Raw genomic sequence first — 54,543 nt, forward strand, 5'->3', positions numbered from 1 at the left:
AGCCCTCCACCGAGACAAGCTGTTTTGGCTGGTTGTGGCCTTCGGTGGACTGCTGCTGGTCGTATGGCCCCATGTCGGCGACATAATGGGCAACAGTTCCTGGACCCAAGGGGTGGCCTTCGCCATTCTGGCCTCGCTCCTCTACGCAGGCTCCACATTGACGGCACGGCGGCTGCGAGGGGTCGACTCATCAGTCTTGACGATCATCCATTGCCTAATAGGTCTTGTTCTCTTCGCGCCGTTCCTGGCGTTCGAACCGCTGCGGAACGCAGCGCTGCCGCTTTGGGGTTGGCTCGTTGGCCTTGGGGTTCTGCACACGGGCGTCGTGTACGTCTTGCTCTACGCGAACTACCCAAAAGTTCAGACGGCCACGATCGGGGTCTGCGCGTTCCTCAACCCGGTGACCGCGCTGCTTAGCGATTATGTTTTCTATTCCAAGGAAATCAGCCTAGTCCAGGCCATTGGGATCGTCTTCGTGCTCCTGGCCGGTCTTTGTACAACGTTGGGATGGGGCAAGCTGCTCCGACGACGCAGTCCAGGCGAGCTGCCCTCCGCACCGTGAAATAAACGTTAGCCGAACTAGCCATTCGGTCCGGGCGTGTGATGGAGCGGATTGACGATAGAGCGATCGGGGTTCAACCCGCGCGGGTGAACTCATGTCTCCAGGTCGGCGTCCCATCGGTGATGGCCTCGCGGACGTCCGATGTTATCGTCCGTTCGACTTCAGCGTGGGATTTTGAACCGTTGTTGTCCCGATCCCAAAATCGGAAGGTCTCATTGTTGATACATGTATAGACATTACTGCTGAATGATGGTTCTATCGCGCAAAAGCTAGGGGATCATCATGGCCGATACGATGTTCGATCTGGCAGGAAGAGTGGCAGTTGTGACCGGTGCGAGCCGCGGCCTGGGCCAATGGATTGCGCTGGCGCTTGCCGAAGCGGGTGCCGATGTTTGCGTTACGGCGCGCGACCAAAATTCGCTAAGTGACACCAAAGGGAGGATCGAAGCCCTCGGCAGGACCTGCATCACGAGCGCTCAGGATGTGACGGACATCTCGTCCATTGACGAAACGCTAGGCAAGTTCGAAAACATCACCGGCGCTGTCGATATTCTTGTCAATAATGCCGGGTACGAACAGGTCTCTCCCTCACTCGACGTCGACGAACAGATCTGGGACAAGATCATCGGCACCAACCTCAAGGGCGCGTTCTTCTGGTCGCAAGGCGCGGCGCGGCGGATGTCAAAACAGCCTCGGGGCGGAAGCATCATAAACCTTTGCTCACTTACCTCCTATATCGGCATCCCGACGGCCGTGCCCTATGGCTCGTCGAAGTCGGGACTGCTCGGTATGACACGAGCGCTTTCGGCCGAATGGGCGCCGCTGGGCATCCGCGTGAATGCAGTGGCACCGGGCTATTTCCGCACAGCGATGACCGAGGGTTTTTATCAGGATGAGGGCTGGTCGGCCAAAATGCTGGACAAGATCCCACAAAAACGGTTCGGCGATGGCTCCGACATCGGCGGCGCCGTCGTCTTCCTCGCAAGTGGCGCATCGGCCTACATCACCGGCCAATGTATTCCTGTCGACGGCGGTTTTTTGGCGTCGATCTAGAAACGAAAGATGACGCTTGACAGCACACGAATGATCATATTGTCTATAGATGTATAGACAACTATAGACAATAAAAACGGGAACGAAGTCTTCGACTTCCTGGGAATTTGCCGGATAACTATATCCGGCTTCCTCGAGTAAACAAATTGCAGGTATTTAGGCTGGCGGCCACCGACTTGCGGTGCGTTTCAGCATGAACTGTGAGCAAGTTGGAACGTCGTGCCGTCAGGGTGCGGACGATTGCCGTAGCGTGCACCTTTGTGCGCCAAGAAGGATATGAGCAATGACCGAAGTCACTTTTCATGAATATTCGAAGCTTGGGCCCGATGAGAAGGCTGCGCTCTTGCGCCGATCCGAAACGGACATTTCCGGGTTCGTCGAGAAAGTGGCGCCGATCCTCGAGGCTGTGCGCACCGAAGGCGACCGCGCTGTCGCCCGCTTCGGCCGGGAGCTCGACAAGGCGGATATCACAGAAGCAACGATCAAGGTGACGGATGCCGAGTTCGATGCAGCGTTCAAGCTAGTCAGCGAGGACGTGATCGAAGCCATCACCTTCGGCATTCAGAATATCCGTCATTTCCATGAGGAACAGAAACCTGAAGCCATGTGGCTGAAGGAGATCAAGCCAGGCGCCTTCGCTGGCGACCGCTTCACCCCGATCAAGTCCGTTGCGCTCTATGTCCCGCGCGGCAAAGGTTCGTTTCCGTCCGTTACGATGATGACCTCTGTCCCGGCCGTTGTGGCAGGCGTTCCGAACCTGGCGATCGTCACACCGCCAGCCCCGGACGGTAGTGTGGACGCAGCAACGCTGGTGGCAGCACGTCTGGCCGGTGTGGAAACTGTCTACAAGGTCGGCGGCGCTCAGGCGGTTGCAGCTGTCGCCTACGGGACGCAAACGATTAAGCCGGCGCTGAAGATCGTCGGGCCGGGAAGCCCTTGGGTGGTCGCAGCCAAGCGAAGCCTATCAGGCATCATCGATACGGGCCTGCCCGCAGGACCTTCGGAAGCGATCATCTTCGCTGACGACACGGTCCATGGCGGCCTCGCAGCACTCGATCTCCTGATCGAGGCCGAGCACGGCCCGGACTCTTCGGCCTATCTCGTGACCCATAGCAGGCGTGTGGCCGAGGAGGCCCTCGCCGCATTGCCCGAACACTGGGCACGCATGACGGAACAGAGGGTTCAGTTCTCGAGCGCCGTCCTTTCAGGCAAATGCGGTGGCATCATCCTCACCTCCTCGGTCGAGGAAAGCTACGACTTCGTCAATGCTTACGCACCCGAGCATCTCGAACTCCTGTCACAGGATCCCTTCGCCCATCTCGGACAGATCACCGAGGCTGCGGAAATCCTCATGGGTCCGCATACGCCTGTCAGCATCGCCAACTTCTGCCTCGGTCCAAACGCCGTGCTGCCGACGAGCCGGTGGGCGCGCACGTTCGGCCCGCTGTCGGTGGCCGATTTTGTGAAGCGCAGTTCGATCGGCTACGTGACAGCGTCGGCATATCCCGAGTTTGCAAAGCGCGCCCATAAGCTCGCGGAATATGAAGGCTTCTCATCCCACGCGCATGCAGTCTCGGCGGTCCGCGACAACTATCTGCCAAAACGAGGCTGAAAGGATGAAGGCGGTTCGGCTTTACGACGCGTTTGATCTTAGGGTCGAGGAAGTCGACAGACCTCCGTCGCCGCCCCCGGGCTACGTGACGATCGACGTTCGCGCCGCGGGAATCTGCGGCTCGGATGTTCACAACTACCGAACCGGCCAGTGGATCAGTAGACGTCCATCGACGGCCGGGCATGAATTCTGTGGGCGCGTTTGCGCAATTGGCGAGGGCGTCGAAGATCTCGCGATCGGTGACCTCGTCGCAGCTGACTCCCGCTTTTACTGCGGCCAATGTAAAGCATGCAGATCAGGTCGGACCAATATCTGCGAACATCTCGGTTTCGTCGGCGAGGTGTGCGACGGAGGGTTTGCCGGGCAGACCCAACTACCCGCCCGTCTCGTTTACAAGCACGACCCCTCACTTGATCCCGCAATGGCGGCCATGGCCGAACCTTTGGCCGTCGCCCTTCATGCGGTACGACGGCTCAATCCGCCCCAAGGCGAAGCGATTATTCTCATCGGTTGCGGGACAATCGGCGGTCTCTGCGGTTTGCTGCTTTCACAACTCCACGATGGAAAGCTGTTGTTTGCGGATTTGAATGGCACCCGTGCTGAGATGGTGGCCGGTATCTGCGGAGGATCGGTGGTCGCGCTGGACAAATCGCAAGCAAGGACTGCTCTCGGCAACGCGCGACTGCGTTATGCGGTGGATGCAACGGGAAGCACAACGGCAATCGCGCAAGGCATCGAACTTCTGGACGGGGGCGGCGCATTCGTTCTCGTGGGCATCAGCCACGGACAGCTAGATCTGGATCCCAATCTCCTGGTCGAGCGCGAGATTTCCCTCGTTGGCTGCCACGCCTTTGAAGACGAACTCGCCGAGGCCATCGCGCTGTTGCCAAAACTGCAGTCCTCACTTTCACAATTCATCGAGGTTCTGAGCTCACTCGACGAAATTCCTGATGCGTATCACCGACTGATCGATGGTCGCTCAACCAAACTAAAAACGATCATTCGAATAGCCGATTGATCGAGCACACGCCTCGGCGTGAGACGGAGATAGAAATTGCCCGGTCTTTCAAACACCGCGCTTCCGCTCTACGAAAAGGTCAAGGACTTCGTCCTCGACAATATCGGAAACGGCAATTGGCCACAGAATGAAAAGCTCCCGTCCGAGCATGAATTGACGTCTTCGCTCGGGGTCTCTCGCATGACGGTCCATCGCGCGCTTCGCGAACTGACCGCTGAAGGCTATCTGCGAAGGGTCCAGGGCGTCGGAACATTCGTGTCGCCTCCGAAGGCACAGTCGACCCTCATCGAGATCAGCAATATCATCACAGAGATCAAAGCGCGTGGAAGTCAACACCGCGCCGAGGTGATCCTGCTCGAGCGGATCGAGCGGCCGGATAAAATGCTATTGGACGCGTTCGAGTTCAAAAAGCTCTGCCCCGTCGATCACTCGATGGTCGTTCACTACGAGAATGGCGTCCCTGTTCAACTGGAGGAGCGATACGTCAATACAGAGCTCGTGAAGAACTATCTCGATCAGGATTTTACGTCGATCGGCACCTACGATTACCTGCAGCACAGTACGCCGCTCACCGAAGTCGAGCATCTCATCAGCGCCATCCCAGCGACTGAGAGACATGCACGCCTCCTACATATTCGTGAGCGCGACAGCTGCCTGGTTCTAAACCGAAAAACATGGACAGGGCAGACGATCGCAACGGTCAATACCTTCACCTATGTCGGCAGCCGCTATTCGCTTGGCAGCAGATACTTACCGCCGAAAAAATGAACAGCCTTCGTGTCATTCCAGGAGTGAGAGAAATCATGGGGCAGCCCAACAGTCGGACCGCAGCCATCCGCGAGAAGGCCCAAAAACGCGATGGTGGCGCCGAGGCTATGCTTGCGGACCTGTTGCGAGATTTGTTTGGGATCGAAGCACGCGATCTGGCGATCAACCACGACCAATACAGCCTCAATTCGCTGAATGGCTTCTTCGAGGCCGACGGAAAGCCCTACTTCTTCAAATTCCATCAGGAGGAAAATGAGGAGGAGATGAGCGGCGAGTACTATCGTGCCGATATCCTTGCCAAGGCCGGCCTGCCGGTAGATCAGCCGATCATGATGTCGACCCTTCCGGGCGAACAGATCCTTGTCTACAGGCGCAGGACGGATCCGCGCTTTTCCGATGTTCTGCGCGCGCTCGACGAGCTTCATGATGAGCAAATGGTAAGTCAGGCCGTGGATGCGGAGCGCCGGCTCAATGAGGCCGTCCTGTCCGTCTACTTGAAGACGCTGCATCCAGTCACGCCTGAGCAAGTCGCAAAAGAGCCGGTCCACCGGCTATTCTACGACCGGCTGGTCACTGCGCCGGACGGAACCTACCCTGGTGGCCGGCTGGCGAGCTTTTACGTCGGCAAGGCGTTCGAACTTCCTGGCGTCACGCTTTCCTGGGACAGGCTCTCGAAAGCCCGCTTCGTCATCAATGGCATCGAATACCGCAACACGCTTGGGGAACTGTTCGACGCCGCGCATGAAAGACTGAACCCTGCCCATCTGGCGGATAATGGCGGGGTGACGGCACATGGCGACGCCCACAACGCCAATGTCTGGTTCGAAAAGCAGCAAGGGGGCGCGAACCTGTCGTTCTTTGACCCCGCCTTTGCCGGCGAGCACATCCCGACGCTTCTCGCAGAGGTAAAGACGACCTTCCACAATATCCTCGCGCATCCCTACTGGCTCTATGATCCGGCTCTTGCCGAACAGAAATTCAACGCGACAGCAAGGTACGAGAATGGCCGTCTCTTTGCCGATTTCGATTGGACGCTAAGTCCGGTTCGAGCCGCACTTCTGGAAACGAAGGCCGAGGCGATTTGGAAGCCGTTGCTTGCCGCCCTCAAGCAACGGGGCATGCTTCCTTCTGACTGGCGAAAGGTCGTCCGGCTCGGGCTTTTCCTCTGCCCGACACTCGTCATGAACCTGCGGGCCGGTGCTACAAGCCACAATCCGACATCCTCCCTGATCGGCCTTTCAGTGGCGATGATGGTAGGGGCGGAGCCTGATGATGGCGCGGACCTGGTAACCGGCTTCCTCGCAAAGATAGATCCGGAGGGGTAGACTGTGACGATCGTCAATATCGATGACCTCCGGCTGGCCGCTCGTAAGCGATTGCCGAAGCTCTTCTTCGATTACATCGACGGCGGCTCTTTTGCGGAGGAAACCTATCGTCGAAACAGGGACGATTTCTCGCTTTTGCGGCTGCGTCAGAACGTTCTCGGCGACTATGCCGAGCCTGATCTGTCGACCGAATACCTCGGACGGCGACATCCTCTTCCCTTTATGCTGGGACCGGTCGGCTTTCTTGGCCTTTACACGAGGAATGGAGAACAAAAGGCAGCCAGCGCCGCTCACGCTGCCGGCATCCCCTTCTGCCTTTCGACCTTCTCGATCGCGTCGCTGGCAGACCTCCGCCAAGCGATTGACGGCGCATTGCATTTTCAGCTCTATGTGCTCGACGACCGCGCACTCTGCGAGGAACTTCTGAGCGCTGCGGACGAGGCCGGTGTCGAGGCGCTGTACGTGACCGTCGATACGGCCATCACCGCCATCCGCGAACGCGATGTGCGAAACGGCTTCCGATCTCTTACGCGTATCACACCACGACTGTTCGCAAGCCTCTGCCGAAAGCCCGCCTGGTTGTTCGATGTCGGTCGCGGCGGCATGCCCTCCGTTCGGGCGGTGGAGCATCGCACAGACTTCGGGAGAGGAGCGCTCGAACAGGCCGCCAATCTTTCCAGGCGCATCGACAAAAGGCTCGCATGGAAGGACATCGAGGCACTGCGCAACCGGTGGAAAGGCAAGCTGGTCATCAAGGGTATTCTTTCACCAGAGGATGCGACGAAAGCGCAAGCGGTCGGGGTCGACGGCATTGTCATCTCGAACCATGGCGGCCGCCAACTCGACGGTGCCATGAGCACGATCGCCGCACTTCCGGACATCCGGGCCGCGGTCGGACCGGATTTCTCTCTGATGCTCGACGGGGGCGTGCGAAGGGGAAGCGATATTGTCAAGGCAATTGGAATGGGCGCCGACGGCGTCATGTTGGGACGAGCCTATACCTATGGTCTCGCAGCCGCCGGCCAGGCAGGCGTCGACAGTGCGATCGAGACATTGCGCCGCGAGATCTCGATTACCTTGGCTTTGATGGGCGTCGGCTCGATCGCCGACCTCAAGGAACGTGGCTCGCACCTCATACTAAAACAGTAACCGCTAACGCCGGCGAAAGGAGACACGTACTCACACAGGATGTCCGCCCGCCAAGAGCTTGATGGTCGGGCGTCAAACTTAAGAAGATGCAAGCTATGTGATCCGTTAAAATCATCAAAAGAGGGGTTCCCAATGAACTACAAATCCATCAGCAAGCAGTTTTCCCGCGCAGCGATCGCGCTCGGGATCGTCGGCGTTCTTGCCAGTGCGCAGGCAAACGCCCAGGATCAAATCCCGTCCAAGCCGGAGCCGGGCACCTTCAAGATCGGCATCGAGCCGTGGCTCGGTTACGGTCAATGGCACGTCGCCGCGAGCAAGGACCTGTTCAAGAAAGCCGGCCTCGAGGAAGTCGAGCTTGTCAACTTCAGCGAAGACAAGGACATCAACGCAGCACTTGCCAGCGGTCAGCTCGACGCTGCCAATATCGCCACGCACACGGCCATGGGTATGGTCGCCGCCGGCTTGCCGGTGAAGATCGTCTCGCTGCTTGATTTCAGCCTGAAGGCGGACGCAATCCTTGCCGGAAGCGAAATCAAGAGCGTCGCTGACCTCAAAGGAAAGAACATCGCCTTCGAGGAAGGCACGACAAGCGACATCCTGTTGAACTACGCGCTTGCCAGCAACGGCATGACGATCGACGATATCGTCCGCGTGCCAATGCCGGCAGCTGATGCCGGGACGGCACTGATTGCAGGCCGTGTTCCGGTCGCCGTCACCTACGAGCCCTACATTTCAACAGCGCTGACCCAGGACAAGAATATCAAGCTGCTCTTTGAAGCCGGCAAAGATCCGGGCCTAGTCTCCGACGTTCTCGTCGTTCGCGAGGAGGTGCTGAAGCAGAAGCCCGGACAGGTTCTGGCCATGATCAAGGCCTGGGATGCGGCTCTGGCCGACTACAAGGCCAATACGGACGAGGACCGCACCATCATCTCGAAGGCCGTCGGCGCCTCCCCGGATGATCTGAAAACGGCTTTCGACGGTGTCCAATACTATAGCTCTGCCGAAGCAGCCAAGGCCTTTGCCGGTGACTTCAAGACCAAGACCTTCGCCGACGTTCTGAAGGCGGCCAAAACAGCCGGCCTCGTGACCCAGGACGTTTCCGCCGACAGCATGATCGACACATCGTTTGTCGATGCAGCGAACAAGTGACCTCTGGCCACCAACGGGACCGTAATGTCTAGCTCAGAATTGTCGTCGACAGCGAAGGAAAGGCCCCGCGCGCAATCGCGCGCGGGTGTCGGTAGACCACCCAGTGCCTTTCGGATCGGGGATCCGATCAGCGGTCAGTCGTTTTTTATGATTGCAGTTGCCGTTTTTGCTCTGCTCTTCGCCGTGTGGTGGCTTGTTACCGTTACCGGTTGGGTGAAACCGATTTTCCTGCCCTCGCCCGGAGCGGTATGGGCCAAGATGGTGGAATTGGCGGCCGATGGCACGCTGTGGACCGATGCGGGGATCAGTATCTATCGCATGCTCGTCGGTTTTCTGATTGCATCGGCCCTGGCGATCCCGATCGGGATCATGATCGGCTGTTTCAAGACGTGGGAAGCGGCCATCGAGCCCTTCGTCGACTTTGTTCGCTACATGCCGGTTGTCGCCTTCGTTCCGCTCACCATTCTTTGGGCCGGCACAAGCGACATTCAGAAATTCGTCATCATCTTTATCGGAACCTTCTTCCAGCAGGTGCTCATGGTCATGGACAGCGTCAAGCGTGTGCCAACCGATTTCGTCGGACTTGGCCGCACGCTTGGAATGTCAGAAACCAAGATCCTGCGCCGCATCGTCCTGCCGTCCGCCCTACCCGGCATCTGGGACACACTGCGTATCAGCCTCGGCTGGGCCTGGACCTGGCTTGTGCTGGCAGAACTTGTCGCGGCGACATCCGGCCTCGGCTATCGAATCGTCGTCTCTCAGCGATATTTCCAGACGCAGACGATCATTGGTTACATCTTGCTCCTTGGCTTGCTCGGTCTGATCACAGACCAGAGCATGAAGGCCCTCGAGCGCGTCTTCTTCCGTTACGCTTCGAGGCATTGAGATGAGCGATCCCAAACTCAAGATCGAGGGTCTGAACAAATGGTATGGTGGCAGGAAGAGCCGCGTTCATGCCCTCAGCAATATCGATCTGGAACTCGCCGACAACGAGTTCGTTTCCCTGGTCGGTGCTTCCGGCTGTGGCAAAAGCACGCTTCTGTCTATCGTCGCCGGACTTCAGGGCTTCGACAACGGTGTTCTTCTGACGGATGGTTCGCCGATCGTCGGCCCTGGGCTCGATCGCGGCGTTGTCTTCCAATCCTACACGCTGTTGCCGTGGCTGACCGCGCAGCAGAATGTCGAATTCGCCCTGCAGGCGGCCGGGTTGCCGAAGGCCGAGTGCCGGGATGTCGCCCGCCACCACATCGAACTGGTGAAGCTCACCAAGTTCGCCGATGCATTCCCCTCCCAACTGTCGGGGGGCATGAAGCAGCGGGTCGCCATTGCGCGTGCCCTTTCCTATCGACCGAAAATGCTATTGATGGATGAGCCGTTCGGCGCGCTGGACGCTCTGACCCGTCACCAGATGCAGGAACTGCTGACCCAGATCTGGGAAGAGCATCGGCTGACCGTGCTGTTCGTCACGCATGATGTCGAAGAAGCCGTTTACCTGTCCGACCGTATCGTGGCGATGAGCATCAATCCGGGACGCATCAACGCGACCTTCCATGTCGGCCTCGCCCGCCCACGCAGCCAGGATATGATTGCCTCGTCAGAATTCGTTGCGCTTCAAAAGCAGGTGCTTTCTGCAATCCGCGCCGGATCGCAAAGTGAGTTGGAGCATTGATTCAGCCAATGCGGGGTGGCTGAAGCAGCTCCGCATTTGACCTCAATTCGAAGGAAAAGCTATGTTCGAAACTCTCACTGCCGCCCCGCCGGACAAGATCCTCAGCCTCTCGATTCTCTACAAGAACGACGAGCGGCCGACGAAAATGGATCTCGGCGTCGGCGTCTACAAGGATTCGCAGGGTGCGACCGTCATCATGCGAGCAGTGCGTGACGCCGAGAAGCGCCTTTATGAAAGCCAGACGACCAAAACCTATGTCGGCATGGCAGGCGATGAAGGTTTCAACAAGGCCATGCTGAGGCTGGTCTTTGGCGAGGAGGCCGATCTCTCACGCATGTTCGCCTGCCAGACAGCGGGCGGCTCGGGCGCGCTTCGCACGATCGCCGACCTGCTGGTAAAGGCCCGGCCGGACGCCACCGTCTGGCTCTGCGACCCGACCTGGGTGAATCATGTGCCGATCCTGAAGGCTGCTGGTTTCAAAACCGCGACCTATCCCTATTTCGATCCAGCCAGCGGCACGGTGAAGGTCGATGCCATGCTCAAGGGATTAAAGCAGGCGAAGGCCGGCGACATCGTCTTGCTGCATGGCTGCTGCCACAACCCGACCGGCGCCAATCTGACGATCGAGCAGTGGGGTCCGGTCGTGGATCTTCTCGTCGAACGCGACCTTTTCCCCTTCATCGATCTTGCCTATCAGGGCTTCGGCGACGGTTTGGAGGAAGACGCCGCCGCTGTTCGCCTGCTCGCAAGCAAGGTGCCGGAAATGGCTGTCGCCACCTCCTGCTCGAAGAATTTTTCGGTCTACCGCGACCGCGTCGGCGCCGTCATCCTGATGGGCAAGGGCCCAGAAAGCGTAAAGATCGCAGGCAGTCAGGCGCTCGCTACCACTCGCGTGCTGTATTCCATGCCGCCGGACCATGCCGCCGCCGCCGTCCGCCTTATCCTCGAGGACGATGCACTGCGCGCCGACTGGAAGTCCGAACTCGAAGCTATGCGGCTTCGTATGCTCAACCTGCGCAAGGGCTTTGCCGAGGCGCTCCGTCGCCAGTCCAACTCCTCGCGCTTCGACTTTATTGCCGACCACCGGGGTATGTTCTCGCGGCTCGGCCTGACCGAAGCGCAGGTCAACCGCCTGCGAGATGAGTTCGGCATCTATATGGTCGGTGATTCCCGCTTCAATGTCGCGGGCCTCAGGGAGGACCGGCTCGATGACCTTGCCAAGGCTGTTGTTTCGGTGCTCTGAGCCTAAGACCTTTGCCAGCTCAGTTGATGAAAATGTGGCGCGTATTCTGCCGATTAGAACGGATACCTCAGCAAGTTGAAGCGTCAACTCCATTCGATATTGTGGCAACGAGCTCTGAAAGCGAGGATCGTTTTAAGTAGATTTGAAGTTCGGACTCTCGATATCGTCGAACGACGAGCATCTGCGATGCGCCGTAACCCACGCCTTGAGCGGACTCGAACTCTCGGCACCAGATTTGCCTCCACTTCGAATGAAATCAACTGCTTGGCTTTCGAAGCCGAGGACGGCCTATTCCCCAAACGGAAGTTCAATTTCTTCGCGGATTTTTTTTGCGCCCTCGATCAGGACCGCGCTGAACCGCTCGGCATCTTGTGCCGGTAGCATTCCCGCCCCGGTTCGAATACCTTCTTGCCACGCGGGCCCGCGCTCCCATGCTTCGTTGTAGACGAACGCCAAGTCAGCAGATCGCCTTGTCTGCTGCAGGGCTTCAAAGAGCAACGCAGCTTGACGAATGTCCTTCTCTTGCTTTGCCGGCCCCTGCCCGTCAGTGTGTCGGCGACTGGCGACGATGAGCTTGTGGACCGCATAGCGGGACGGATCAGGGACGACAACTGGGACACCACTTCGGTGGAGCAGCATTGTCCTGACAGGTTCCCTTATGAGGAAGTCGAGAAAGCGTAATGGATCCGCGCTGGCGCCACCAAGGGCGGGCATCTTCGCCGGCTGGTCGATGTAGTCATCCGAACCGCGGTTAGACGTCAGGAATTCGACCCGGTAGCCGTCCGCATTCTGAAACGCCGACGAGGCCGCGGACCCCGATCGATGCGGAACTGGCCGGAAGCTGGCGTCGACGCCCTGCAGCAGCTCAACGATCGGGGGTAGGCTGTCTTCAACCTCCCGACTGATGGCATAGTCCTGGGCGATGTCCGCATCGCCCGTCAGGATTGCAGCCATGGGAAGCCGGACCCCCAGCAGTCCCGAATAGCACTGAAAGGCTACCGTGCCGATGAGAACACCCCGGAGCCGGAAAAGACCGCCATCGGCAAGAGCCTCGACGATGTCGCCCGACATGGCGTCAGGGGCAATCATCCCGCCTTCGCGGGTGAGGGTATTTACCAAGCGCCTGCGAGCGCGTAGATCGTCCTTGTCCCGCTTATGATCAGCTACGCGCTGCGCGATATCCGGATCATCAGCAGAACCGACGTAACGACGTTTCGTGCCACCATGTCCATCTGGGATGTCGAAGTACCAGTACTTGCGCCCTTTGATGTTCGCCGGGGTGAACCGACCTTCCGGAGGGAAATCGGCCGTCCAAGCGGCGTCGAGCGAGCGCTGACCTAGCTCGGCGAGCATCGTCTGATACATGAGGTCGATGGGCTTCATAGGCTTGGCTCCGGCGTTATACCGTTTTTCAAAAACAGTATAACGGTCGAGAGAATAGGCCGCAAGATAGGATGCTAGCCCTATCGCCTTGAACGGAATCGAACCAGCGGTCTCCATTAGTTTTTGTGATGGAAGAATTACCGAGGGGTGCCAGTTCTGCGTGGAGCGCCTCCGACAGCCTTTCGACGGCGAACTTCGTCGAGCAATAGACGGCGGATCCCCCATCAGCGCGGCAACCGCCGATAGACGAGATATTGAAGATGCGTCCTGACCGCTGCGCCCACATCTGTGGCAGCACCGCTCGCGTCACGGTCAGCAGACCGAACAAGTTTGTCCGATAGAGATGTTCGAGCTCTTCGGCGGTCGCCTCCTCGACGGCTTCGAGAAGACCGAATTCAGTAGGACGTCACTTGAGCCGAAACGCTCGACGATCTGTCGAACTGCGTCGAGCGCTTACTCTTCGTTTGTCACGTCAAGCGTCGCCGCAGGAGGTTCTGATGACCTCGATTGACGGTGTCACAAAAGCACCTGGTGAATGGGGTATGAAAAACTTCGATGGCGATGCGCAACGAGACGCGCTGAAACGGCTTATGATTAGCGATGCGATGCTCATAGACCGGCTCACATATGAGGCGCTGTCCGCGGTATGGCCTTTGCGAACCGGTCTATTTGCTGACCGAATTAACGAGATCCCGAAGTATGTATTTTCATCAACCTTGCCGAGGCTCTCCTGGCAAAATGCTTCAGTCGTCAAGGGCGACGCGATCACGGCCACCAGAGAGTTGAAGGCGGTTGGCGCCGGTGATCTAACGGTTTTCGGATTTGGGCAGTTGGCGCGGGCACTATTTGGCGCGGATCTCCTTGATGAGGTGCGCATCGCGATCAACCCTGTCCTAGCCGGCACGGGGGAAGGCCTGGGCTCTCTTCGTTTCAGAAAAGACATGAGGTTGGTCTCGTGCGAGACATTGCCGACCGGGGTCGTAGTAGTGACGTACCGATCAGCTGCTTAGCGTTGAGCCCTAGCAGCGGGTATCTGCGAAGATTCCCGCTGCTAGGAAGGCTATTCGGCTGCGACCGCTCTAGGTGCGGCAAGGATGGCTGGTGCAATCACGTTTTCGATGAAACTATCGATCGATTGCGGCAGGACGCGAGATCCTGGCCGCCCACTTTCGCGAACCGGTCCGTGGCTGAACGTCTCCCATGCTTCGTTCATCAAGATCGAGAAGTCTCGACCAATTCCTGCTTCCATCATTCTTGCCACATCGTCCTCACTGGACGACGGTGCGACCGGAAAGGGACGACCAATAGCGCCAGAAATGATGTCTGCGATCTTGGTGGTAGTGAGACCTGGCTGACCGTGAAGTTCCACTACTTGCTTGCCTTCAAAATCGAGCGCCACAAGCCGCTCTACCGCTACATCGGCGACGTCGGCCGTCCCGCCCATATCAATCAAAGAGTCCGGTGCGATAGGCCACGTGAACGCCCCAACTGTCGTCATTGTTGGCAGAAAATAGAAGAGGTCTTCAAAAAACATTGGCGAGCGCAAATTAAGGAGGTTGAGGCCAGGCACGGCGTTCAGCCGCTGCTCGACATCTCCGTGAATTAGAACGAGGCCTCGATAACGGTCGTCATGCGCACCGAGTGAACTGACAAAAACAGCAGATCTTAGTCCGGTCTCGCCGGCGGCGATCGCGTAATTTTCCCCCGCAAGGAAAAAGTCTCGCCGGTAGTCTCGAGCGTTCATGCTACCTTTGCAAATGAGCAGAGCGGCATCGATATCTTGGAAGGCCGCCCTCACCGCTCCCAGATCATGCATGTCGCCGACAACTGCTGTAGCGCCAATATCGATCAAGGCTTGCAGGCGCTCCCGGTTCCTGGCGAAGACCCTCACATCATGGCCTCGTTTCAAGAGCTCGCTGGCAGCTCGGCGGCCGACATTGCCAGTTGCACAGGTAACTAAATAGTGGCGCTTTAGGTTCGTCATTGGAATTCTCCGTTAGTAGCGAAGACGCCTTCGCGGCTGTGTTGCGGCGTGCTTATGCCGTACGCTGACTATGACGTTGCGGACCTCACAAAGGATCCGGTTCCTCAATCGCTTTTCATGCCGGGCCCGGCCGTGCTTTACACAGCGGCGCACACAATAGCAGGCGGGCGACAGGCGGTAGCTCACCAACCTCGCTGTCATCAGGACCAGCGGCTCGCTATCGCGCTGAGTTGACACGCCAACGCAGACCCTCCCATCTCGGCACAATCTGAAAGTGCAGCGAATCCTTTCGCCGGCGTGGATCGTCTTAATGGAAGGAGCAGACGCAACGACTGCAGCCAGCGGTGCAGGGTCATGTGACCGGTCCGCTGCCATAGGAGAGCGATATGAAGCCGATGCACGTCACGTACAGCACAAAACCGGAGTATACCCACGAAAACACCCGGCTGATCCGCGCCGTATTCGAAGAATTGCGGATAATGGCGCCGAGTGGACTTCGCTACATGGTCCTGCGCCACGGAGAAGGACGTTTCGTCCACATCGTTGAACAAAATGAGGGCGGGCCAAGCCTCTCAGACCTTCAGGCATTTCGCGCGTTTCAAAAGGATGCCGGTGAGCGAATTCAGGGGCGGCCGTCAGCCAATGAAGTCGAGGTTGTGGGCACCTACGGCTTTGAATTCGATATGGCCCAAAACCGGACTTGAAGATGACATCAACCATCCCTGAAGACACTCAAGACCGCCAATTATTCGAGAAACGCTTGGGCGATCTACGCCCCAAGGTTCATCGTTACTGCGCTCGGATGGTAGGATCTGCAATCGATGGCGAAGACATCGTTCAAGAAGTCCTCGTTAGAGCTATTGAGGCCCGGGCGGAGCAGCGAATCCTCGATCTTGAGAGCTGGCTTTTTCGGGTGGCGCACAATGCTTCTGTTGATTTTATACGTCGCAGGCAGAGGCAGGATGTCCTGCGGTCTGAGGAAGACCCAAACATGGCTATCGACGATCGCGAGTTGGCAGATGCACGAGTTATCGCCTCGGCGGGGCTCAAAGCGTTCATGTACCTGCCAATTTCGCATCGCGGCTGCGTCATACTGATGGACGTGCTCGGCTACTCCCTGCGGGAAGTTTCCGAGATTACAGGATTGAGCATTCCAGCAGTAAAGGCAGCATTGCATCGCGGCCGGATCCGCATTCGCGAAGTCGGCAATGTGAACGCTGGGACATCGCCGCCGGTCTTAAGTCAGGGTGATTTGAGGCGACTTGCGAAGTATGTCGATCGCTTCAACGCCAGAGACTTTGACGCAGTGCGAGACATGCTTGCGGACGATGTTCGGCTTGAACTCGTGTCGCGAGTCCGAATGGAGGGGCGCCAGGAGGTTTCGCGCTACTTCAAAAACTATTCGGGCATATACGATTGGCATCTCGTTCCTGGTCTGGTGGATCGTCGGCCAGCAATTCTGGTGTTCAACCCGAACAGCGTAGGCGACGCGCCGACACACTTCGTGCTCCTCGACTGGAACGGTGACAACGTCGCTTCCATCCGCGATTTTAGGCATGCCCGTTATGTCGCCGAGTCAGCCGAAATGATTCCGTTCGGCTCGCCATCAGGATCTTCGTGATCGGTCATCTTGCTGAGGAGGCAGAGGCCGATCTGATGGCCGAAGCTCGGCAGGCGGGGCCTCGCGGCCATTTGCGCCTAACGGCCCGGTGGTTCTCGGATCGAAAAGTCTCCTTCCCGGACTGGCCTCCTACCTTGAACGTCACCCGAACGTGAATTTCGGCGTCGATCTCGCGGGCACGACGGTCGATATCGATTTTACCGGTTTCGATGCCGCCGCCGGACTTCGCAGACCAACGATTGAGGACTTTATCGCAGGGCCACTTAAGTCCTACGGGTTGATGATCCGTGGAGCACCGTCTTATCCGAAAAGGAGCTCCGCCCCGGTATCTTTCGCGGAAACAGTCTTTCGCCGCATGAGGATAAAATGAACGAAGTCGTCACTTTGGACCGGCCGTGGAATCTCTTGGAACCCGCTATCGAAGAGTTCAGCAGGCAAGAGAACGCATCAGCAAGGACCTTAGGCCAACACCATTGCTTGAGAATGAGCGCGTGAACGATTTGCTGTGCGCAAGACTTCTGGTGAAAGCAGAAGGGTTGCAGCCGACCGGCAGTTTTAAGGTCCGCGGCGCCTTGAACATGATCTCGCTTCTGGACCAGGACAACGCCCTCGGAAAGGGAGGTCTGCTGACATTCTCCTCAGGAAACCATGGGCAGGCGGTTGCGTGGGCAGCTCGAAAACTGGGGGTCCCAGCCGTCGTTTTGATGCCACATGCCGCGCCCGAAACGAAAATTCGAATTACCAGGGCATGGGGCGCGGAGGTCATTCTCTACAATCGCCCCGGTGACGACCGCGAACTGATCGGACGGACCTTAGCGAGCGAACGGGACCTGACGATCATCCCACCATTAAGGCCGAATGCGCCGCATGAAACCGGATTGTATATCCTTGGCCAGATTTGCGTCCCACTCTGCTCATGGAAGAAAAAGCTCCATGGGCAGACCGCTTTCATGTGAGTTGCCTGAACTGAAGGGCCAAACACCCAAAACCAAGACGTCGCGAGGCTGGATGGCACCGGAACCGAACCGAGCCCGTCAAATGACAGGCGAGGCTCAGCGGGAGGCGCCGGGGATCAGCCTATCCGACTGCCTTCGGCGGAGAAGAGGTGGATTTTCTCGGATTTGGGCGCTAGGTGGATTTGCTGGTCGGGCTTTAAATCCACCCGCCGGTGCAGCACGATGGTTGCCGTCTGCGTGCCGACACGCACCGAAAGGTGGGTCTCCGCACCGGTTGGCTCGACAGTCAGCACGGTGGCGGGAATGCCCGTCTCCGCAATGTCGAGGTCTTCCGGGCGGATGCCGTAGGTGCGCGCCGCGCTCTGGCTCAATTGCGGCGGAAGCGGCAGGCAAACACCGCCTTCGATACGGAAGCCGCCGTCGCTGACGCCACCCTCGAAGAGGTTCATCGACGGCGAGCCGATGAAGGCGGCGACGAAGGTGTTATCTGGGCGGTCGTAGAGATCAAGCGGCTTGCCGATCTGCTCGATGCGGCCGGCGCGCATGACGACGATCTTGTCGGCCATGGTCATCGCCTCGATCTGGTCGTGGGTGACGTAAACGATGGTAGTGCCAAGGCGCTGATGCAGCTCCTTGATCTCGCTGCGCATGGTCACCCGCAGCTTGGCGTCGAGGTTGGACAGCGGCTCGTCGAAGAGGAACACTTTCGGATGGCGTACGATGGCGCGGCCCATGGCGACGCGCTGGCGCTGACCGCCGGAGAGCTGTTTCGGCAGGCGCTCCAGCAGGGGTTCAAGTGCGAGAATGCCGGCGGCTTCACGCACCAGCTTGTCGATTGTCGCCCTATCGCGCCCCTGCAGCTTCAGTGCAAAGCCCATATTTTCGCGCACCGTCATGTGCGGATAGAGCGCGTAGGACTGGAACACCATGGCGATGTCGCGCTCCTTCGGCGCGACGTCGTTGACGACGCGGCCGTCGATACGGATTTCACCGCCGCTGATATCCTCTAGCCCCGCCAGCATGCGCAGAAGCGTGGACTTGCCGCAGCCGGACGGCCCGACGAGCGTGACGAACTCACCGTCCTCGATATTCGCGGAAACCCCATGGATAACAGAGGCTGCGCCGTATTGCTTCAGAACCCGGTCGATTGCTACCGATGCCATTGTCTGTCCTCCCTCACAGTTTCAATTGCCAGACGCCGGCCTTGGCGACGGCGCCGGTGAGCGTTGCCGAATGTGCGGCGGCAAAGCCCGGAATGCGTTTGGACCCCGTCCAGCGGCCGTTGTCAGCGAAGACCTCGATGGAGCCGACATCGAGGAAGACGCGCAGGCTCGACGGTTTCGCGCCGGTGGCGATGTAACGTGGCGGCGTCTTATCGATACGCGCGTCGAAGACAATCGCCAGACCATCGGCATCGAGTTTCACGCCTAGATCGACATCCGGATGATCCAAGGTGAGATCGAAGGCGGCGCCCGGCTCGGTGAGATCAAGTGTGATCTCGACGGCGCCGGTGCCGAGCGGCACGGTCTCGCCGGCGGCGAGCGCGCTGTCGTCCAGCAACTGATGGCGCAGGCTGTCGACGGCTGCGACCGGCGGGGTCAGCACGGCGTCGCCGTCGAGTAGCACGCGGCGCGGCAGGGTCATGACCGTCGGGAAATCGTCCTTCTTGGAAAAATCCGTCCAGTTGGCGAGCCAGGCGATACCGACCGGCTCGTCGTCATCAACGAAGGCCTGGAAGGCATAGGCATCCGAACCGAAATCCAGCTCCTGTTCGAACTCCGCCGTGAAGGTGCGGCCATCGAAACCGCCGACGATGACAGAGGTGAGGTTGCGGCGGCCGGTGGCCGGGTCGCGGCTGGTGAGCAGACCGAAGATCAGCGCCCAGCGGGTTTGTCCGTCTTTGCCGGAAAGCGGCACCATGCAGGGGCATTCCGCCGCCGTCATGCCGAAACCGTCCTCGCGATGGATGATGCCGAGGAAGGTCCAGCCATCGGCACCTTGCACGTCTGCGGTTTCATAGAGCAGTACGACGCCGCCCTGCCTGTCGCGGCTGCCGAGCAGCATCTTCCAGCGGCCGTCCGGGCCTCTGAAGATATAGGGGTCGCGGAAATCGGTGGTGAGGTTCAAGCCTTCCGGCCGCAGCGGCAATATGGTTTCCGGCGGGCGGGCGACGATGCCGTCGCGGCTGACGGCAGAAAGCTGGATTTGCTCTTCCGGTTGCCGGTCACGCACATGCTCGGTGTAGAAGACACGGATTTCCTCGCCTTCCGGGCCGGTGCCGGGGATCGCTGAGCCGGAGAAGGCGCCGCCACGGCCATCGTCCTTTTCCGATAGATGCGCCGCCGGGAAGAGGAAGATGGGCAGATGCGTCCAGCGGACGAAATCCTTCGAGACGGCATGACCCCAGTGCATGGTGTTCCAGCGCGGCTCATGCGGATAATGCTGGTAGAAGAGGTGGGCGTTTCCGCCGAACCGTCCAAAACCGTTCGGATCGTTCATCCAGCCAAAGGGCGGGCGGAAGTGGTAACTGTCGGGCACGTTGGGGGCGGCGGTGCGGGCATCGCTGTGGAGGACGCTGATGCCCTCCTTCATCACGGTTTCCGGCCGGAAGGCATAAGCGACGGAGAGCGCTGTGGTCGCCGCATCATAGGACAGCGTAGCCCAACCGCCCCTTGCGAGCGTCACAGCGAAGAATTCAAATTCCCCCGTGCGGCGGGTCGAGGGCTCACCGATGTCGTTGCCATCAACGGCGACGAAGAGCTTTGCCTCGCCGCCGGCATGGCGCGCCTTCAGCCAGAGATGCAGCACCGTGCCTTCGGGGAGCTCCGCTTCGATGGTTTCAGGTGCTGACGTTTCGGACTTTGCCTGCAGAGACATAATCAACCTTTCACGGCGGAGCCGACGAATGAACTGACGAACCAGCGCTGGAAAGCCAGATAGAGAATGAGGACCGGGATCATCATCAGCACCGAGGCGGCCATGGCACGGTCCCAGTAGATGCTGTCCTGTCCGAAGAAGGTGGCGATGGCGACGGCGATTGGCCGAGCATAGTCGGTCTGGGTGACCAGCGTCGGCCAGAGATACTGGTTCCAGCTTTCGATGCCCATGAGGATCGAGACCGTGGCAAGCGCCGGCAGGCTGAGCGGCATGTAGATCGACCGGTAGATGCGGAAGGCCGATGCTCCATCCATTTCCGCCGCTTCATAGAGTTCCTTCGGCAGCTGCGCGAAGAACTGGTAGAAGAGGAAGACATAGAGCGGGCTTGCCACCCAGGGCAGGATCTGCACCGCGAAGGTATCCGTCAGCCCCGCCCGCGACATCATGACGACGAGCGGCATGATGATGCTTTCCTGCGGGATGACATAGAGCGCGACGACCAGCGCCAAGAGCGCCGCCTTGCCCGGCACCGAGCCCCAGGCCAGAACGAAGCCCGCCATGGAATTGATGATCAGACCCGAGACGACTGTGGCGACAAGGATCACCAGCGAATTGAAGAGATATCGGCCATAGGCCAGCTCGCCGGAGAAATGGGCGATCTCCCTGTAGTTCGACAGCGTCGGGTCGCTGACCCAGAAGGCGCGGAAGCTGCCCATGTCGGCAAGGATGCGGAAGCGGTCGTCCTTCAGGCTGGCGATCAGCAGCATGAACAGCGGCGAGATCATCACCAGCGCGATGACCAGGACGCAGAGGCTCTGCACGATGCGCAGGCTTCTCTTGCCGTTGCCCCTTGCGATTACCAGCGGGGCCGGCTGGCTCAAAGCGACATCAGACATCGAAGCGCCTCAGGAGTTTGCGTTGCAGGAGCGCGATCAGAAGAACGATGACGAAGAGGATGACGGAAACGGCCGATGCGTAGCCGAGTTTCTGCTCCTCGAAGCCGGCGCGCACCATGTAGTGAACAACGGTTTCGGTGCTTTCCTTCGGGCCGCCCTGGGTGAGAATTGCCACCTGCGTATAGAGCTTGAAGGCCTGGATGGTGGTGATAACAAGCACGAAGACATGGGTCGGACGAAGGCCGGGCATGGTGACGTGCCAGAAGCGGCGCAGCGCGCTTGCCCCGTCGATGCGGGCGGCATCGTATAGTTCTTCGGGAATGCCCTGCAGGCCGGCGAGATAGATGATCATCTGAAAGCCATAGGCCTGCCAGGCCGAAAGCAACACGATGGAGAACATCGCCCAGTTGGGGTCGCCGAGCCAGTCGGTCGGCTGGATCGTGCCGCCGGAAAGGAACCCGACGATCTGGTTGAGCGGGCCGCTCGGATACTGAAAAAGCGTGCCCCAGATGACGCAGACCACCACCATGGAGGTGATCGCCGGCAGGAAGAACAGGCCGCGCAGCAGGTTCTGCATCGGCAGTTTCTGATGCAAGAGCAGCGCGGTCAGGAAGGCGAGGCCGCACTGCACCGGCAGCACCCAGATGGTGAAGCGCGTAACGTTCCACAGCGCGGTCCAGAACAGCGGATCGGTGAAGACGCGCTCGAAATTCAGGAGGCCGACGAAGCGCACCGGCGTTGGGCGCGGCACGAGCGGCTGGTTGGTCATCGCCGTCCAGAAGGACAAGAGGAACGGCGTGATCAGGAATATCGTCAGAAGCAGAACGGCAGGCGCGATCATCGCCATTTCCTGCCAGAGCCGCTGCTTGTCGCGGCGTCTCGCCGGACGCCGCAAAGCGGGCGTGGAGGTCTGTTGCAAAGTCATTGTTTCCTCCTCATCGGTATCGTCCGGAGATTGCCCAGGGCCGGCCCGAGAACCGGCCCCGTCAAAAACTCTTACTGCTGCTCGTCGAAGGGCGGGTAGCCGGCGTTGTCCTCGATATCCTCGTCGATCTTCTTGGCAGCGGCCGTCAGCGCCTCCTGCGCGTCACCACCGTTGAAGATCTTATCGACGGCCTGCATGAAGGCCGAGGTGATCGTCGGATAGGCCGGGTGCGGCGGACGGGCGATCGCGGTCTTGGAAGCCTGCTCAAAGGCGATGGCGAGCGGACCGCCTTCCGCATAGAGCGGGGATGCGGCGGCGAAGCTCTTCAGGCCCGGATAGGCGGACTGGGTTTTGGCGTACTCCCGGTACTCCTTGTCCTCCAGCAGGAAGCTCAGGAACTTGCCGGCGATCTCAGGGTTTTTCGAGGTTGCGGAAATGCCCCAGATCCAGGTTCCGTTCGGGCTCACGCCCTTGTCGCCGATCTTCGGCAGCGGCATGACGACGATATTGTCCTTCATCGCTGCTGATGCCTCGGCGTAGAACCAGTGGCCGCCCATGGCGAGCGCGGCCGGCTGTCCCTCGGCGTAGAACTGGTTGGTGCCCGACGACGTCGGTACGACCCAGCCCTTCTTCACCCAGTCCTGCATCATCGTCAGCGCCTTGACGCAGGCCTCGCCATCGAGCGTACCGCTGGCTTTCCAGGTCTTGCGGTCGATCAGGTCGCAGCCGGCGCTTTCGAGCAGGGGGCCGTAGGCATAGGTGATCCACTCCGTCTTGATGCCGTAACCTCGGAAGGTGTCGATCGGCCACTTCACGCCTTCGAGCTTGGAAAGCTTCTCGAGATAGCCTTCGAATTCCTCGCGGTTCCAGGCATCGTCGACCGATTTCGGAATGCGGGCACCAATGGCTTCTAGATATTTCTTGTTGCCGTAGAGCACGACCGAGGAGTCGGTGAGGCCGAGCGCATAGAGGTCCTTGTCGATCGGATAGGTGCCCTGGGCGATATTCGAATCCGTCATGTCATCGAGCAGATCCTTGTCAATGAGCGGCTTGACGGGCTGCAGATAGCCGGACCAGACATAGTTGGCGAGGAACGGAGCATCGAGCTCCATGATATCGGGCAGCTGTTTGGCCATGACGGCGGCGCTGAACTTTTCGTTATAGGCATCGTGCGGCGCGTAGATCATCTCGATGTCGACATCGGGATTGGCGGCCTCGAAGCGGGCGGCAACGTCGCCATAGGCCTTCACCCAGCCGGGATCGCCTTGGTGCATAACGTGGATGACGGTCTTCGCCTCCGCAAAGGCGGCGGTTGCGACTAGCGCGGCGGACGCGAAGAACGCGGAAAGTAAACGATTACCCATCGAAGTCTTCATTGATATTCTCCTCCAGTTAGACACTATTCGATATTCAGACGGATGCCCGTTCGACCAGATGGAACGGTAGTTTCCGCAGATGCGGCGGTTCGGGCTGCTCGGCTAGGAGGATCTCCATGGCAAGGCGGCCCATGGCGCGGTGCGGCAGGGCCATCGTCGTCAACGGCGGGTCCAGCCGCGAGGCGAGCTCGACCTGGTTGTCGAAACTTGCCACCGCGATATCATCCGGAATGCGAAGGCCGGCGCGGGCGAGCGCCGCATAGACTTCCATCGCCACGCGATCATTGCCGCACAGGATAGCGTCAGGCCGCTGACCGGATTTCAGAAGCGCCTCCACATGAGAGGCAACAAGGCTTGGCGCGCGGTCGCTGTAGACGCTGCGGCGCACTGCCGGCAACACGCTGACGGGGTCGATGCCCCCCTCCTCAAGCGCCGCACGAAACCCCATCTCGCGTAACGTGCCGGCGAGAACGCCCGGCAGGTTGATGAAGGCGATGCGACGGCGACCGGCGACGAGGAGATAACGCACGATCTCCCGCGCGCCGCCCTCTTCGTCCGGCACCAGCGCGGTGACGCGGCCGGCAGCCTCGCGGCAGTTGATCATGACGCCGACGGCGCCCGCCAACCTGTCCGGCAGGGCGACATCCTTGTGGTACATGGCGGCATAAGCAACGGCGCGCGGCCGGAATTGCTGCACCTCGTCGAGCACCGAGCCGATAGACTGGCCGCTGCGGTGGTTGACCGCAAAGACCACCATGCCGGCACCGCGGGCAGCCCCATCAAGGCCACGTACGATCTCGGTGGCGAAGGGCGAAGTGATGAGGCCGTCGGAGACGACGCCGACCAGCGGCAGCCAGCCCTGACGCACGCCGCGCGCCGCAAGGTTGGTCACGTAGCCGAGTTCTTCCGCAATGGCCTTGACCTTCTGGCGCGTATCGTCCGACATGCGGGCGGAGCCGCCGTGCAATGCGCCGGAAACCGTCTTTACCGAAACGCCCGCACGTTCCGCGATGTCAGAAAGGGATACTGCCACGATCCTCACCATCCTCCTTGGGTGATCGATTACCCAATAGTGGCAGCGGACGCATTTTGTCAAGCGCCTTACTGTGGTCAGAACAAGATTAGTGCGTAGCCGAGAAAGTGATGCTCGAGACCGATATTCGTTTCCAAAACTGGGTGAAAGCATGAGCAGTTGTTCTACTGACCAATGTTTCGATATAAAAATTGGTCAGAAAGAAGCGATTTGCTATCAGTGACCCATCGCGGGCTTTACGACAAGCCAGCCATCAGCCAACTGACCGGCAAGATGGTGTTTCGGCCACGCGCCTCATTTATCGATGCTATCGCACGGCGTGACAAACTTCGTGTTTGCGTTGATGGCATGACGGCTGCCAATGATCTTGGCCTGACGACGGCCGTTCCTGCCAGGTCCACAATCTATGCAAGCGGCCTCGACGCGCGGTTCTTCTCCGGTTTCGCGGATGTGTCGGAACTGCCGAGTGTCTACAAGAGTGCTGCGAACGTGCGGTCGCAGATCGAGCACTACGGCCTTGCCGAAGTGGTCGACGAGATGATCCCCTACGGGAGCATCATGGTCGGCGACTGGCAGAAGAATGCGCCCTGGCGCAAGAAGCGTCAGTAAAGACCGGGGAAGGCAACTAGGTTTGCCTTCCCTCACCTGCCCGGCCGCGCCAATGACCGGGCGATATCGATGATGTCGTCGCGGGTCGCCGTCGGATCCTCCCTGTTCCAGGCGACACCGAGACCGATCTTGAAGTCGACGCCCCTCACCTTCTTCAGTTCCAAACCCTTACTCCAATCCTAACGGGACGCCCGACGAACTTGCGGCTTATATCGGCCGATACTGGCTGAACCCTCGATCGTAGCGAGCGTGAGAAGGGCCAGCCCTTAGCGCGCGATGCACGACTGCCGGTCTCGACGGTTTTGTGCTGTCACGAAATCGGCGAATGCCCGCAGCGGCGCCGGCGCGGAGGGTCGTGCGAAATAGAGGCGCGGACCTTCGAAGCTTCTCCACGAATCCGACAGGACGGCCTCAAGTTCCCGGTCTCGAAATGCGGCGCGAGCCAATTTTCGAACGAGTAGATCAGACCGTGGACGTTGCGGCAAAATCGATGGCTGCGGACACGGCATCGAAGCCGACGATCACGCGGGCCTCTGGATCGACGGTAACCGACCGTCCCTTCCGTTCGAACTCCCAGTCGACGAATGCGCCGCCGGAAAATCTCAGCGGATGCATTGATGATCCAGCAGATCGCCCGGCGTCGGCCGGCCATTACGCTCAAGATAGGCCGGCGCGGCGGCGAGGGCCGCCCGTTGAACACGCGGTCCGATCGGGATCGCGATCATATCCTGCGCCAGATGCTCGCCATAACGTATGCCGGCATCGCAGCCGGGCGACCTGCGTCCGTCGGCGTCACGCCCTCGTCGTTCTCGTCAACAGCGGAATGCCCAATTGCTGCTCGAGAGACAGGATTGTCTCGCTGACACAGGATGGCGACAGACCGCGACGCTTGCGGTCGCGCGGAAGCCCCCACTGTCGAGTTTGTATAGGCCCGAGACCGGGCAGCAATTGCTATGGGCTCAGACCGCGGATCCGCTCACCCAGGAGAAATTCGATGTCACTCGGATGAACAATTGACAAAAGACCTGATGTGGTGGGATTCGCTCCGACAACCGGTGGCTATGCTTACTGCCATCCGCGAGATCCGGCTATGGGATTGATTATTTAAACTAGGTTGTCCAATCTTCCACTCGTAAGCCGGGCACGCGATCAAATTCCCGGCGGTTATTGGTAACCATAATCAGTCCCCGCGAGCGCGCGTGTCCTGCAATCAATTGATCATATGGACCAATCGGAGTTCCGCTACGCGCCAATTCAGCTCGCAGTTGACCGCTATGGTTTGCTGCCATTTCGTCGTACGGCAATACCTCGAGGCGCGCTACGAAGCCCTCCACAACGGAAAGGTTCTTTTCAGGACTGGCTGACTTTTCCGCTCCGTAAATCAATTCCATTAAGCAAACCGAGCTGATGCACAGCTGATCATGGGAACGATTAAACGCGTCTCGAACCTGCTGCGGTCGATTTTTGATCGTAAAAATGCAGATATTGGTGTCGAGCATGTACTTCAGCATCAAAATGCCTCACGCTCCTGCAAAGCAGGTTGATCACGCTCGCTCATGAAGTCGGATGTCGCCTCCGCTCCTTCAAACCAGCTGTCCCAGATCTCACCAGCTGGTGCAATGATACGAGTGCGTCCCACCGCAACGATGTCGACACGCTTTACATCATCAGGCAAAGCAAGCGCCTTTGGCAAACGGATCGCTTGGCTACGATTGCTCTGGAATACTGCACCCTGCTCCATCTGCACGTCTCCGAATTGCATTGATTACGACGTAACCTAAATAGCCCTCTTGATGGGATATGTCAATGGGATATACGATTTAGGTCTGCTACCCACCATGCGATCCATGCCGCACCAGACGCCTTCGCCTTGAACGGAATCGAACCATGTGCCCGTTGATAGCAATCACCGCTTTGCCTCTCGACGCGAAGTCATACGCCTATGACGTTCTGCAGCAATACACTGTAGAAGGCGTGGTTTAAACGGTCCGTTTTGAGTGCCGATTGCGCCCCAAAACGGACCGAAGACATCAGAGCCCACCGAGGCTCATATATTTGATGTTGAGATAGTCCTCGATCCCATGGGAGGAGCCTTCACGACCGATACCACTGTCCTTAACCCCGCCAAATGGGGCTTCCGGTGTCGTGATCACCCCGGCATTGATGCCGATCATGCCGCTCTCGATTGCGCGGGCGACCCGGAACGTGCGTGCCAGATCGCGAGTGAAGAAGTAGGCGGCAAGGCCGAACTCTGTAGCGTTCGCAGCGTCGATGCCTTCCTGTTCGTCCTTGAACCGGAACAGCGCTGCGACGGGCCCGAATGTCTCTTCATGGGCAATGAGCATGTCGGCGGTTGCGTCGGCGATCACCGTCGGCTCGAAGAATGTCGCACCCAACGCATGCCGCTGGCCGCCGGCAAGCACACGCCCGCCCCGAGCCTTCGCGTCCTCGACATGCGCTTCTACTTTTTTTACCGCCGCCTGGTTGATCAGCGGCCCTTGCTCAACGCCTGCTTCAAAGCCGTTGCCGACCTTCATCTTCTTGACACGCTCGGCAAGCCGCCTGGCAAACTCGTCATAGATATCGTCCTGCACATAGAAACGGTTGGTGCAGACGCAGGTTTGGCCACTGTTGCGGAACTTGCCGGCGATGGCCTGTTCGATGGCAAGATCAAGATCCGCATCGTCGAAGACAATGGTCGGCGCATTGCCGCCTAATTCCATGGAGAGCTTTTTCATGGTGTCTGCTGATTGCTTATAGAGCAGCTTGCCGACGCGCGTGGAACCGGTGAAGGTGATCTTGCGCACCTTTGCGTTGCTGGTGAGTTCACCGCCGACCGCTGCGCCATCGCCCGTCACGACATTGACCACACCGGCCGGCACGCCGGCCTTTTCTGCCAGGATTCCATAGAGCAAGCCGCAGAACGGCGTGAACTCGGAAGGCTTGATGACGATGGTGCAACCGGCAGCCAGCGCCGGCGCCACTTTGCGAGAAAGCATCGAGAACGGGAAATTCCACGGCGAGATCGCGCCGACGACACCGACCGGCTCCCGCATTACTAGGATCTGACGATCCTTCCATGGCGACGGCACGATCTCGCCGTTGATGCGCCGCGCTTCTTCGGCAAACCACTGGATATAGTCCGCACCCAGCTTCATTTCCGCGCGGGCTTCGGCCAGTGGCTTCCCCTGCTCCAGAGTGAGCATGGCGGCAAACGTGTCGAGGTTGTCGTAGACGATCTGCGCCATTTGGTGCAGCCGCGCGGCGCGCTCGGCCGCCGTTGTTCTCGACCAGCTGACGAACGCGGAGTGAGCTGCGTCGATGGTTCTGCGGGTTTCGGTCGCGCCAGTCCAAGGGATATCGCCGATCCGGGCTTCCGTCGCTGGATTTACCACCGCGTATGTCTTGCCGTCGTCGGCAGCGACCCATTCACCGGCGATATAGTTGGCTTCTTTCAACCAGCCATCGGCTTTGAGTTGTTCGATTGACATTGTCATTGATTTGCCTTTCCGAAGTCTATTGGACTGATCTGCGTCGAGCATTTACGCGGGGATGTCTTTCCGGTGGCGGTCGCCCTTTTGGGCGACCGTGTCACGAGGGCGCCGTCAGTTCCAGGGTTCGCCGTTGCCGAACGACCAGTCGGAACGATCGACATAGACCATGTTGATCATGATATCGTCGGGGCGGACAGAAAGCTTCTCCTTCAATTCGTCGGCGATGAAGCGGAAGAAGGCAAGCTTGGAAGGCTTGTCGTTGCCGACGGTGCTAGTGACCTGGATGAGCAGGAAGTCCGGCGAGCGGTCGAAGCCGAGGAACTTGCGATCATAGATCAGGTTCTCTGCGGTGTGTTCACTGACGACGATGAAGCGATCGCCATCCGGAGCTTTCAGGACATCGACGATGCCACGGTAGACGATGTCAGCGACGGCGGTGCGGTACTCATTGGACTTTCCCTTGATGAGGTCGATACGGGCGAAGGGCATGATGGTCTCCTTTGATTGAGGTTGAAGTGCCAGGGTTGGGTTGGACGGGGTTGAGTTAAAGGTTTTCGGGGATCGGCAAATCTGGCTCTGCCGATTTTCTGTGACGACTAGCGTTCGTCGATTTCGGGCACGCCGCTATTGCGGTCGGCATAGGCGGCCTGGAAGGACGGCCGGGCCTGCCAGCGTTTCCAGTAGGCATCGATATGCTCGAAGCGCTCGTCGAGAGGCGTTGCGTTGACAGGGAATTTCGAGAAGGCGATGGCGACTGCCATGGTCATGTCCGAGAAGGTCGGAGCGTCGCCGCCCAGCATCCATTCGCGTCCGTCGGCCAGGTGCTGGTTGACCAGGCTGGCATGCGCCAGGGCTTCCTTGCGGCAATGTTCGCCCCAGGCGTGATTGGTGGTCAGTTCGAGCTTAGGGCCAAGGCCCTGATGGAGAACGTGGAAGGCGGTGACGATGCGATAGAGGATGTGCACCCAGATGCGGTTGCCCCACATATTGTCCAGCCCCTGCTCCAGTGCCGTCTCGCCCATGATCTTGCGGCCCGGCATAGATTGGTCGAGGTAGCGGGCGATGGCGTCGGTTTCCGCGATGTATGTGCCGTCGGCCAGCTGCAGGGTGGGCGTTTCGCCCCACGGGTTCATCTTGACATGCCGCCATTGGCGCTGCTCGCCGACCGGGCTCATGTCGTAGACCTGCTCCTCGAAGTGAGAGGCGATGCCCTTCTCGTGCATGAAGAGGCGAAGGCGCTGCGGGTTCGGGAAGGCGGAGGGCGATGTGAAGAGGCGAAGTTTGTCTGACATAGTGATGTTCCCTTTTGACTGGTTCGACTTTCTACCTGTCGTCAGGTAGTCAGTGAGCTATACCTACGCCTTGCTTTTTTCTCTGTCAACGACTATCTGTCGTCAGGTAGATAAAAATGTCGATGCGATAAAAGGAAGCCACAATGACTGCGGATACAAAGGATAGGATCATGGAGGCGGCAACGCTGACCTTGCAGGACCTCGGCTATGGCGGTCTTAGCTTTCGCGAGCTCGCCAAGGATGTCGGCATCAAGAGTGCCAGCATTCACTATTACTTCGCGACCAAGGGCGAGTTGGGTGCGGCTCTCGCCAATCGCTATACAGCCCATTATGGCGCTGTTCTCGACGAACTGCTAACGCAGGGACTTGACGTCGAGACGTGCATGGCGCGCTACACCGACGTCTTCGCCGAGACGCTGCGCGCCGACAACCGCCTGTGCCTTGCCGGAATGTTGGGAGCCGAGCGCAATCAGTTGCCTGAAGAAGTCCAGGCCGAGGTTGTCAAATACGGGATCATGAACGAACAATGGCTCGCCCGTGTGTTGGCTTTGCGCAACCCCGGCGGGGTCAAGGAGAATGAGCGTCAGGCTCGCGCCATCTATGCCGCCGTTCAGGGCGCACAGTTGATCGCCCACACCCGCAACGATGTTTCCCTATACGAGGAGATCATCGCGACCTATCGCGCCAATGGCCTCATTCCGTAAATTCGATCACGCTTACGGTTTTTTCGCATCCGGAAGCAAACGCACTTGGCGCGAAGTTTATGTCATCAGGTATGAGAGAGTACGCTAGCGTCCGTCATCAATGCGTTTGGCAAGATGTCGGCATCGACAGAAATAGGAACCACCCATGTATGCGAGCGTAGAGGACCGGGATATCCTCTTCGTCGTAGACCTTATCAATCGGGCCTATCGCGGCGTCGGCGGGTCGCTGGATGGAGCAACGAAGAGGCCTACCTGGAAGGCGATCGAACAACAGCGGCACTTCTGCGCGCCGACATCTCGGCCAGGCCGTCAGCCTCGCTGCTGAGATGGATTGACACGGACAGCCGGGCGCTGACGGGCTGCGTCTGGCTGGAGCCTTTCGGCGACCAGACATGGTATCTCGGATCTCTGGCCATCAATCCGGAGTTCCAGAACGGAGGATTCGGTCGCAGGATGCTGGTGTCGTTTTGCATTTAATCGTGAGACTCCCCGGCAACAGTTTCAACAAGATAGCCCGGCACCTAATTTGAAACTTGGCATCTAATTCGAGATTCTGGCTTCGTTTTTGGCACCTAATATGAGATTCGCCGCCGGGGCAAAGATGGGTGCCTACCGCCAAGCCTCCATCAACAAATGCCCTATATTACAGAAGGTTATTGCCCAACCGAAAGGCGTCCAGCACGGAAAATCGCACCGAATAGTCTCAAATTAGGTGCCATCACCAGCCGGAACGGGCGCATTCTTACAATTAAATGCCAAACGACATTACGCCAGCTTGAGCGTAAGGCGTGCACTTGCCGAAGACTTTGTGGTTCCATCATTTCTGTCTTCCGGGGTCAGTCCGTTCAAGCAGATCTTTGATAGAGCACGGGCGGCGCCCCGTACCGCGCTCGGTTTGGAGCGCTGGTGGTCACCGACTACCCACAAGCCGCGAAGTTTCACATTCGAAGCGCGACTGAGCAGCAGTGGCATTCGGTTCGACCGATTGCGGGACGATCTAATGCGGTACCGGCTGGCTCTGGGCCAGCCGGAGCCCAGTCTTTTCGAAAAATTTGTACAGCGCTTTGAGCTCGGGCGAGACGATGTAAGAGAACTTGCGTTAAATCTCTCGCCTTCGAAGGAGATCGTCTAACTTTGTGGGAGACAAAGATGGTCCGTCTGCGGACAGACTGGCCGCTCGCTTCGTTCTACGAGGGTAAACCCGCAAGTGCGTGCTTGCGGGCTCCCTCCGGTGGCCTTGCCTATCGACTAGCTGTTCGCTCAAAAATATCCGAGTGCTAAATAGGCAACGTTTGTCGTTTTGCATTTAATCGGAGTCTTCCTCAATTTGTGTGAAGATCTGTCAATTTGATTGGCATCATCCGCGCCTTGAGAAGCTCTGGTCCCGCCCTGCCGTACATTGCGCGCTTGATCGTCTTCAGTCGGTTGATCTGCCTTCTGCCTGACCGTTGCTCCAGGACAAGTTGATAGCGTTGCAGACGGCGTCGATATCACGGCGAAGGACACGGGCGAAACGGGCCAGGAACGCGAGACCCGAATGAATGGCATCGTTGATCCATTGGTCGAGTTTCGCCGAAGTTCGGCGACGAAAGATGCCGCGAAATCGCATGGCGAAGCTGCGCAGAACAGCAAACGTCTATGATCCCTGTGTGAGGGCATCGACTTTCCGCGCCTGATTAATGGTCAGTGCGCCGCGCGGCTTGATGCAAAGAGTAGCTGCGACAATGGGTGAGATCAAATGGCCGGTTTGCGGATCACGGACAGGCACATTGTCAGGTGCTCTGTCGGAGAGTCCAATCCGAGCCGGGGCCGCATCATCCTTATCTTTATCCACTTCCGGTCTCTCGGCGCGGCGCCAGGTTGCCAAGAGGCGTTCAAGATTAGAAAAGCTGCCGGTGTATCCTCAGTGCTTAATGTCATGAAACAAATGCCGACCGCGGCGGTTTCCATCCTACCAACACTGAGTGAGGAACGCTTCGAAGTAGAGAGGAGATGTTGGCTGTAGCGCGCCCCTGCGTCGATCGGGTGGAGTTTCGAACGTCAGCCATTTCGTGATGCTTCGTCGGCCATATCCTGTGCGACGTGCAATGTCCGAGCAGGTCAGGCCTTCTTTGCTCAAGGCGTGTACTGTCTCGAACACATCCTTCCGCGACTGTCGATGCGCCCGTCGAAGCTGATTGCGCCAAGGCGTCTCAGGCGCCGGCTCATCCAATGCCCGATCGTCATGATCGTTCTCGATCTCCTTGTCTGGTAGCAGTGCCCTGCCCGTGGCTCGGCCCGAGAGGCTCATCTGCTCCTCGATAGCGAGCCGAAGATTCTGGATGAGATGAAAGCGATCCGCCACCTGAGACGCTTGTGGGGCAAGGATGTGCGCAACGCTCTGCGCTCAAACGTCAAACGGCGTCTCTATCAACCGAAACCGAAAGCCGCCCCAAAGAAATGAGTTGGGTGAGGGGTCGAAGTGGAATGTCTCGAAAAAACCCGAGCCTACATCCATCCTGACCCGCAGCAACGGCTTCAAGCCGCGTTGGCTCCCGCTTGTCTTTCGCGCCACAGAGAAGGCGACAGGCCGGTCGCCCGCTTGAAGGCATTGCTGAACGCTCCTTGCGAGGAATAGCCTATCAGGGCGGCAACCGATGCCACCGGCAAATCGTCGTCCCGCAGCGCCTTGCAAGCAATGTGAATACGCCATCGAGCAAGATAGCCGAGCGGCCCGATACCTGCCGTCTCGGTAAAGCGCGCGGCGAAGCTCGACCGCGACATCGCGCAGGCCCGGGCCAGTTCGTCTAAATGCCACGAGCGCGCCGGGTCCTCATGCATGAGCTGCACGGCCGGCGCGAGGCGTGGATCGCCTAGTGCGCGCAACCAACCCCGGGGAATGCGGCTGTTGCCGTTCATCTGTGCCCGCAGAATCTGAACGAACAGCAATTGCGCCAGCTGCGATGCGACAAGGGCGTTTCCCGGAAGGCGCTGCGTGCGCTCGGTCACCAGTTCGTCGAGCAACCACCGAAACCGCCCTGCCTGCTCGGTCGTACCGTCGATGCGCAGCCACGGCGGCAGGGCTTCCGACAGAAGCGTTCCGCTGGTCGGATCGAGCAAGACATGCCCACCCAGATAACTGCAATCCGCTCCATCGCCCAGGGTGACGAACGAGCGGCCGCGCCCGGAAAACAGCGCCATCGCGTCGAGCGGCGTCACCGACGGATCGCTCGATACTGTGTAGGGGCGCTGCGCCGTCAGAAGACCGACATCCCCTTCTTCGAAGCGCACAGGCGCTTCGCCATCGATCTGCGTCCAGCATGCGCCCTGAGTCAGGGCGAAAAACTTGATCGACTTCGGGGCCGGAAACCGGAGGGCCCATTGCCCCCCTGCGTCAAAGCCACCGGTTACCATCGATTCCACGGTTGTGAGATGGAGAATTTCGGAGAGTGCGTCAGAAGTCATTTTTGGACTATCGCGTATGTATCTTAGACGTTCAAGCATTCTCAATCCGAATTTACCGTCTATTTTACGGTCATTCACCGCCTTGGGAGCAATCATGGCAGACGACACAATCCTTATCACCGGCGGAACCGGATTTATCGGGCAGCACACCATCATCGCAGCGCTTGCCGCCGGTTTCCGGGTACGGGCCGCCATTCGATCGCTCGACCGGGAAGAAGAGGTCCGTGCCTATCTGGCCCATGGCGGCGCCGAGCCGGGGGACCGGCTAAGCTTCGTCGAGACAAACCTGCTCAAGGACGAGGGATGGGCCGACGCCGCGCAAGGTTGCGTCTATGCCATTCATAGCGCGTCCTCCACGCCCTCAGGAAACTATGCGAGCGAAGAAGACTGGATCCGGCCCGCCGTCGACGGCAACCTTCGGTTGCTCCGTGCGGCCCGCGACGCTGGGGTGAAACGAGTGGCGCTGACCTCCGCCTTCGGGGCCATTGGCGCCGGCAAGGCCAGTCCCGGTCGCCCCTTCACCGAGGAGGATTGGAGTGATCTCGACGGTCCTATCGCGCCTTATCAGAAATCGAAGACGTTGGCGGAGCGCGCCGCCTGGGAGTTCATCTCCGATGAAGGCGGTCAGATGGAACTGGCAACGATAAATCCGACCGCCGTCATGGGCCCGGCTCTTGGCCCGGACACCTCGCATTCGCTGATGATGCTGAAGGGCATGATCGAGGGCCAGCCCGGGCAGCCTCGGATCCAGTCCTGTTTTGTTGACGTTCGCGATGTGGCTGACCTTCACTTGCGGGCAATGACTGATCCGGCCGCCGCGGGCGAACGCTTTCTCGCGACCTCTGGCGACGCGCTATGGCTCGTCGATGTAGCCAGGATTCTCAAGGAACGCCTCGGCGAACAGGCGCGAAAGGTATCCACCAAAGAGGTGTCGGACGCAGACACGAAGGCCGCAGCCGAGACCGACGCCAAGGTGAGAGCGCTTCTTCCGCTTCTTGGGATTGATCTGTCGGCCAGCGGCGACAAGGCCAGGCGTCTTTTGGGATGGCAACCGCGACCGCCCGCCGAGGCGATCGAGGCGGCCGCGCGGAGCATGATCGAGGTCGGTATAATCAACGTCTGAGAGGCGCCCCCTATGGCCCGAGACGGGGGTGGACGGGATCGGACCCATCCTGCCGTCTCCCCAGCCTCGAGCGCCCATCGTCGCCAGGTCCTCCCAATGTCTGGAAAGACTGAATCAGAACTTCCCACCGACAGCAACGCCGACTTTTTTCGCCATAGCGAACGGTAGCTTAACGCCCCGTTCCGAAATGCCTGAACGATCAACATAGCGGGCGCCAAGCCAACGTTCAGCCAGCTAATCTTCATTTCCAATTTGGCGCTTGCGAAGGCGAGCCAGCCATGCGCGCCTTGAACCGATACGAACCTGAGATCCGCTATTTATGAGCGCCAATCGATGAAATTTTCCCATGGCTTCGCCATCTGCGTATCGACCTGGAGATCGCGAACATACATATCGTTCGGCTGCACCATCGGCTTCGGCGTATCGCGTGGTCCAGGACCACCCCAGTGCAAATTCGTCACTCCTGCCCCTCGTCGCGACATTTCAAAAATGATGACGGAACGTCACTAATAGCCTCGATTGAAATCGATGCCATCAGGCAAGATGCCATCCGCGCGATACTGACCAATCCTGCCAGCGACAATCTGCGCGGCGGTCGACGGATTGGTGGGCGCGGAGATATGCGGCAAGACGGTTACCCCGGGGCGATCCCATAGAGGGCTTTGTTCTTCCAGCGGTTCGCTCTCGAAGACGTCGAGCACGGCGTGTTTGACGACGCCGGCGTCCAGCGCAGCCACCAGCTCAAGTGTTCTAACGATCCGGCCACGCCCGAAATTGATGAAGCCGGCATTCGCGGGAAGCAGCTGGAATTCGCGCGTGCCGAGGAGACCAGTCGTTTCCCACGTCAGCGGCAGCAGGCACACCACGATGTCTGACGTCTTGAGCATGGCATCCAAGCCATCCAGGCCGAAGTAGGTCTCGACACCCTCGACCTGCTTTTCGGTCCGGCTCCAGCCGTTTACCGCAAAGCCCGCCAGCTGCAATTGTCGTGCGGCGGCGCAGCCAAGAGCGCCGAGGCCCAGCAGACCCACCCGGGTATCGGGCGCCGACCGGTAAGGGAGCTGCCGCCAAAGGCTTTGGCGCTGCTGCATGCTGTAAGCGGGCATGTCGCGGGAGAGATAGAGCGTCCAGGCGAGCACGGCTTCGGCCATGGTCCGCGCCAGATCCGGGTCGACGAGACGCACGATCGGATGTGGAAAACCTTCAAGCTCCAGAACCAGCCGCTCGACGCCGGCCCACAGGCTGTGCACCCATTTGAGGTTCGGCAGCCGCTCGAGATCAGCGGGGTCGGGGTTGGCGACGATGGCTATATCGACACAGGCGAGCTCATCCGGCCGCAGTTCACGAATGGAGCGGATGGTTTCGCGCGGCATGGCTTCGCTGAGGACCATGAGCCAGTTTTTTTCGGCTTCTTCGGACAAGCGCGTGACAAGCGCGATGAGAGTCGACATCGATCAGCTCTGTATGAACTGTCCGGCGAAAACGCCGGGCGATATTGGAAAAAACGCAGGCCGGGCACTTTCGATGCCCGGCCGTATAATCATTACTGGATGGTCTTGATCGGATCCTTCGGTGCCGGATCGAAGCCGACCAGTTCCGTCGTCAGCTTGGCATAGGTGCCATCGGCGACCATATCGGCCAGCGCCTTGTTGACGGCCGCGACCAGATGCGGCTTGCCCTTTTTGAAGGCGAAGCCCTTCTGGACGTGGCTGACATAATCGTCGGTCATCTTCAGCGGCATCTTTGCAGACTTGATGACGTAGGCGGCTGCGATCGCATCGGTGATGACGGCGTCGACATTGCCGTTGACCAGGTCCTGCATGGTGTCGGACTCGGCCTTGTAGCCCTTGACGGTCGCGCCCTTTTCTTCGGCGATCTTGGTCCAGCTCGATGCGACGAGCGCACCGACCGTCTTGCCCTTCAGATCAGCCGCGTTCTTGATCGCGGAATCGTTGGGGATGACAACGCGGCCACCGGATTCCAGCCAGCCGTTGGAGAAGGTCACCTGCTGCTGACGGGCTTCGGTGATGTCCATCGCGGCGCTGATGACGTCGTACTGGTCTGCCTGGAGGCCGACAAGCAGCGAGTCCCACTTGATGAGGACCGGCGTGTATTCGAGGTTGAGGCGCTTTGCCACCTCGGTCATGACGCGGATTTCCAGGCCGTCGAGCTTGCCGTCAGGTGCGCGCATGCTGAACGGCGCGTAGGTGCCTTCAGTGGCGACCATCAGCTTGCCCGGCTGGAGCAGCTCGAGGTCGGTGGCGTGGGCGAAAGAGCCGACAGCCATCCCGGCAAGGGCGGCGGCGGTCATGATCAGCGACTTCAATTTCATGGTTCAGTTCCCTTTTATGTTGGTTCGGTGCATTCACTCGGCATCGCACGCCGGTTTTCGTCAGCCCTTCGCCTTGGCGCGTTGGGAAGCAAGCAAGGCCATCAGTTCCGCCATCACGGTTGCGGCCAACAAAGCGGTGACCTGTCCCGGCCCGTCGTAGAGCGGATTGACCTCAACCACGTCGCAGCCGACGAGGTTGATGGCGTGAAGGGCGCGCAGGATCTGCAAGGTCTCGCGCGCCGTCGGCCCGCCCGCCTCGGGCGTCTGGACCGCAGGGGCAGCGGACGGATCGATGAAATCGATGTCGAAGGAGATGAAGGCGGGTCGCGCGCCGACGCGATCGGCGATGCGCTGGGCGAGACCGTGAGGGCCGAGATCGAGTGCATCGTCGGTGGACAGCACGTCGTAGCCGAGATCGATCGACTGGCTGATATCGTCCTTCTGAAACAGCGAGCCGCGCATACCGATCTGGATCGAGTGCGTGGGATCGATGATCGCTTCCTCGGCGCCGCGACGAAACGGCGTTCCGGCGCTGTACTTCTTGCCAGCGAAATACTTGTCCCAGGTATCGGTGTGGGAATCGAAGTGGATCAGTGCGATTGGGCCATGAACCTTGGCGAGCGCCCTGATCTCGGCAAGCGTGATTGAGTGATCACCGCCGATCGCGAAGGGGACGATGCCGGCATTGGCGAGCGCGGCGACCGACTCCTCGATGCGGTCAAGGGATTCGATCTCGTATCCCGGCACGACATTGGCGTCGCCGACGTCGGCGACGGAGAGTTGCTCGAAGACGTTGATATTGCCGCGATAGGGATTGATCGGACGCAGCATCACCGACATGGCGCGCACTGCGTTCGGCGCGAAGCGCGCGCCGGTGCGATAGGGGCCACCGGAATCGGACGGCAGGCCGATGACCGCGGCGTCCAATCCGCTCAGCGTCGTCGCCTGCGGCAGGCGCATGAAGGTGGGAATACCGCAGAACCGTGGGGTCTCAAGAGAATCGATCGGAAGAACGCTCATGTGCCCTCACCCCAGCTTCGCGTAGCGTCGCTCGAGCCAGGAAGCGACGAAGGTCAGGATCGTGGTCAGAACGAGATAGATGACCGCGACCGCGATGTAGAACTCGAACGGGCGGAAGGTGGCAGCGATCAGCGTCTGCGCGTAGAGCGTCAGCTCGACGACGGTGATCGTCGACAGGAGCGAGGTGTTCTTCAGCGTCGAAATCGCCTCGTTGGTGACGGATGGCAGGATGATGCGGAAGACCTGCGGCAGGATGATCGTGCGCATGGTCTCGCTCGGACTGAAGCCGAGCGCCAGGGCGGATTCACTCTGTCCGCGTGGAATGGCAGTCAGGCCGCCGCGAACGATTTCAGCGACATAAGCGCCGCTGTTGATGCCGAGCGCAATGACGCCCGCCGTAAACGGAGAGAGCCGGATGCCAATCTGCGGCAGGCCGAAATAGATGATGAAGACCTGGATCAGCGTCGGCGTGCCGCGGATGAACCAGATGTAGAAGCCGGCGATCGCACGCACGGATTTCCATTTGGAGCGTTGCGCCAGGGCTGCCAGCAAGCCGCAGGCCCAGCTGACGATGATGGTCAGAATCGTGAGGCCGAAGACCGCCCATGCCGCCTCGAGGAAGCCCGGACCATAGAGCTGAAGTTCCTCCATAAAGCCGCCCATCACGCCTTCACTCCCTGGCCATTGTCTCTCGAAACGGAGTGGCCGACCTCGTCATGCAGAATGCGATGGAGGAACTGCTTCAGGCGATCGCTTTCCGGATGCCTGAGGATCTCGGGCGGCCCTTCCTCTGCGACGACACCCTTGTCGAAGAACAGCACGCGGGAGGAAACGTCGCGCGCAAACGCGATCTCGTGGGTCACGAGCAGCATGGTCATGCCGTCGGATGCCAGCGAGGCCATCAACACCAGGACCTCATGAACGAGCTCCGGGTCGAGCGCCGAGGTGACCTCATCAAACAGCATCAGGCGCGGCTTCATCGCCAAGGCGCGGGCGATCGCCACGCGCTGCTGCTGCCCGCCGGACAATTGTGATGGATAGCTATGGCGCTTCTCGAAAAGGCCGATCCGCGACAGCAGCGCTTCAGCCTCCTCGATCGCCTGTGCTCGCGGCATCCTCAGCAAGCGCCTCGGCGCATGCGTGACGTTTTCGACAACGGTCATGTGCGGCCAGAGATTATAGCTCTGAAACACCATGCCAACGCGAGCGCGCAGCGACTGCAGCTGCGACGGTGTGGGGAAAAAGCGCGATGCCGGGCGGAAATCGAAGGACAATCCCTCGAAATCCATGAAGCCGGACTGCGGCATCTCAAGCGCGTTGATGGATCGCAGGAACGTGCTCTTTCCGGAGCCGCTGGCGCCGATGATCGAAACCACCTCGCCTGCCTGGACCGTCAGCGACACGCCCTTCAGAACCTCGTTCTCGCCGAAGCTCTTGCGGATTTCGCGTAATGTCAGAAGCGGCTCGCTCATGCGGACACCTCCGCCGGAAGCACATCGAGAATGCTGACGGCGACATCCCGCGGGGTGCGAGAGGCACCGTTGATCGGCGTGATATCTTGCGGACAGGCGGACAGCACGAGGACCAGATCCATCTCGGCGCGCATGACGACGTAGTCGCCAGCAGCGGTATCCGGCGGAACGCGATCGACTTGGCCGTCAGCCTTGACGGGAACGTTCATAAACAGGTTGAGCGACGCCGGCGTGAAGGGCAACGCAATGTCCCGATCCGAAAGCGCTTCGTGAAAATTGTCGGTGCAGCTGCGGTGATATTCCTGGCAACCGAGCTGCTGGTAGAGCTCGCGATTGCACGGGCAGAGCAGCGTATCGTGCCGCACCTTGGCGCTGTCGGCGACCATCGTCAGCATCGGCCGGCGGCGCGAACTCATCAGCGCCATGCCCTCGGTGAAGAAGATGTTGCTGTTCATCGACCGCGTGTGATCGAGAGATGATGTTTCGAAGAGATCGCTCGCGGCCAATGTCCAGGCATCGACGACCTGGTTGCCGTGGGTGTTCGTCACGAGGGCGAATTGCCCGGCCCTCATCTTGAAGGAGCGCCCCTCGGTGGCGGGAACAATGTCTGCGTCTAGGCTCATTTCAAACTCGTCTTTCTTCGATGCGATCGGTGTGGGGGTGGGGCCGATCGATCGAGCGCAGGCAACCGTATTCAGTATACCAGTGGAGTTCAAGTAGCAATTTCAATAAATTACCGCCTATATAATTGCCTTCTTGTATATAATTTAGACATGGAATGCCTATGCTGTGAGCAGATTTCACGGATCGGCGCTTTAGTTAGCAGAAGGTCAAAAGGCTTGATTGACGTTCGGATACTCGTGGTGTACCGAAAATCAGAGCTTTGACGCATGAGTGCATACGGAGTGAAATCATGGACCGCTACTTCCCGCCGGACGAATACGCGCAGCGCTTGACCCGCGTTCAGGCGGAGATGAAACGGCGCGGCTTCGAGACCGCCGTCGTCTTCGGACGCGGCGGCGGGACGACCGACAATTGCGGCGATATCCTCTACCTCTCCAACCACTACGCCATCAGCGGCGGCATGGATTCGCTGATCTGGACGGCGCGCTCCTTCGCGGGCGTCATCTTGCAGCAAGGCCGCGCACCGCAGTTGCATATCGACGAACCAGAGGTTCGCCGCGATCTCGTCTCCATCGATGACGTCCGGTCCAGCAACCATCCATTCGAAAGCGTCGCCCGCTCGCTGGTCGAACGAGGCGTGACGGGTCCGGTGGCGATCGTCGGAACCAACTTCATTCCGGTGAAATACTACCGGCAGCTGGAAGCCATCGCACCCGAGATCGAATGGGTCCCGGCCGACGATCTCGTTCGATCCGTGCGCCGCATCAAGAGCGCGCGCGAGCTCGACTGTTATCGCGTCGCCGGCGAGACGGCGACGGCGGGTGTGAATACCCTGATGCAGGGCCTGATCGGCGGCATGTCGGAACGCGAGGCGGCCGGCGAAGCGGCGCGTGAGGTCGTCAGGCGCGGCGGCCGCATCCAGATGATCGGAACCAATCACGGCGATACGCTCGGCTTCGACCAGCGGTTCCCGTTGACCGGTTATAGCGCCGATACACCTCAAGACGGCGATATCGTCACGGGCACACTGCATGGCCCGCTGTTTCAGGGATACTATCTCGATCCCGGCCGGACGGCGGTTCGCGGCAAGGCCAACAGCGAGCAGCTGCGCCTGATCGAAGCGGCCGCTAACATCGTGCATGGGCTGTCCGACATGCTGCGGCCAGGCGTAAAGCTTCTTGAAGTCGCGGCGGAGGGCGACCGGATGACGGCAGCCTTCGGCGGCTCGATTTCACCGATCATGAAGAACTTCCCCTTCTACGGGCACGGGATCGGGCTAGGCTTCGAGCTGCCGCGCATCTCGACCACCATGTCTATGCCCGATGATATCGTGGAGCAGAACATGGTGTTCGGCGTCGAATCATTTCTGTCGCTCGACGGCGTCGGCGCAGCGTTTTTCGAAGACATCATCATTATCGGTAAAGACGGCAACGAGCTGGTCACGAACTCGCCGAGCGTCTTCTAGAGAAGCTTAGCGACTGCCGGAATTCAAAGGACCGGGCGATGCGATCGCCCGGTCCTTTCATGTCAATGTGCAAAAACGCTGTCGAAGTCCTTGAAACCCTTCACTTCGATCGGATTGCCGCTCGGATCGAAGAAGAACATCGTGCGCTGCTCACCCGGCTCGCCTTCGAAGCGAATGACCGGCGGAATATCGAAAGCGATGCCGCCCTTCTGCAGACGCTCGGCGAGCGCCAACCAATCCTCGAGCGGCAGGACGACTCCGAGATGCGGCATCATCACCATGTGATCGCCGACCTTGCCTGTGCGCGTCACTTCAAACGGCTTGCCGAGATGCAGCGAGATCTGGTGGCCGAAGAAGTCGAAATCGACCCAGGTGTCGGTGGAACGGCCTTCGGCGCAACCGATGACGTCACCATAGAAGCGTCGTGCTTCGTCAAGATCGGTGACGTGGTAGGCGAGATGGAAAAGTGAGCGCACGGTGGCCTCCTTTGTGAGTGTGAAAGGTATTGATCAGCGAATTGTGAGTGTTCTCGGCAGGACGGACAGCGGCTCGGCGCCGTCGTCCGTGACGATGACCGTCTCCGACGCGCCGACTGTCCAGTGACCGTAGCTTCGAAGCGTGGCGGGTAGATGGAACACCATCCCCGGTTCGATCACGCGTGACACGCCGGTAAACAGGCTCAGTATGCCGCCTTCGCCCCAATCAGGCGCGAAGGCGACGCCCATCGAATAGCCGATGCGCTTTCGAAAGGCGGCGGTGTAGCCGGCATCGTCTATGATACGCTGCGCCGCCTCGTGTGGCGCCGAACAGGCGGCGCCCGGGCGGATCGCGGCCAGCGCAGCATCGAGCGCCTGCAATGAGCAATCCATCATCCGGAGCGCTTCATCCGGCGCATTGCCGATCCACACGGTGCGCATCAGCGCCGCGTGGTAGCGCGCATGGCTGCCCGCGAGCTCGAGGAAGACCGGATCTCCTGCTTCCAGCCGGCGCCGCCGCCAGGTCATGTGCGGCAGGCCGCTGCGGTGGCCGGAGGAGACGAGCGGCTCCATCGCCATGGCCTCGGAGCCGGCCCGCGTTGCCGCCTGCAGCATGACGGCGGCGATCTCGTTTTCGTTGCTGCCTTCCCCGCAGGCATCGATAGCCGCGATCATGCCCGCTTCGGCGTAGCGCGCGGCGGCGCGGATCGCTGCGAGTTCGTCGGCGGATTTGACCATGCGCAGCGGCGGCAGAATGTCGGAGCCGTCGGCAAGACGCTCCTGCCCCAGCTCCCTGGCAAGCTCGTGGGCGAGTCTGGGCGGCAGAAACCAGCCACCGAGTTCGATTGCCGGCCGGGTGATCTTCCGGTCCCGCAGCAGCGCCACCAGCGCTGAGACGGGGCTGTCGCCATCCTGATAGACGACGATATCGGAAAGCCAGGTGTTGGCCGCCGTGCCATAAAGTTCCAACTGCCGAACCAGCAGCGTCACGTCTCCCGACGCCGTCAGGATCAACGCCTGAAAAGCAAAATATCCAGCGGTCTGGCGGCCGGTCAGCCAGTAGATCGTCTCCGGTCCGGTGACGATAAGCGCTTGGTGGCCGCTGGCCCCCAGCGCCGACACGGCCAGCGCCTGGCGTCGGGCGAACTCGTCCCGCGAAAAAGAAGCCTCGCTTCCGCAGAGCGCTTCCAGATCTTCATTGGGTAGGTTGGGCTGCATGTTCACTATCTCAGCTCCGCGCCAGCCAGCCGAGGAAGCGGGCGCGCACGCTGTCGAAATGAGTCTCCATCGCCGCTCGCGCGGCCGCCCCGTTCCCGGCTTCGATCGCGTCGATCACGGCGATGTGCTCGAGCGCCTGCTGGTCGAACCGGTCGTGGGTGCGAGTGATCGTGCAGCGGCGGGCAATGCCGCGCATCTCGGTCAGCATGGTCGCGAGCAAAGGGAGGTCGGCTGCATAGGCAACGGCGTTGTGAAATGCATCGTCGTCGAGCCAGAAGTGATCGAAGGCAATGTCACCGCCATTGGCGTAGGCGCACATGCGCTCACGCGACTGGATGAGATCGGGCGTAAGCGGCCGCGTTGCCGCCGTCTCGGCGGCGGCCCCCTCCAACAGTCGCCTAAGCTGGACGATCTCAAGCAACTGCTCGACGCTCACCTGGCGCACCATGAGCGCGCCGTTCGGCAGCCTCGAGATGACGTCCTCTTTCTCCAGGCGCGAGATCGCCGCCCGCAATGGCGTGCGCGATATGCCGGAGTCCTGCGCGAGCGAACGTTCCGTCAGCATATCGCCGGAAGAGAACTGCCCTTCGAGGATGCGTTGCTTCAGGTCGCGATAGACCTGCTGTGTCAGGGTTTCCTTGTCACTCATGTCGTGAACCGCCCCTCTCGTCTGATATTGCCGCGTACAAGGTTTCAGCCGCTGCGGCCAAATCCGCATTATCCATGGCTTCGTCGGGATTGTGGCTGCCGTTCCAGTTGCGCAGGAACACCATGACGGAATCCCAACCGGCCTGCGCGAAGGCGGCGGCATCGTGCCCTCCCCCCGAGAGCATGCGCCGTGGCGAATGGCCCAAAACTCTCGCCGCATCTGCGATCATATTGCCAAGCGTCGCGGATAGCCGCGTCGGCTGGCTGCTCGATTGTGCACCGAAATCGAAGCGCACGCCGCGCTCTGTGGCGATCGCCGCGGCCTCGGCCTGCAGGAGACCGTCGACCTGGTCCAGCACCGCGACATCGTCGCTGCGCAGATCGACACAGAAGTCGACCCGGCCCGGCACCTTGGCAAAGGCATGTTCCGAACTAGCCGCATCGACCCTGCCGAAGGTGACGGCGAGATCGTGGCCCGATTGCAGCACGTCTCCCCAATGCCGGTCCATCGCGACGACAAGGTCGGCAAGCGCGAAAACGGTATCAGAGCGCGCAGCGCGCGGCGCGCCACCGGAATGCGCCCAGGTTCCGTGGACGCTTGCGTTGCGGTAGCGCAAGCCACCGCGCACGCCATCGACGATACCGAACGCCTCGTTCGCGTCATAAAGCACCGGTCCCTGCTCGATGTGCAGTTCGATGAAGCGTGCGGGCGAAAGGCCTGAACCGCTCAATATGGCATCGGGATCCCCGCCTTCCGCGCGGATGTGGTCGCTGAGGGTGCGGCCATTATCGGCTCGCTTCGCCTGCAGTTCGGGCGCCGTCAAGCGCCCGAGCGCTGCGCGGGATCCGGCATAGGACACCGGAAACCACACGCTTTCTTCTGCGCGCGTGACGGTGACGACAAGATCGACCGGCGGCGCCTCTCCGCTTTCCACGAAAGCGGCTGCAAGGGCGACGGCGCCGGCGACGCCGGCCGCGCCGTCATAGGCGCCGCCCATGGCAACCGTATCGACGTGCGAGCCGATATAGATTGGTGGTGCATCGCGATCGCGTCCCGGCAGGCGCGCAAAGAGATTGAGCGCGGCGTCCCGTGTCACTGTCATGCCCAGACGTTCCACCTCGTCGGCGACCACATCATGCGCGCGGCTTTCAAGCGGGCTGTAGGATGGGCGGGTGAAACCCGGTCCGGGATCGGAGATGGCGTTGATGCGATCGAGCAGCCGAGCGATCGTGTCACTGATGATTGCGCTCACGCGGCTACCTCCGGAAGGAATTCGATGGTTGTGGCCGGCTTCGCGCCGGAAAGCGCCAGAAGCGCATTGCGGGCGGCGCCGACGGCCACGCGCTGCAACGCCTCCGGCGTCGTGCCCCCCAGATGCGGGGTGAAGATAACCCGCTCGGACGCGCCCAGCTGACCACTCGGTGCTTCCGGCGAATAGACGTCCAGTGCCGCTGCGGCGACAATGCCGCTTGCAAGCGCCTCGGCAAGTGCGTCCTCATCGATCAGGCCGGCGCGCGCCGTGTTGACGAGAATGGCGCCCGGCTTCATTGCGGCAAACGCGCTGGCGCCGATCATCCCACGCGTTTCGTCGCGCATGGGGGTGTGTAGCGAGACGACATCGGCCTGCGCGAGGCCTTCTGCAAGCGTGCTCACCCGCTGGAACAAACCGGTGTCGGCGCTTCTCGGCGAAAAGACGAGAACCCTCATGCCGAGTGCTGCGTCAAGCATCCGCCCCAGCCCGGCGCCCGTCGCGCCCCAGCCGACGACGAGCGCGATCTTGCCTGACAATTCACGAAACTTGTGGGCCTCACGGAAACTACGCTCGCCGGAGCGAACCGCCTGATCCGCTGCCGGAACAAGCCGGGCTGCGGCGAGCGTGAGCCCCAAGGCGAGTTCTGAAACCGATTGCGCGTTCGCGCCAGGCGTATTGCACACCAGCACGCCCTTCTCGTGCGCCGCGCGCTTGTCGACGGCATCGTGGCCCGCGCCGTGAACGACGATCACCTTCAGGCGGTCACTTGCGAGAATGGGTGCGGCCGACAGGCCGGCATCGCGGGTGATGACGGCGTCGCAGCCAATGATCATCGTCGATACGGTTTCTACATTAGTCGATGGGCACAGGACGGGTTCCACGCCCGCTTGCCGCAAGAGATCAAGGCCATCCTTGTGAATGGGCTGAACGATCAGGCACTTCATCGTGTTGCTTTCCGCTCATTGCTTTCAAGCCGCCCGACAATCGCGTCGCGGGCATTGAGGACATGTTGGCTCATCAGCTTCCCGGCGCGCTCGCCATCCTTGGCGCGCAGCGCGGCGATGATTTCGAGGTGCTCTTCGCACCCCTTTAGATAGCGTGCGGGAACGAGGCTGTGGTCGAACATGCAGGTCCGGCGCCTCAGATCGCTGATGGTGCGCACCATCATCTGGTTGGACGTGGAGCGCGCCAGCGTCAGATGGAAATCGTCATCGACTCGGCGCTGCTCGTCCTCCTCGCCCGGCCCCTCCGTCATCAGTGCGGTCACACGCCTTTCGAGACCGTCGAGGATGGTGAGAGCGACCGCGGTCGCATGGCGGGCGCAATAGCCTTCGATGACGCTCCGGAGGAAGAAGATCTCGTTCACCTCGGCTGGTGTCAGCGTGCGCACCTTGAGAAAGCGCCCTTCCTGGACGGCGAGCCCTTCGGCCTCGATGCGCTTGATCGCTTCGCGCACCGGCGTGCGCGACATGGCAAGCTCCTCACCGAGCTTCGCCTCCTGCAAGACATCGCCGGGCTTGAGTCCGCCAGCGAGGATCATCTCGATTATTTTCGCATAGGCCTGCTTGGCAAGCGGTTGGTTCATTATTCTCGTTCCTCCGCCTTTATAGCGGCCTCTGGTTTTTCTTCGAGAGACGCAAGAAAATCCGCGAGCGCCTCGTTACGCGCGATCAGCAGATCCTCCGCCTCGTCTTGAGATATGGATTTGAAACGAATGGTGCTGCCCGTCGCGGTCTGCGCCAACCGTGACAAATCGACGGAGGCAACGGTTGCAATCTTCGGGTAGCCGCCCGTCGTCTGGCGCTCCGCCATCAACACGATCGGCCGGCCAGACGAGGGCACCTGGATCGAGCCCGCCACCGTGCCATCCGAGACAATATCGTGACCGGCGAAGGCATGGATCGCGGGACCATCCAGGACCTGCGCCATGCGGTCTCGGCTTGCCGTGATGCGAAACGGTTCCCGCAGGAAATCCTTCCAGGCGGTGGCGTCGAAGTGATCCGCCTGCGGCCCCGGAACGACGCGCATCGGACCATTCGAGCGGGAGCAGGGCTTGCGCAACGCCAGCAGCGACGATTGTTTCGTCTCGCCAAGCGGGAGCGCATCGCCGATCGCAAGACGCCGGCCGTCCACGCCACCGAGCCCGGAGCGAAGATGCGTCGAGCGCGCCTCCAGAACCTTCGGCGTCTCGATGCCACCCGAGATGGCGAGATAACCCCAGACGGCCTGCCTCAAAGCGCCGATCTTCAGGATCTCGCCCGGCATCAGCCAGTGGCTTTCCCAACCATGCCTGATCTGACGATCGACGGTGATATCGACGGCGCCGCCGGTCACCGCGAAACGCACCGGCTTCTCGACCACAAAGGCCCCGCCGACATGCGCGAATTCCAGCGCCGCGTCGCTATCCGCGTTGCCGACAAGCCGGTTGCCGATCAGCATCGATGCACGGTCCATGGCACCCGCGCCGGAGACGCCGAGACGCATCAGCCCGGTGCGTCCGAGATCCTGGACCGTCAGCATGGGGCCGGCTTGCTTGATATGGAGCACAGTCATCGCGTCTCCCACTCCTCCACCGGCTCACCTCGCGTGATGGCGGCATCGAGGCTTTCGGCCTCGTCGGCATCAACCGGGCGGAAGCGCACGCGATCGCCGGCGCGCAACAGGAACGGGTCGGCGCGCGAGGGATCGAACAGCCTCAGCGGCGTGCGGCCGATGAACCGCCAACCACTGGGTCCAGGAGCGGAATTGATGCTGGCCTGCTTGCCGCCGATGCCGATCGCGCCGGCTTCGATCCGCTGGCGCGGGACGGCAAGGCGCGGCGTGTGCAACTGCTGCGGTAGGCCGCCGAGATAGGAAAAGCCCGGCGCGAAACCGATCATGTAGACACGATAGTCCGCCGAGGCATGCAAGGCGATCAGTTCCTTGCGCGACATCTGCTTCATCTCCGCAAGTTCTTCGAGATCGATTCCGACCTTGTGACCGTAAAGGACAGGCACGGTGAGCCGGCGTGCAATTGCGCCGCCCAACGACAGCTGGCCGAGCAGCGTTTCGAGCGAAGCGGAGAGGTTTTTCCCACGGATTATGATGGGATCATAGGCGACGAGTAGCGAACGATAGGTCGGAACGGTTTCGATGACGCCCGTTATCGGCTGTGTCGCCAGCATGTCCGCTAGCGCGATCACGCGCTCATTCGTCTCTTCATCGATCTGATCGGAAAATTCGACAACAAGCGCGCTGTCGCCAGACGGGATAATGCGCGGATAGTTGTGCTTTACCGGCTGCGTCGTGGCCATTTCAGGGACTTAATCCTTACGAGGGCTTCGGGCGCAGTAATGCCGCTCAAGCGGCGTAAGTGCCGGGCGCAAACGTAAAGTGAGAGACATTTCCACCATCACCATTACACGTCTCGACAAGCGAGATTCTCAATCGACAATGCTCTTGTCATTTCAGTACACCAACTGTATGTCAAGCATTATCCTACGCCGCCTGAATCTGACGAATGGGCGGCACCGCCCTCGCAAACAAGGAGTTCGACCGTGGTATCAGTGGATTTGAACTGCGACATGGGCGAGAGCTTCGGCGCCTACAAGATCGGCGACGATGCGGCCATGATGGAGATCATTACCACGGCCAACGTAGCCTGCGGTTTCCATGCAGGCGATCCCATTGTCATGCGCGACACGATCTTGAGCGCCAAGAAGCATGGCGTCGCGGTCGGCGCCCATCCATCCTTCATGGATCTCTATGGTTTCGGCCGTCGCCGCATCTCGGGTGAACGGCCGGAGGATCTCGAGGCGCAGATCATCTACCAAATCGCCGCCATTCAGGGCATGGCGACGGCGCTCGGCTGGCCGATCACGCATGTCAAGACGCACGGATCGCTCGGCAACATGGCCGCCGAGGACGCGGAACTGGCCGGCGTCTGCGTGCGCGCCATCCGCGCCGTTGATCCAAACCTCGGCTTCATCACCCTCCCATATTCGCAAACCATGCGTGCGGCAGAAGCAGCCGGTCTGCGCGTTGCCTGCGAGGTCTATGCAGATCGCCGCTATCTCGACAACGGCATGCTGGCGCCGAGGCAGATGGATGGCGCCGTCATTCATGATGTCGAACAAAGCGTCGACCAGGTGCTGTCCATGGTTGCCGACAACAAGATTCCGACACTCGGCGGTGGGAGCCTCGCCGTTGAGGCCGCAACGGTCTGCATTCATGGCGACACACCAGGCGCCGCCGCGACAGCGCGGGCGCTGCGCAGTAAACTCACCGCCGCCGGAATCGACATTGCCCCCTTCTCCACGCCTAGAATCTGAACGAGGAATGATCTTGACCCGTACCGTCTACCTGAACGGCAGCTGGCTCCCCGAAGCCGATGCGAAAGTTTCCGTTTTCGACCGGGGCTTCCTGTTCGCCGACGCGATCTACGAAGTCACCGGCGTTGTCGGCGGCAAGCTGCTGGAATATGCCGGTCACGCGGCCCGCCTTCAGCGCTCCACGTTCGAACTCGGCATAGCCTGCCCACTGACGCAGGTGGAGTTGCTTGCCGTCCATCGCGAGATCGTTCGCAGGAACGATCTTGATGAGGGGCTCATCTATCTGCAGATTTCCCGCGGCGTAGCCGATCGCGACTTCACCTTCCCAACGGACGCAACCCCGACCCTGGTTCTATTCACCCAGGCGAAAGCCGTACTCGACAATCCAAAGGTGAAGACGGGGATTTCCGTGGCGCTGGTCCCCGATCAGCGCTGGGCGCGGCGCGATATCAAGACGGTCCAGCTGCTCTATCCCTCGATGGCGAAGATGAAGGCGGCATCTGTCGGCGCCGATGACGCCTGGCTCGTTGAGGACGGCTTTGTCACTGAAGCGAGCTCGGCCACCGCGCACATCATCAGCAGGGACGGGAAACTGATCACGCGCGGCCTGTCGAACGCGATCCTCCACGGCATCACCCGCCTCAGCGTTCTAGACATCGCCCGCGACGCTGGGCTCGTCGTCGAAGAGCGCGCCTTCACGCCTGACGAAGCAAAGAATGCCCCCGAGGCCTTCATCACCTCGGCAACCAACTTCGTCTTGCCGGTGACCTCGATCGACGGGCAGCCGGTCGGTGACGGCGAGCCGGGGCCGCAGACGTTGAAGCTTCGCCAGCTCTACATCGATAACAAGTTGGCGAACGCCATCTGACCCTTCTTGTCGCCCGTTCGCGGGTGACAACGATGTTGTCCCGCGGGCCGCGTCCCGTGGCCCATCACCATTGACAAACCTCATTAGCGCTAGGCAGCCTCTGGGTTTATACGGTTTTGTAGGATCAAATTTTAATAAACAGTCGTCAACCATTCGCGCTTGACGCTACCGGGATCCTCAATCAATTTCCTCATGGCAGATATTTTAGTTGCCGTAATAAGGCAGTTTCACAAATCGGTTTGTCTATTTACGAGCCGTAACCTTTCAAACAGATCCTTCGCCTTGACGGGATTCGAACTGGCGACCCACGCCACCGGCGGTGGAACGAAGCTTTCTAGCGTCCGTTTCTTCCAAGGTCAGCAAAGGAGGAAATTCCCATGCCCCGTGGTGACAAATCAAAATATACCGACAAGCAGGAGCGCCCACGTATCGGCGTTGCTGATGAGCGCTGAAACGAATTCATCGCTCGCAATCGCCGCCGTCGCTTCAAGACTTTTGACCACGGATGTACTGGCGCTGGTGGGTAAGCGATGATGAGCAAGGTCGGTGCGATTTCGCCCCAGCCTTTTTTGTTGCCCGCAGAAGCGATGAACGCGTCGAATGGACCTACCGGCTGGCCTGTGGGTGCTAGCCCGGCACGAATTTCTCAGGCGGCATTTGCATCCTGCTCGTCGAACGCAACCAAAGGAAAATCCTGCGCGAGCTGACGAACGGTTTCAAGATTGAAAGGGAAGGAACGCCCGGCCGCCCGGACTCGATTTATGGTTTCAATCCCGAGTCTTACATCTCCCTAGGCCCTCACGCTCCGAGATCGCAACGGCATAAAGGGCAGAACGCCTTATAAGTGCGGCTATGCCGATTAAGTGTGGTGTTGATCCGTAGTCAGCATGCTAGTGTATTTTAGAGCGTCAGTTTAAGGTTTCTGTTGGCGACGTTCCTGCCGAGTGATGGCTCGCTGCGCGAGTTTTCGGCCCATGAGGGCCATTTCCATGTCAAAAGAAGAACCGATTGTCCATTTCGAGGCCGCGAGTACGCTTGCCGTGGTGGTCTCGTCGAACGAGCCGTTGCTTTTCCTGTCGGCGGACCAGAAGATTATTGCAGCCAGCACATCGTTCTGCCGCACCTTCGAGATCGATCCAGCGACAATTCCCGGCAGAGCGCTCAGTGAGCTCGGAAACGGCGAATGGGCAATGCCGAAGCTTGCATCGCTCCTGAAGGCGACAGCGTCCGGGAGTGCAAGGATCGAAGCCTACGAGATCGGCCTCAAACGGCCCGACCGGAAGACACGTCAGTTGATCGTCAACGCGCAGGTTCTGGACGACGGCGACAAGGACCATATCCGGTTGCTGGTGGCCATCACCGACGTGACTGACGCGCGTGCCGAAGCGAAACTGAAAGACGATCTCGTCCGGGAGAAAGCAATCCTCATTCAGGAAGTCCAGCACCGGGTCGCAAACAGCCTTCAGATCATTGCGAGCGTTCTCATGCAGAGTGCCCGTCGGGTGCAGTCCGAGGAAGCGCGCGGACATCTTCACAACGCCCATAGCCGGGTCATGTCGATCGCGGCCGTACAGCGACAGCTCTCAACATCACCTGGCGGCATCGTCGGACTCCGCAGCTACTTCACGCAACTTTGCGAAAGCCTCGGCGCATCGATGATTGCCGATGAGGATCGGCTCTCGATTTCGGTGACAGTTGATGACAGCGCCGTTGAAGCGGACGTGTCCATAAGCCTGGGACTGATCGTGACGGAATTGGTGATCAACGCCCTCAAGCACGCCTTCCCGAAGCAGGAAACTGGCAGGATCGTAATCGATTATCACTCGACAGGCACTGACTGGACCCTCACCGTCACCGACAACGGCGTCGGCATGGCCGCCGGTAGCGACGCACCCAAGCCCGGCCTCGGCACCGGCATCGTCGAGGCGCTTGCCAGGAATCTGCAGGGCGAAATACAGTTGAGCGATGCTAGTCCTGGAACCGCCGTGACTATCAGTCATCGCGGCAACGCCGACCGTCGAACCAGAATTCCGGCGGCGGCATAGGAACTTATCTCTCACTGAAACGCTAATCCAAGCCAGGACTTTCCCGGCGCATACAAAAACCGAGTGAAATATGTTTAATGGCAAGGCGGTCGTCCTGGTGGTCGAAGACAGCGCGATCATTCGAATGGGCGCCGTCGATCTGGTGCAATCTGCAGGCTACGAGGCGCTTGAAGCAAGCAATGCCGACGAGGCAATCCGTATCCTGGAGTCCGGAGCCGACGTCGACCTGGTGTTCACCGACGTACAAATGCCGGGAACGATGGACGGCATCAAGCTATCCCACTACATCCGCAATCGATGGCCGCCGGTGAAGTTGATCGTTGCTTCCGGCAAGGCAATACTCGAAGAGAGCAATCTTCCTGAGGGAAGCCGGTTCTTCTCAAAGCCTTACAGCAATCATGCCATCGCAGACGCAATGGCAGATCTGCTTTCGGGCGACTTTAGTATTCCCGCCGCATAAGGAGCCGCCTCAGCTGTCCTGTGCTAAATTCTCTTGTATAGCTGGTAGGGAAAGAGACCGGCCAGGAATAAGGCAGATATGTCGATTCAGCGTACGAGCTTTTACGTCCTTCTGGCGGTTGTGACGATCGCGTTCATCTGGCTGCTTATCCCCTATTACTCCGCTGTCTTCTGGGCCGTCATCCTCGCGATCATCTTCTTTCCCGTTCACAAGCGACTGGAGCGTTTGTTAGGGGGCCGCCACAGCATTGCCGCCCCATCGGTGGCATTCTGGGCTCTGGGGATTGAGGCCGCCTTGCCGTGGGGTGTGACAATGACCTTCCTGTCGATGCTGCCTGCAGTTGGAGTGGCACTCGTATGGGCTCCGGCAGCCATCTGGCTGGTCCTCACGGGGGCCGGCTGAAAGCAGCAATCCTGGTCCTGATCGGCATATTCGTAATCGGGCTCTTCGACGATTTGCTGCGTGTGCCGTTGGTCGGAAAGGGAACGCGGCTGCCCGACTATGTCGTGCTGATCTCGACCGTCGGCGGCATCTCCCTGTTCGGCACCAATGGTTTCGTCATCGGCCCGTTGATCGCCGCCTTGTTCATCGCCGCATGGTCGATTTTTGCCGAGCAGCAGAATGCCGAGAGATCGAGGTCCAAAGTATTGAATGAGAATTCAGCGCCTTCCCGGCACTTTAATGCAGAACGGAAGTGACGAATTGCAGGCGATGAACGAGCGAGCCTGTCTGATAGATGCGGTGGTTCGTTCCCACGCAAACGCCCAGAGAACCGGAAACAATCATGGCACAAATTCGCATCCACCACCGCACGATCTATCATTATCGTTATGCGGTGAATCTCAGCCCTCACCGGCTGATGCTGAGGCCGCGCGAGGGCAGAGATCTCCGGCTGCTTTCGCATGAAGTGTCGACAACGCCACAAGCCCAGATCAGTTGGGCGACCGATGTATTCGGCAACGCGGTTGCCACCGCGGTTTTCAGCGAAATGACCGATATCCTGACCGTCGACAGCGTCGCCTTGGTCAACCTCACCGCTGCCGCATGGCCGGTCTTTGCTATCGCAGGCTCCGCCATTACCTTTCCA

At 59.9% G+C, this 54,543-nt stretch carries 56 protein-coding genes and 7 pseudogenes (2 of these 63 cut by a window edge); 29 read left to right on the forward strand and 34 right to left on the reverse strand.

What is annotated here, in order from left to right:
* The 11 genes from AB8B33_RS33255 to AB8B33_RS33305 all read left to right on the forward strand — a co-directional run.
* On the forward strand, positions 1-562 hold the 3' portion of the coding sequence (locus AB8B33_RS33255) for a DMT family transporter (RefSeq protein WP_439018634.1). The gene continues 425 nt to the left of window position 1, outside the view; only the last 562 of its 987 coding nucleotides appear in the window; its start codon lies beyond the left edge, outside the window; its stop codon occupies positions 560-562.
* A gap of 282 nt (positions 563-844) precedes the next feature.
* Entirely contained in the window at positions 845-1,615 is a 771-nt protein-coding gene (locus AB8B33_RS33260; protein WP_439018635.1) for an SDR family NAD(P)-dependent oxidoreductase, read from the forward strand.
* Between the two features lie 283 nt (positions 1,616-1,898).
* The gene (gene hisD / locus AB8B33_RS33265; protein ID WP_439018636.1) at positions 1,899-3,227 is read left to right on the forward strand and encodes a histidinol dehydrogenase; all 1,329 of its coding nucleotides are present in this window, start codon (positions 1,899-1,901) and stop codon (positions 3,225-3,227) included.
* 4 nt (positions 3,228-3,231) lie between these two features.
* A complete protein-coding gene (locus AB8B33_RS33270) occupies positions 3,232-4,245 on the forward strand; it encodes a zinc-dependent alcohol dehydrogenase (RefSeq protein ID WP_439018637.1) in 1,014 nt (337 codons plus the stop codon).
* A gap of 36 nt (positions 4,246-4,281) precedes the next feature.
* On the forward strand, positions 4,282-5,013 hold the full coding sequence (gene hutC / locus AB8B33_RS33275) for a histidine utilization repressor (RefSeq protein ID WP_439018638.1): 732 nt from the start codon (positions 4,282-4,284) through the stop codon (positions 5,011-5,013).
* A gap of 35 nt (positions 5,014-5,048) precedes the next feature.
* Positions 5,049-6,338 carry a hypothetical protein gene (locus AB8B33_RS33280; RefSeq protein ID WP_439018639.1) on the forward strand — a complete coding sequence of 430 codons (1,290 nt, stop codon included), beginning with the start codon at positions 5,049-5,051 and terminating at the stop codon, positions 6,336-6,338.
* A gap of 3 nt (positions 6,339-6,341) precedes the next feature.
* Entirely contained in the window at positions 6,342-7,487 is a 1,146-nt protein-coding gene (locus AB8B33_RS33285) for an alpha-hydroxy acid oxidase (RefSeq protein WP_439018640.1), read from the forward strand.
* A gap of 132 nt (positions 7,488-7,619) precedes the next feature.
* The gene (locus tag AB8B33_RS33290; RefSeq protein ID WP_439018641.1) at positions 7,620-8,636 is read left to right on the forward strand and encodes an ABC transporter substrate-binding protein; all 1,017 of its coding nucleotides are present in this window, start codon (positions 7,620-7,622) and stop codon (positions 8,634-8,636) included.
* Between the two features lie 24 nt (positions 8,637-8,660).
* Positions 8,661-9,521: an ABC transporter permease gene (locus AB8B33_RS33295; RefSeq protein ID WP_439018642.1), complete on the forward strand. Its 861-nt coding sequence runs from the start codon at positions 8,661-8,663 to the stop codon at positions 9,519-9,521.
* Between the two features lies 1 nt (position 9,522).
* A complete protein-coding gene (locus tag AB8B33_RS33300) occupies positions 9,523-10,305 on the forward strand; it encodes an ABC transporter ATP-binding protein (RefSeq protein WP_439018643.1) in 783 nt (260 codons plus the stop codon).
* A gap of 61 nt (positions 10,306-10,366) precedes the next feature.
* Positions 10,367-11,548 carry an aromatic amino acid transaminase gene (locus AB8B33_RS33305; RefSeq protein WP_439018644.1) on the forward strand — a complete coding sequence of 394 codons (1,182 nt, stop codon included), beginning with the start codon at positions 10,367-10,369 and terminating at the stop codon, positions 11,546-11,548.
* Between the two features lie 288 nt (positions 11,549-11,836).
* Here AB8B33_RS33305 and AB8B33_RS33310 read toward each other — a convergent pair whose 3' ends face one another.
* Positions 11,837-12,931 (reverse strand): nucleotidyltransferase family protein, encoded by a 1,095-nt coding sequence (locus AB8B33_RS33310; RefSeq protein WP_439018909.1) that lies wholly within the window; start codon positions 12,929-12,931, stop codon positions 11,837-11,839.
* A gap of 139 nt (positions 12,932-13,070) precedes the next feature.
* Positions 13,071-13,417: pseudogene (locus AB8B33_RS33315) on the reverse strand (SDR family NAD(P)-dependent oxidoreductase); the annotation flags it as partial.
* An 11-nt stretch (positions 13,418-13,428) separates the two neighbouring features.
* Between AB8B33_RS33315 and AB8B33_RS33320 the strand changes: the two are divergent.
* Positions 13,429-13,941 (forward strand): dihydrofolate reductase family protein, encoded by a 513-nt coding sequence (locus AB8B33_RS33320; protein WP_439018645.1) that lies wholly within the window; start codon positions 13,429-13,431, stop codon positions 13,939-13,941.
* A 50-nt stretch (positions 13,942-13,991) separates the two neighbouring features.
* On the opposite strand, the gene AB8B33_RS33325 is transcribed toward AB8B33_RS33320, so the two are convergent.
* On the reverse strand, positions 13,992-14,915 hold the full coding sequence (locus AB8B33_RS33325) for an NAD(P)H-binding protein (RefSeq protein ID WP_439018646.1): 924 nt from the start codon (positions 14,913-14,915) through the stop codon (positions 13,992-13,994).
* A 386-nt stretch (positions 14,916-15,301) separates the two neighbouring features.
* On the opposite strand from AB8B33_RS33325, the gene AB8B33_RS33330 reads away from it, so the two are divergent.
* The 3 genes from AB8B33_RS33330 (at position 15,302) to AB8B33_RS33340 (ending at position 17,492) form a co-directional block, all read left to right on the forward strand.
* The gene (locus tag AB8B33_RS33330; protein ID WP_439018647.1) at positions 15,302-15,619 is read left to right on the forward strand and encodes a hypothetical protein; all 318 of its coding nucleotides are present in this window, start codon (positions 15,302-15,304) and stop codon (positions 15,617-15,619) included.
* 2 nt (positions 15,620-15,621) lie between these two features.
* On the forward strand, positions 15,622-16,536 hold the full coding sequence (locus tag AB8B33_RS33335; protein WP_439018648.1) for a sigma-70 family RNA polymerase sigma factor: 915 nt from the start codon (positions 15,622-15,624) through the stop codon (positions 16,534-16,536).
* A gap of 395 nt (positions 16,537-16,931) precedes the next feature.
* Entirely contained in the window at positions 16,932-17,492 is a 561-nt protein-coding gene (locus AB8B33_RS33340) for a threonine ammonia-lyase (protein ID WP_439018649.1), read from the forward strand.
* Between the two features lie 116 nt (positions 17,493-17,608).
* On the opposite strand, the gene AB8B33_RS33345 is transcribed toward AB8B33_RS33340, so the two are convergent.
* The 6 genes from AB8B33_RS33345 to AB8B33_RS33370 form a co-directional block, all read right to left on the reverse strand.
* Complete coding sequence (locus AB8B33_RS33345; RefSeq protein WP_439018650.1) at positions 17,609-18,655, reverse strand: ABC transporter ATP-binding protein; 1,047 nt, start codon at positions 18,653-18,655, stop codon at positions 17,609-17,611.
* A gap of 13 nt (positions 18,656-18,668) precedes the next feature.
* On the reverse strand, positions 18,669-20,369 hold the full coding sequence (locus tag AB8B33_RS33350; protein ID WP_439018651.1) for a glycoside hydrolase family 32 protein: 1,701 nt from the start codon (positions 20,367-20,369) through the stop codon (positions 18,669-18,671).
* 2 nt (positions 20,370-20,371) lie between these two features.
* Entirely contained in the window at positions 20,372-21,265 is an 894-nt protein-coding gene (locus AB8B33_RS33355; protein ID WP_439018652.1) for a carbohydrate ABC transporter permease, read from the reverse strand.
* Entirely contained in the window at positions 21,258-22,190 is a 933-nt protein-coding gene (locus AB8B33_RS33360) for a carbohydrate ABC transporter permease (protein ID WP_439018653.1), read from the reverse strand. The genes AB8B33_RS33355 and AB8B33_RS33360 overlap by 8 nt, the downstream gene beginning before the upstream one ends.
* A gap of 71 nt (positions 22,191-22,261) precedes the next feature.
* On the reverse strand, positions 22,262-23,554 hold the full coding sequence (locus tag AB8B33_RS33365; RefSeq protein ID WP_439018910.1) for an ABC transporter substrate-binding protein: 1,293 nt from the start codon (positions 23,552-23,554) through the stop codon (positions 22,262-22,264).
* 46 nt (positions 23,555-23,600) lie between these two features.
* Positions 23,601-24,611 carry a LacI family DNA-binding transcriptional regulator gene (locus AB8B33_RS33370; RefSeq protein ID WP_439018654.1) on the reverse strand — a complete coding sequence of 337 codons (1,011 nt, stop codon included), beginning with the start codon at positions 24,609-24,611 and terminating at the stop codon, positions 23,601-23,603.
* Between the two features lie 162 nt (positions 24,612-24,773).
* Between AB8B33_RS33370 and AB8B33_RS33375 the strand changes: the two are divergent.
* Both AB8B33_RS33375 and AB8B33_RS33380 read left to right on the forward strand, forming a co-directional pair.
* Positions 24,774-25,010, forward strand: a pseudogene (locus tag AB8B33_RS33375) (DUF6088 family protein); the annotation flags it as partial.
* Positions 25,011-25,208: pseudogene (locus AB8B33_RS33380) on the forward strand (RtcB family protein); the annotation flags it as partial. It lies immediately after the preceding pseudogene.
* Between the two features lie 32 nt (positions 25,209-25,240).
* Here AB8B33_RS33380 and AB8B33_RS33385 read toward each other — a convergent pair.
* Together AB8B33_RS33385 and AB8B33_RS33390 are read right to left on the reverse strand one after the other, a co-directional pair.
* Positions 25,241-25,369: pseudogene (locus tag AB8B33_RS33385) on the reverse strand (LysR family transcriptional regulator); the annotation flags it as partial.
* A gap of 301 nt (positions 25,370-25,670) precedes the next feature.
* The gene (locus AB8B33_RS33390; protein WP_439018655.1) at positions 25,671-25,823 is read right to left on the reverse strand and encodes a hypothetical protein; all 153 of its coding nucleotides are present in this window, start codon (positions 25,821-25,823) and stop codon (positions 25,671-25,673) included.
* A gap of 2 nt (positions 25,824-25,825) precedes the next feature.
* Here AB8B33_RS33390 and AB8B33_RS33395 point away from each other — a divergent pair, with 2 nt between their 5' ends.
* Positions 25,826-26,071, forward strand: coding sequence for a hypothetical protein (locus AB8B33_RS33395; protein WP_439018927.1), 246 nt, complete (start codon positions 25,826-25,828; stop codon positions 26,069-26,071).
* On the opposite strand, the gene AB8B33_RS33400 is transcribed toward AB8B33_RS33395, so the two are convergent.
* From AB8B33_RS33400 to AB8B33_RS33425, 6 genes are all read right to left on the reverse strand, one after another.
* Entirely contained in the window at positions 26,001-26,156 is a 156-nt protein-coding gene (locus AB8B33_RS33400; protein WP_439018656.1) for a helix-turn-helix domain-containing protein, read from the reverse strand. The genes AB8B33_RS33395 and AB8B33_RS33400 overlap by 71 nt on opposite strands.
* A gap of 161 nt (positions 26,157-26,317) precedes the next feature.
* On the reverse strand, positions 26,318-26,719 hold the full coding sequence (gene vapC / locus AB8B33_RS33405; protein ID WP_439018657.1) for a type II toxin-antitoxin system tRNA(fMet)-specific endonuclease VapC: 402 nt from the start codon (positions 26,717-26,719) through the stop codon (positions 26,318-26,320).
* Entirely contained in the window at positions 26,719-26,949 is a 231-nt protein-coding gene (vapB, locus tag AB8B33_RS33410) for a type II toxin-antitoxin system VapB family antitoxin (RefSeq protein WP_113185894.1), read from the reverse strand. Before vapB ends, vapC begins: the two co-directional genes overlap by 1 nt.
* 289 nt (positions 26,950-27,238) lie before the next feature.
* Positions 27,239-28,699, reverse strand: a complete 1,461-nt coding sequence (locus tag AB8B33_RS33415; RefSeq protein WP_439018911.1) for an NAD-dependent succinate-semialdehyde dehydrogenase — start codon at positions 28,697-28,699, stop codon at positions 27,239-27,241.
* 114 nt (positions 28,700-28,813) lie between these two features.
* The gene (locus AB8B33_RS33420) at positions 28,814-29,191 is read right to left on the reverse strand and encodes a tautomerase family protein (RefSeq protein WP_439018659.1); all 378 of its coding nucleotides are present in this window, start codon (positions 29,189-29,191) and stop codon (positions 28,814-28,816) included.
* A 107-nt stretch (positions 29,192-29,298) separates the two neighbouring features.
* Positions 29,299-29,994 carry a glutathione S-transferase family protein gene (locus AB8B33_RS33425; RefSeq protein ID WP_439018660.1) on the reverse strand — a complete coding sequence of 232 codons (696 nt, stop codon included), beginning with the start codon at positions 29,992-29,994 and terminating at the stop codon, positions 29,299-29,301.
* A gap of 143 nt (positions 29,995-30,137) precedes the next feature.
* On the opposite strand from AB8B33_RS33425, the gene AB8B33_RS33430 reads away from it, so the two are divergent.
* Positions 30,138-30,698 (forward strand): TetR/AcrR family transcriptional regulator, encoded by a 561-nt coding sequence (locus AB8B33_RS33430; RefSeq protein ID WP_439018661.1) that lies wholly within the window; start codon positions 30,138-30,140, stop codon positions 30,696-30,698.
* A gap of 114 nt (positions 30,699-30,812) precedes the next feature.
* Positions 30,813-31,175 carry a GNAT family N-acetyltransferase gene (locus AB8B33_RS33435; RefSeq protein ID WP_439018662.1) on the forward strand — a complete coding sequence of 121 codons (363 nt, stop codon included), beginning with the start codon at positions 30,813-30,815 and terminating at the stop codon, positions 31,173-31,175.
* An 845-nt stretch (positions 31,176-32,020) separates the two neighbouring features.
* Here AB8B33_RS33435 and AB8B33_RS33440 read toward each other — a convergent pair.
* Positions 32,021-33,060, reverse strand: a pseudogene (locus AB8B33_RS33440) (transposase); the annotation flags it as partial.
* On the opposite strand from AB8B33_RS33440, the pseudogene AB8B33_RS33445 reads away from it, so the two are divergent.
* A pseudogene (locus AB8B33_RS33445) lies at positions 33,061-33,141 on the forward strand (plasmid pRiA4b ORF-3 family protein); the annotation flags it as partial.
* A gap of 74 nt (positions 33,142-33,215) precedes the next feature.
* Here AB8B33_RS33445 and AB8B33_RS33450 read toward each other — a convergent pair.
* Entirely contained in the window at positions 33,216-34,238 is a 1,023-nt protein-coding gene (locus tag AB8B33_RS33450) for a cupin domain-containing protein (protein WP_439018663.1), read from the reverse strand.
* Between AB8B33_RS33450 and AB8B33_RS33455 the strand changes: the two genes are divergently transcribed.
* Positions 34,237-35,265, forward strand: a complete 1,029-nt coding sequence (locus AB8B33_RS33455) for an NAD-dependent epimerase/dehydratase family protein (RefSeq protein WP_439018664.1) — start codon at positions 34,237-34,239, stop codon at positions 35,263-35,265. The two genes, AB8B33_RS33450 and AB8B33_RS33455, sit on opposite strands and share 2 nt — an antisense overlap.
* Before the next feature lie 317 nt (positions 35,266-35,582).
* Here AB8B33_RS33455 and AB8B33_RS33460 read toward each other — a convergent pair whose 3' ends face one another.
* The 7 genes from AB8B33_RS33460 to AB8B33_RS33490 form a co-directional block, all read right to left on the reverse strand.
* Entirely contained in the window at positions 35,583-35,726 is a 144-nt protein-coding gene (locus AB8B33_RS33460) for a hypothetical protein (RefSeq protein WP_439018665.1), read from the reverse strand.
* 45 nt (positions 35,727-35,771) lie between these two features.
* Entirely contained in the window at positions 35,772-36,716 is a 945-nt protein-coding gene (locus AB8B33_RS33465; protein WP_439018666.1) for a 2-hydroxyacid dehydrogenase, read from the reverse strand.
* A gap of 92 nt (positions 36,717-36,808) precedes the next feature.
* Positions 36,809-37,597, reverse strand: coding sequence for a transporter substrate-binding domain-containing protein (locus tag AB8B33_RS33470; RefSeq protein WP_439018667.1), 789 nt, complete (start codon positions 37,595-37,597; stop codon positions 36,809-36,811).
* A gap of 60 nt (positions 37,598-37,657) precedes the next feature.
* Positions 37,658-38,617: an agmatinase gene (locus AB8B33_RS33475; protein WP_439018668.1), complete on the reverse strand. Its 960-nt coding sequence runs from the start codon at positions 38,615-38,617 to the stop codon at positions 37,658-37,660.
* A 6-nt stretch (positions 38,618-38,623) separates the two neighbouring features.
* Positions 38,624-39,280, reverse strand: coding sequence for an amino acid ABC transporter permease (locus AB8B33_RS33480; protein WP_439018669.1), 657 nt, complete (start codon positions 39,278-39,280; stop codon positions 38,624-38,626).
* The gene (locus AB8B33_RS33485) at positions 39,280-40,089 is read right to left on the reverse strand and encodes an amino acid ABC transporter ATP-binding protein (RefSeq protein WP_439018670.1); all 810 of its coding nucleotides are present in this window, start codon (positions 40,087-40,089) and stop codon (positions 39,280-39,282) included. Before AB8B33_RS33485 ends, AB8B33_RS33480 begins: the two co-directional genes overlap by 1 nt.
* Entirely contained in the window at positions 40,086-40,712 is a 627-nt protein-coding gene (locus AB8B33_RS33490; protein WP_439018671.1) for a DUF1989 domain-containing protein, read from the reverse strand. The genes AB8B33_RS33485 and AB8B33_RS33490 overlap by 4 nt, the downstream gene beginning before the upstream one ends.
* Before the next feature lie 290 nt (positions 40,713-41,002).
* Here AB8B33_RS33490 and AB8B33_RS33495 point away from each other — a divergent pair, with 290 nt between their 5' ends.
* Complete coding sequence (locus AB8B33_RS33495) at positions 41,003-42,178, forward strand: M24 family metallopeptidase (RefSeq protein WP_439018672.1); 1,176 nt, start codon at positions 41,003-41,005, stop codon at positions 42,176-42,178.
* 62 nt (positions 42,179-42,240) lie between these two features.
* On the opposite strand, the gene AB8B33_RS33500 is transcribed toward AB8B33_RS33495, so the two are convergent.
* Genes AB8B33_RS33500 through pxpB form a run of 8 tightly spaced genes read right to left on the reverse strand, consistent with a single transcriptional unit; the run spans position 42,241 to position 49,066 of the window.
* Complete coding sequence (locus AB8B33_RS33500; RefSeq protein WP_439018673.1) at positions 42,241-42,654, reverse strand: VOC family protein; 414 nt, start codon at positions 42,652-42,654, stop codon at positions 42,241-42,243.
* A gap of 33 nt (positions 42,655-42,687) precedes the next feature.
* A complete protein-coding gene (locus tag AB8B33_RS33505; RefSeq protein WP_439018912.1) occupies positions 42,688-43,872 on the reverse strand; it encodes a M24 family metallopeptidase in 1,185 nt (394 codons plus the stop codon).
* Between the two features lie 10 nt (positions 43,873-43,882).
* Complete coding sequence (locus AB8B33_RS33510) at positions 43,883-44,521, reverse strand: GntR family transcriptional regulator (RefSeq protein WP_439018674.1); 639 nt, start codon at positions 44,519-44,521, stop codon at positions 43,883-43,885.
* Positions 44,514-45,773: a hydantoinase/carbamoylase family amidase gene (locus AB8B33_RS33515; RefSeq protein WP_439018675.1), complete on the reverse strand. Its 1,260-nt coding sequence runs from the start codon at positions 45,771-45,773 to the stop codon at positions 44,514-44,516. The genes AB8B33_RS33510 and AB8B33_RS33515 overlap by 8 nt, the downstream gene beginning before the upstream one ends.
* The gene (locus AB8B33_RS33520) at positions 45,770-46,717 is read right to left on the reverse strand and encodes an NAD(P)-dependent oxidoreductase (RefSeq protein ID WP_439018676.1); all 948 of its coding nucleotides are present in this window, start codon (positions 46,715-46,717) and stop codon (positions 45,770-45,772) included. Before AB8B33_RS33520 ends, AB8B33_RS33515 begins: the two co-directional genes overlap by 4 nt.
* Positions 46,714-47,358, reverse strand: coding sequence for a GntR family transcriptional regulator (locus tag AB8B33_RS33525; RefSeq protein ID WP_439018677.1), 645 nt, complete (start codon positions 47,356-47,358; stop codon positions 46,714-46,716). The genes AB8B33_RS33520 and AB8B33_RS33525 overlap by 4 nt, the downstream gene beginning before the upstream one ends.
* Positions 47,358-48,326: a biotin-dependent carboxyltransferase family protein gene (locus AB8B33_RS33530; protein ID WP_439018678.1), complete on the reverse strand. Its 969-nt coding sequence runs from the start codon at positions 48,324-48,326 to the stop codon at positions 47,358-47,360. The genes AB8B33_RS33525 and AB8B33_RS33530 overlap by 1 nt, the downstream gene beginning before the upstream one ends.
* Entirely contained in the window at positions 48,323-49,066 is a 744-nt protein-coding gene (pxpB, locus tag AB8B33_RS33535) for a 5-oxoprolinase subunit PxpB (protein ID WP_439018679.1), read from the reverse strand. The genes AB8B33_RS33530 and pxpB overlap by 4 nt, the downstream gene beginning before the upstream one ends.
* Before the next feature lie 243 nt (positions 49,067-49,309).
* Here pxpB and AB8B33_RS33540 point away from each other — a divergent pair, with 243 nt between their 5' ends.
* From AB8B33_RS33540 to AB8B33_RS33565, 6 genes and pseudogenes are all read left to right on the forward strand, one after another.
* The gene (locus AB8B33_RS33540; RefSeq protein ID WP_439018680.1) at positions 49,310-50,083 is read left to right on the forward strand and encodes a LamB/YcsF family protein; all 774 of its coding nucleotides are present in this window, start codon (positions 49,310-49,312) and stop codon (positions 50,081-50,083) included.
* A gap of 7 nt (positions 50,084-50,090) precedes the next feature.
* Positions 50,091-50,951 carry a D-amino-acid transaminase gene (locus AB8B33_RS33545; protein WP_439018681.1) on the forward strand — a complete coding sequence of 287 codons (861 nt, stop codon included), beginning with the start codon at positions 50,091-50,093 and terminating at the stop codon, positions 50,949-50,951.
* Between the two features lie 989 nt (positions 50,952-51,940).
* Positions 51,941-52,996, forward strand: a complete 1,056-nt coding sequence (locus AB8B33_RS33550; RefSeq protein WP_439018682.1) for a sensor histidine kinase — start codon at positions 51,941-51,943, stop codon at positions 52,994-52,996.
* A gap of 70 nt (positions 52,997-53,066) precedes the next feature.
* Positions 53,067-53,456 carry a response regulator gene (locus AB8B33_RS33555; protein WP_439018683.1) on the forward strand — a complete coding sequence of 130 codons (390 nt, stop codon included), beginning with the start codon at positions 53,067-53,069 and terminating at the stop codon, positions 53,454-53,456.
* A 261-nt stretch (positions 53,457-53,717) separates the two neighbouring features.
* A pseudogene (locus tag AB8B33_RS33560) lies at positions 53,718-54,154 on the forward strand (AI-2E family transporter); the annotation flags it as partial.
* Between the two features lie 86 nt (positions 54,155-54,240).
* A protein-coding gene (locus AB8B33_RS33565) for a transglutaminase family protein (protein WP_439018913.1) crosses the window boundary here: on the forward strand, positions 54,241-54,543 show its beginning. Its footprint extends 561 nt past the window's final position; only the first 303 of its 864 coding nucleotides appear in the window; the start codon lies at positions 54,241-54,243; its stop codon lies off the right edge, out of view.

Source organism: Rhizobium sp. 768_B6_N1_8 (assembly GCF_051811225.1).
GTDB lineage: Bacteria > Pseudomonadota > Alphaproteobacteria > Rhizobiales > Rhizobiaceae > Rhizobium.

What these genes read in the sequence shown, in the direction of transcription:
- AB8B33_RS33485 (WP_439018670.1), bottom strand. Translation starts at nt 40,089, where the DNA reads ATGAGCGAGCCGCTTCTGACATTACGCGAAATCCGCAAGAGCTTCGGC.
- AB8B33_RS33425 (WP_439018660.1), bottom strand. Translation starts at nt 29,994, where the DNA reads ATGTCAGACAAACTTCGCCTCTTCACATCGCCCTCCGCCTTCCCGAAC.
- AB8B33_RS33290 (WP_439018641.1), top strand. Translation starts at nt 7,620, where the DNA reads ATGAACTACAAATCCATCAGCAAGCAGTTTTCCCGCGCAGCGATCGCG.
- AB8B33_RS33345 (WP_439018650.1), bottom strand. Translation starts at nt 18,655, where the DNA reads ATGGCATCGGTAGCAATCGACCGGGTTCTGAAGCAATACGGCGCAGCC.
- AB8B33_RS33530 (WP_439018678.1), bottom strand. Translation starts at nt 48,326, where the DNA reads ATGACTGTGCTCCATATCAAGCAAGCCGGCCCCATGCTGACGGTCCAG.
- AB8B33_RS33270 (WP_439018637.1), top strand. Translation starts at nt 3,232, where the DNA reads ATGAAGGCGGTTCGGCTTTACGACGCGTTTGATCTTAGGGTCGAGGAA.
- AB8B33_RS33545 (WP_439018681.1), top strand. Translation starts at nt 50,091, where the DNA reads ATGATCTTGACCCGTACCGTCTACCTGAACGGCAGCTGGCTCCCCGAA.
- AB8B33_RS33510 (WP_439018674.1), bottom strand. Translation starts at nt 44,521, where the DNA reads ATGAGTGACAAGGAAACCCTGACACAGCAGGTCTATCGCGACCTGAAG.
- AB8B33_RS33370 (WP_439018654.1), bottom strand. Translation starts at nt 24,611, where the DNA reads ATGGTGAGGATCGTGGCAGTATCCCTTTCTGACATCGCGGAACGTGCG.
- AB8B33_RS33525 (WP_439018677.1), bottom strand. Translation starts at nt 47,358, where the DNA reads ATGAACCAACCGCTTGCCAAGCAGGCCTATGCGAAAATAATCGAGATG.
- AB8B33_RS33320 (WP_439018645.1), top strand. Translation starts at nt 13,429, where the DNA reads ATGACCTCGATTGACGGTGTCACAAAAGCACCTGGTGAATGGGGTATG.
- AB8B33_RS33430 (WP_439018661.1), top strand. Translation starts at nt 30,138, where the DNA reads ATGACTGCGGATACAAAGGATAGGATCATGGAGGCGGCAACGCTGACC.
- AB8B33_RS33550 (WP_439018682.1), top strand. Translation starts at nt 51,941, where the DNA reads ATGTCAAAAGAAGAACCGATTGTCCATTTCGAGGCCGCGAGTACGCTT.
- AB8B33_RS33480 (WP_439018669.1), bottom strand. Translation starts at nt 39,280, where the DNA reads ATGGGCGGCTTTATGGAGGAACTTCAGCTCTATGGTCCGGGCTTCCTC.
- AB8B33_RS33310 (WP_439018909.1), bottom strand. Translation starts at nt 12,931, where the DNA reads ATGAAGCCCATCGACCTCATGTATCAGACGATGCTCGCCGAGCTAGGT.
- AB8B33_RS33455 (WP_439018664.1), top strand. Translation starts at nt 34,237, where the DNA reads ATGGCAGACGACACAATCCTTATCACCGGCGGAACCGGATTTATCGGG.
- AB8B33_RS33305 (WP_439018644.1), top strand. Translation starts at nt 10,367, where the DNA reads ATGTTCGAAACTCTCACTGCCGCCCCGCCGGACAAGATCCTCAGCCTC.
- AB8B33_RS33555 (WP_439018683.1), top strand. Translation starts at nt 53,067, where the DNA reads ATGTTTAATGGCAAGGCGGTCGTCCTGGTGGTCGAAGACAGCGCGATC.
- AB8B33_RS33450 (WP_439018663.1), bottom strand. Translation starts at nt 34,238, where the DNA reads ATGATTGCTCCCAAGGCGGTGAATGACCGTAAAATAGACGGTAAATTC.
- AB8B33_RS33420 (WP_439018659.1), bottom strand. Translation starts at nt 29,191, where the DNA reads ATGCCCTTCGCCCGTATCGACCTCATCAAGGGAAAGTCCAATGAGTAC.
- AB8B33_RS33280 (WP_439018639.1), top strand. Translation starts at nt 5,049, where the DNA reads ATGGGGCAGCCCAACAGTCGGACCGCAGCCATCCGCGAGAAGGCCCAA.
- AB8B33_RS33505 (WP_439018912.1), bottom strand. Translation starts at nt 43,872, where the DNA reads ATGCAGCCCAACCTACCCAATGAAGATCTGGAAGCGCTCTGCGGAAGC.
- AB8B33_RS33465 (WP_439018666.1), bottom strand. Translation starts at nt 36,716, where the DNA reads ATGTCGACTCTCATCGCGCTTGTCACGCGCTTGTCCGAAGAAGCCGAA.
- hisD (WP_439018636.1), top strand. Translation starts at nt 1,899, where the DNA reads ATGACCGAAGTCACTTTTCATGAATATTCGAAGCTTGGGCCCGATGAG.
- AB8B33_RS33495 (WP_439018672.1), top strand. Translation starts at nt 41,003, where the DNA reads ATGGACCGCTACTTCCCGCCGGACGAATACGCGCAGCGCTTGACCCGC.
- AB8B33_RS33365 (WP_439018910.1), bottom strand. Translation starts at nt 23,554, where the DNA reads ATGGGTAATCGTTTACTTTCCGCGTTCTTCGCGTCCGCCGCGCTAGTC.
- AB8B33_RS33355 (WP_439018652.1), bottom strand. Translation starts at nt 21,265, where the DNA reads ATGTCTGATGTCGCTTTGAGCCAGCCGGCCCCGCTGGTAATCGCAAGG.
- AB8B33_RS33435 (WP_439018662.1), top strand. Translation starts at nt 30,813, where the DNA reads ATGTCGGCATCGACAGAAATAGGAACCACCCATGTATGCGAGCGTAGA.
- AB8B33_RS33260 (WP_439018635.1), top strand. Translation starts at nt 845, where the DNA reads ATGGCCGATACGATGTTCGATCTGGCAGGAAGAGTGGCAGTTGTGACC.
- AB8B33_RS33330 (WP_439018647.1), top strand. Translation starts at nt 15,302, where the DNA reads ATGAAGCCGATGCACGTCACGTACAGCACAAAACCGGAGTATACCCAC.
- AB8B33_RS33350 (WP_439018651.1), bottom strand. Translation starts at nt 20,369, where the DNA reads ATGTCTCTGCAGGCAAAGTCCGAAACGTCAGCACCTGAAACCATCGAA.
- AB8B33_RS33475 (WP_439018668.1), bottom strand. Translation starts at nt 38,617, where the DNA reads ATGAGCGTTCTTCCGATCGATTCTCTTGAGACCCCACGGTTCTGCGGT.
- AB8B33_RS33360 (WP_439018653.1), bottom strand. Translation starts at nt 22,190, where the DNA reads ATGACTTTGCAACAGACCTCCACGCCCGCTTTGCGGCGTCCGGCGAGA.
- vapB (WP_113185894.1), bottom strand. Translation starts at nt 26,949, where the DNA reads ATGGAGCAGGGTGCAGTATTCCAGAGCAATCGTAGCCAAGCGATCCGT.
- AB8B33_RS33390 (WP_439018655.1), bottom strand. Translation starts at nt 25,823, where the DNA reads ATGCATCCGCTGAGATTTTCCGGCGGCGCATTCGTCGACTGGGAGTTC.
- AB8B33_RS33490 (WP_439018671.1), bottom strand. Translation starts at nt 40,712, where the DNA reads ATGAGCCTAGACGCAGACATTGTTCCCGCCACCGAGGGGCGCTCCTTC.
- pxpB (WP_439018679.1), bottom strand. Translation starts at nt 49,066, where the DNA reads ATGGCCACGACGCAGCCGGTAAAGCACAACTATCCGCGCATTATCCCG.
- AB8B33_RS33295 (WP_439018642.1), top strand. Translation starts at nt 8,661, where the DNA reads ATGTCTAGCTCAGAATTGTCGTCGACAGCGAAGGAAAGGCCCCGCGCG.
- AB8B33_RS33415 (WP_439018911.1), bottom strand. Translation starts at nt 28,699, where the DNA reads ATGTCAATCGAACAACTCAAAGCCGATGGCTGGTTGAAAGAAGCCAAC.
- AB8B33_RS33470 (WP_439018667.1), bottom strand. Translation starts at nt 37,597, where the DNA reads ATGAAATTGAAGTCGCTGATCATGACCGCCGCCGCCCTTGCCGGGATG.
- AB8B33_RS33395 (WP_439018927.1), top strand. Translation starts at nt 25,826, where the DNA reads ATGATCCAGCAGATCGCCCGGCGTCGGCCGGCCATTACGCTCAAGATA.
- AB8B33_RS33335 (WP_439018648.1), top strand. Translation starts at nt 15,622, where the DNA reads ATGACATCAACCATCCCTGAAGACACTCAAGACCGCCAATTATTCGAG.
- AB8B33_RS33520 (WP_439018676.1), bottom strand. Translation starts at nt 46,717, where the DNA reads ATGAAGTGCCTGATCGTTCAGCCCATTCACAAGGATGGCCTTGATCTC.
- AB8B33_RS33300 (WP_439018643.1), top strand. Translation starts at nt 9,523, where the DNA reads ATGAGCGATCCCAAACTCAAGATCGAGGGTCTGAACAAATGGTATGGT.
- AB8B33_RS33325 (WP_439018646.1), bottom strand. Translation starts at nt 14,915, where the DNA reads ATGACGAACCTAAAGCGCCACTATTTAGTTACCTGTGCAACTGGCAAT.
- vapC (WP_439018657.1), bottom strand. Translation starts at nt 26,719, where the DNA reads ATGCTGAAGTACATGCTCGACACCAATATCTGCATTTTTACGATCAAA.